The sequence below is a fragment of the Streptomyces sp. NPDC006372 genome (genome assembly GCF_040612515.1).
Taxonomy (GTDB): domain Bacteria; phylum Actinomycetota; class Actinomycetes; order Streptomycetales; family Streptomycetaceae; genus Streptomyces.
Genome location: NZ_JBEXQJ010000005.1, coordinates 226,361 through 282,569 on the forward strand (window position 1 = coordinate 226,361; position 56,209 = coordinate 282,569).

General features: G+C 68.7%; 54 protein-coding genes, 1 tRNA gene and 2 pseudogenes (2 of these 57 cut by a window edge). 24 read left to right on the forward strand and 33 right to left on the reverse strand.

Annotated elements, in window-relative coordinates:
• On the reverse strand, positions 1–1,315 hold the 5' portion of the coding sequence (locus tag ABZ016_RS12460) for an MFS transporter (RefSeq protein ID WP_356916524.1). The gene continues 191 nt to the left of window position 1, outside the view; the window shows 1,315 of its 1,506 coding nt (coding positions 1–1,315); its start codon is at positions 1,313–1,315; the stop codon falls past the left edge of the window.
• Positions 1,316–1,377: 62 nt separating this feature from the next.
• Between ABZ016_RS12460 and ABZ016_RS12465 the strand changes: the two genes are divergently transcribed.
• Complete coding sequence (locus ABZ016_RS12465; protein WP_356916525.1) at positions 1,378–2,358, forward strand: YafY family protein; 981 nt, start codon at positions 1,378–1,380, stop codon at positions 2,356–2,358.
• Between the two features lie 9 nt (positions 2,359–2,367).
• Here the strand turns inward: ABZ016_RS12465 and ABZ016_RS12470 are convergent, their stop codons facing one another.
• Together ABZ016_RS12470 and ABZ016_RS12475 are read right to left on the reverse strand one after the other, a co-directional pair.
• On the reverse strand, positions 2,368–3,093 hold the full coding sequence (locus tag ABZ016_RS12470; protein ID WP_356916526.1) for a TetR family transcriptional regulator: 726 nt from the start codon (positions 3,091–3,093) through the stop codon (positions 2,368–2,370).
• A gap of 339 nt (positions 3,094–3,432) precedes the next feature.
• A complete protein-coding gene (locus tag ABZ016_RS12475) occupies positions 3,433–4,431 on the reverse strand; it encodes a sigma-70 family RNA polymerase sigma factor (protein WP_356916527.1) in 999 nt (332 codons plus the stop codon).
• A gap of 192 nt (positions 4,432–4,623) precedes the next feature.
• On the opposite strand from ABZ016_RS12475, the gene ABZ016_RS12480 reads away from it, so the two are divergent.
• Positions 4,624–5,145 (forward strand): N-acetyltransferase family protein, encoded by a 522-nt coding sequence (locus ABZ016_RS12480; protein ID WP_356916528.1) that lies wholly within the window; start codon positions 4,624–4,626, stop codon positions 5,143–5,145.
• Between the two features lie 88 nt (positions 5,146–5,233).
• On the opposite strand, the gene ABZ016_RS12485 is transcribed toward ABZ016_RS12480, so the two are convergent.
• Positions 5,234–6,019: a class III extradiol ring-cleavage dioxygenase gene (locus ABZ016_RS12485; protein WP_356916529.1), complete on the reverse strand. Its 786-nt coding sequence runs from the start codon at positions 6,017–6,019 to the stop codon at positions 5,234–5,236.
• Positions 6,020–6,109: 90 nt separating this feature from the next.
• Here ABZ016_RS12485 and ABZ016_RS12490 point away from each other — a divergent pair, with 90 nt between their 5' ends.
• On the forward strand, positions 6,110–6,643 hold the full coding sequence (locus tag ABZ016_RS12490; protein WP_356916530.1) for a MarR family transcriptional regulator: 534 nt from the start codon (positions 6,110–6,112) through the stop codon (positions 6,641–6,643).
• Between the two features lie 101 nt (positions 6,644–6,744).
• On the opposite strand, the gene ABZ016_RS12495 is transcribed toward ABZ016_RS12490, so the two are convergent.
• Together ABZ016_RS12495 and ABZ016_RS12500 are read right to left on the reverse strand one after the other, a co-directional pair.
• Positions 6,745–8,289 carry an MFS transporter gene (locus tag ABZ016_RS12495; RefSeq protein WP_356916531.1) on the reverse strand — a complete coding sequence of 515 codons (1,545 nt, stop codon included), beginning with the start codon at positions 8,287–8,289 and terminating at the stop codon, positions 6,745–6,747.
• A 165-nt stretch (positions 8,290–8,454) separates the two neighbouring features.
• A complete protein-coding gene (locus ABZ016_RS12500) occupies positions 8,455–9,099 on the reverse strand; it encodes a helix-turn-helix domain-containing protein (RefSeq protein WP_356916532.1) in 645 nt (214 codons plus the stop codon).
• Positions 9,100–9,578: 479 nt separating this feature from the next.
• Between ABZ016_RS12500 and ABZ016_RS12505 the strand changes: the two genes are divergently transcribed.
• The 3 genes from ABZ016_RS12505 to ABZ016_RS12515 all read left to right on the forward strand — a co-directional run bounded on the left by ABZ016_RS12505 (position 9,579) and on the right by ABZ016_RS12515 (position 13,214).
• Positions 9,579–10,823: a M6 family metalloprotease domain-containing protein gene (locus tag ABZ016_RS12505; RefSeq protein ID WP_356916585.1), complete on the forward strand. Its 1,245-nt coding sequence runs from the start codon at positions 9,579–9,581 to the stop codon at positions 10,821–10,823.
• Positions 10,824–10,938: 115 nt separating this feature from the next.
• Positions 10,939–12,651, forward strand: coding sequence for an IclR family transcriptional regulator C-terminal domain-containing protein (locus ABZ016_RS12510; protein ID WP_356916533.1), 1,713 nt, complete (start codon positions 10,939–10,941; stop codon positions 12,649–12,651).
• A 119-nt stretch (positions 12,652–12,770) separates the two neighbouring features.
• The gene (locus tag ABZ016_RS12515; RefSeq protein WP_356916534.1) at positions 12,771–13,214 is read left to right on the forward strand and encodes a hypothetical protein; all 444 of its coding nucleotides are present in this window, start codon (positions 12,771–12,773) and stop codon (positions 13,212–13,214) included.
• A 36-nt stretch (positions 13,215–13,250) separates the two neighbouring features.
• Here ABZ016_RS12515 and ABZ016_RS12520 read toward each other — a convergent pair whose 3' ends face one another.
• On the reverse strand, positions 13,251–14,357 hold the full coding sequence (locus tag ABZ016_RS12520) for a toll/interleukin-1 receptor domain-containing protein (protein WP_356916535.1): 1,107 nt from the start codon (positions 14,355–14,357) through the stop codon (positions 13,251–13,253).
• A gap of 360 nt (positions 14,358–14,717) precedes the next feature.
• Here ABZ016_RS12520 and ABZ016_RS12525 point away from each other — a divergent pair, with 360 nt between their 5' ends.
• The 5 genes from ABZ016_RS12525 to ABZ016_RS12545 all read left to right on the forward strand — a co-directional run bounded on the left by ABZ016_RS12525 (position 14,718) and on the right by ABZ016_RS12545 (position 22,750).
• Positions 14,718–15,806, forward strand: a complete 1,089-nt coding sequence (locus tag ABZ016_RS12525; RefSeq protein ID WP_356916586.1) for an FxsB family cyclophane-forming radical SAM/SPASM peptide maturase — start codon at positions 14,718–14,720, stop codon at positions 15,804–15,806.
• Positions 15,807–16,075: 269 nt separating this feature from the next.
• On the forward strand, positions 16,076–17,383 hold the full coding sequence (gene fsxC / locus ABZ016_RS12530; RefSeq protein ID WP_356916536.1) for an FxsC protein: 1,308 nt from the start codon (positions 16,076–16,078) through the stop codon (positions 17,381–17,383).
• 16 nt (positions 17,384–17,399) lie between these two features.
• Positions 17,400–21,359 carry an FxSxx-COOH system tetratricopeptide repeat protein gene (gene fxsT, locus ABZ016_RS12535; protein ID WP_356916537.1) on the forward strand — a complete coding sequence of 1,320 codons (3,960 nt, stop codon included), beginning with the start codon at positions 17,400–17,402 and terminating at the stop codon, positions 21,357–21,359.
• 106 nt (positions 21,360–21,465) lie between these two features.
• Positions 21,466–22,344, forward strand: a complete 879-nt coding sequence (locus tag ABZ016_RS12540) for a hypothetical protein (RefSeq protein WP_356916538.1) — start codon at positions 21,466–21,468, stop codon at positions 22,342–22,344.
• Positions 22,345–22,674: 330 nt separating this feature from the next.
• Positions 22,675–22,750 (forward strand) — tRNA-Arg (locus ABZ016_RS12545).
• A 74-nt stretch (positions 22,751–22,824) separates the two neighbouring features.
• On the opposite strand, the gene ABZ016_RS12550 is transcribed toward ABZ016_RS12545, so the two are convergent.
• From ABZ016_RS12550 to ABZ016_RS12615, 14 genes are all read right to left on the reverse strand, one after another.
• A complete protein-coding gene (locus ABZ016_RS12550) occupies positions 22,825–23,388 on the reverse strand; it encodes a hypothetical protein (protein WP_356916539.1) in 564 nt (187 codons plus the stop codon).
• 133 nt (positions 23,389–23,521) lie between these two features.
• Positions 23,522–24,667, reverse strand: a complete 1,146-nt coding sequence (locus ABZ016_RS12555) for a site-specific integrase (RefSeq protein ID WP_356916540.1) — start codon at positions 24,665–24,667, stop codon at positions 23,522–23,524.
• On the reverse strand, positions 24,667–24,864 hold the full coding sequence (locus ABZ016_RS12560) for a helix-turn-helix domain-containing protein (RefSeq protein WP_033271141.1): 198 nt from the start codon (positions 24,862–24,864) through the stop codon (positions 24,667–24,669). Before ABZ016_RS12560 ends, ABZ016_RS12555 begins: the two co-directional genes overlap by 1 nt.
• 473 nt (positions 24,865–25,337) lie before the next feature.
• Positions 25,338–26,813, reverse strand: a complete 1,476-nt coding sequence (locus ABZ016_RS12565) for an ATP-binding protein (RefSeq protein WP_356916541.1) — start codon at positions 26,811–26,813, stop codon at positions 25,338–25,340.
• A 2-nt stretch (positions 26,814–26,815) separates the two neighbouring features.
• Positions 26,816–27,688, reverse strand: coding sequence for a bifunctional DNA primase/polymerase (locus tag ABZ016_RS12570; RefSeq protein ID WP_356916542.1), 873 nt, complete (start codon positions 27,686–27,688; stop codon positions 26,816–26,818).
• 85 nt (positions 27,689–27,773) lie between these two features.
• A complete protein-coding gene (locus ABZ016_RS12575) occupies positions 27,774–28,235 on the reverse strand; it encodes a hypothetical protein (RefSeq protein ID WP_356916543.1) in 462 nt (153 codons plus the stop codon).
• Positions 28,236–28,246: 11 nt separating this feature from the next.
• Complete coding sequence (locus tag ABZ016_RS12580; RefSeq protein ID WP_356916544.1) at positions 28,247–28,711, reverse strand: hypothetical protein; 465 nt, start codon at positions 28,709–28,711, stop codon at positions 28,247–28,249.
• Between the two features lie 205 nt (positions 28,712–28,916).
• A complete protein-coding gene (locus ABZ016_RS12585; protein WP_356916545.1) occupies positions 28,917–31,034 on the reverse strand; it encodes an FtsK/SpoIIIE domain-containing protein in 2,118 nt (705 codons plus the stop codon).
• A 116-nt stretch (positions 31,035–31,150) separates the two neighbouring features.
• The gene (locus tag ABZ016_RS12590; protein WP_356916546.1) at positions 31,151–31,708 is read right to left on the reverse strand and encodes a hypothetical protein; all 558 of its coding nucleotides are present in this window, start codon (positions 31,706–31,708) and stop codon (positions 31,151–31,153) included.
• Between the two features lie 31 nt (positions 31,709–31,739).
• The gene (locus tag ABZ016_RS12595; protein WP_356916547.1) at positions 31,740–32,075 is read right to left on the reverse strand and encodes an RRQRL motif-containing zinc-binding protein; all 336 of its coding nucleotides are present in this window, start codon (positions 32,073–32,075) and stop codon (positions 31,740–31,742) included.
• Positions 32,075–32,899, reverse strand: a complete 825-nt coding sequence (locus ABZ016_RS12600; RefSeq protein WP_356916587.1) for a protein spdB — start codon at positions 32,897–32,899, stop codon at positions 32,075–32,077. The genes ABZ016_RS12595 and ABZ016_RS12600 overlap by 1 nt, the downstream gene beginning before the upstream one ends.
• Before the next feature lie 56 nt (positions 32,900–32,955).
• Positions 32,956–33,399, reverse strand: coding sequence for a Pycsar system effector family protein (locus tag ABZ016_RS12605; RefSeq protein ID WP_356916548.1), 444 nt, complete (start codon positions 33,397–33,399; stop codon positions 32,956–32,958).
• On the reverse strand, positions 33,396–33,665 hold the full coding sequence (locus ABZ016_RS12610; RefSeq protein WP_356916549.1) for a DUF6284 family protein: 270 nt from the start codon (positions 33,663–33,665) through the stop codon (positions 33,396–33,398). Before ABZ016_RS12610 ends, ABZ016_RS12605 begins: the two co-directional genes overlap by 4 nt.
• 94 nt (positions 33,666–33,759) lie before the next feature.
• Positions 33,760–33,939, reverse strand: a complete 180-nt coding sequence (locus tag ABZ016_RS12615; RefSeq protein ID WP_356916550.1) for a hypothetical protein — start codon at positions 33,937–33,939, stop codon at positions 33,760–33,762.
• Between the two features lie 389 nt (positions 33,940–34,328).
• On the opposite strand from ABZ016_RS12615, the gene ABZ016_RS12620 reads away from it, so the two are divergent.
• The gene (locus tag ABZ016_RS12620; protein ID WP_356916551.1) at positions 34,329–35,123 is read left to right on the forward strand and encodes a GntR family transcriptional regulator; all 795 of its coding nucleotides are present in this window, start codon (positions 34,329–34,331) and stop codon (positions 35,121–35,123) included.
• Positions 35,120–35,794: a YdcF family protein gene (locus ABZ016_RS12625; RefSeq protein WP_356916552.1), complete on the forward strand. Its 675-nt coding sequence runs from the start codon at positions 35,120–35,122 to the stop codon at positions 35,792–35,794. Before ABZ016_RS12620 ends, ABZ016_RS12625 begins: the two co-directional genes overlap by 4 nt.
• A 464-nt stretch (positions 35,795–36,258) precedes the next feature.
• On the opposite strand, the gene ABZ016_RS12630 is transcribed toward ABZ016_RS12625, so the two are convergent.
• From ABZ016_RS12630 to ABZ016_RS12645, 4 genes and pseudogenes are all read right to left on the reverse strand, one after another.
• Entirely contained in the window at positions 36,259–37,083 is an 825-nt protein-coding gene (locus tag ABZ016_RS12630; protein ID WP_356916553.1) for a zeta toxin family protein, read from the reverse strand.
• Between the two features lie 347 nt (positions 37,084–37,430).
• Positions 37,431–37,547 (reverse strand): annotated as a pseudogene (locus ABZ016_RS12635) (ATP-grasp ribosomal peptide maturase); the annotation flags it as partial.
• A complete protein-coding gene (gene tgmA, locus ABZ016_RS12640) occupies positions 37,544–37,771 on the reverse strand; it encodes a putative ATP-grasp-modified RiPP (RefSeq protein WP_356916588.1) in 228 nt (75 codons plus the stop codon). The pseudogene ABZ016_RS12635 and the gene tgmA, both read right to left, overlap by 4 nt.
• 135 nt (positions 37,772–37,906) lie before the next feature.
• Entirely contained in the window at positions 37,907–38,158 is a 252-nt protein-coding gene (locus ABZ016_RS12645) for a hypothetical protein (RefSeq protein WP_356916554.1), read from the reverse strand.
• Between the two features lie 792 nt (positions 38,159–38,950).
• On the opposite strand from ABZ016_RS12645, the pseudogene ABZ016_RS12650 reads away from it, so the two are divergent.
• Positions 38,951–39,598 (forward strand): annotated as a pseudogene (locus ABZ016_RS12650) (GntR family transcriptional regulator); the annotation flags it as partial.
• A gap of 349 nt (positions 39,599–39,947) precedes the next feature.
• Here the strand turns inward: ABZ016_RS12650 and ABZ016_RS12655 are convergent.
• Positions 39,948–40,463: a hypothetical protein gene (locus ABZ016_RS12655; RefSeq protein ID WP_356916555.1), complete on the reverse strand. Its 516-nt coding sequence runs from the start codon at positions 40,461–40,463 to the stop codon at positions 39,948–39,950.
• Between the two features lie 313 nt (positions 40,464–40,776).
• Positions 40,777–41,163, reverse strand: coding sequence for a response regulator (locus ABZ016_RS12660; protein ID WP_356916556.1), 387 nt, complete (start codon positions 41,161–41,163; stop codon positions 40,777–40,779).
• A 218-nt stretch (positions 41,164–41,381) separates the two neighbouring features.
• On the opposite strand from ABZ016_RS12660, the gene ABZ016_RS12665 reads away from it, so the two are divergent.
• Positions 41,382–41,840, forward strand: coding sequence for an HD domain-containing protein (locus ABZ016_RS12665; protein ID WP_356916589.1), 459 nt, complete (start codon positions 41,382–41,384; stop codon positions 41,838–41,840).
• 219 nt (positions 41,841–42,059) lie between these two features.
• Here the strand turns inward: ABZ016_RS12665 and ABZ016_RS12670 are convergent, their stop codons facing one another.
• Complete coding sequence (locus ABZ016_RS12670; RefSeq protein ID WP_356916557.1) at positions 42,060–42,755, reverse strand: DUF4190 domain-containing protein; 696 nt, start codon at positions 42,753–42,755, stop codon at positions 42,060–42,062.
• A 447-nt stretch (positions 42,756–43,202) separates the two neighbouring features.
• On the opposite strand from ABZ016_RS12670, the gene ABZ016_RS12675 reads away from it, so the two are divergent.
• A complete protein-coding gene (locus tag ABZ016_RS12675) occupies positions 43,203–43,553 on the forward strand; it encodes a hypothetical protein (protein ID WP_356916558.1) in 351 nt (116 codons plus the stop codon).
• A 241-nt stretch (positions 43,554–43,794) separates the two neighbouring features.
• Positions 43,795–44,364, forward strand: a complete 570-nt coding sequence (locus ABZ016_RS12680; RefSeq protein WP_356916559.1) for a hypothetical protein — start codon at positions 43,795–43,797, stop codon at positions 44,362–44,364.
• A gap of 487 nt (positions 44,365–44,851) precedes the next feature.
• Here the strand turns inward: ABZ016_RS12680 and ABZ016_RS12685 are convergent, their stop codons facing one another.
• The 3 genes from ABZ016_RS12685 to ABZ016_RS12695 all read right to left on the reverse strand — a co-directional run bounded on the left by ABZ016_RS12685 (position 44,852) and on the right by ABZ016_RS12695 (position 48,796).
• Complete coding sequence (locus ABZ016_RS12685; RefSeq protein ID WP_356916560.1) at positions 44,852–45,142, reverse strand: peptidoglycan-binding protein; 291 nt, start codon at positions 45,140–45,142, stop codon at positions 44,852–44,854.
• 198 nt (positions 45,143–45,340) lie between these two features.
• Positions 45,341–46,804: an amino acid permease gene (locus ABZ016_RS12690; protein WP_356916561.1), complete on the reverse strand. Its 1,464-nt coding sequence runs from the start codon at positions 46,802–46,804 to the stop codon at positions 45,341–45,343.
• A gap of 363 nt (positions 46,805–47,167) precedes the next feature.
• Entirely contained in the window at positions 47,168–48,796 is a 1,629-nt protein-coding gene (locus tag ABZ016_RS12695; RefSeq protein ID WP_356916562.1) for a helix-turn-helix domain-containing protein, read from the reverse strand.
• 323 nt (positions 48,797–49,119) lie between these two features.
• On the opposite strand from ABZ016_RS12695, the gene ABZ016_RS12700 reads away from it, so the two are divergent.
• The 5 genes from ABZ016_RS12700 to ABZ016_RS12720 all read left to right on the forward strand — a co-directional run bounded on the left by ABZ016_RS12700 (position 49,120) and on the right by ABZ016_RS12720 (position 53,004).
• Positions 49,120–49,629, forward strand: a complete 510-nt coding sequence (locus tag ABZ016_RS12700) for a hypothetical protein (RefSeq protein WP_356916563.1) — start codon at positions 49,120–49,122, stop codon at positions 49,627–49,629.
• Between the two features lie 70 nt (positions 49,630–49,699).
• Complete coding sequence (locus ABZ016_RS12705) at positions 49,700–50,095, forward strand: helix-turn-helix transcriptional regulator (RefSeq protein ID WP_356916564.1); 396 nt, start codon at positions 49,700–49,702, stop codon at positions 50,093–50,095.
• A 166-nt stretch (positions 50,096–50,261) separates the two neighbouring features.
• The gene (modA, locus tag ABZ016_RS12710) at positions 50,262–51,068 is read left to right on the forward strand and encodes a molybdate ABC transporter substrate-binding protein (RefSeq protein WP_356916565.1); all 807 of its coding nucleotides are present in this window, start codon (positions 50,262–50,264) and stop codon (positions 51,066–51,068) included.
• Positions 51,065–51,913, forward strand: a complete 849-nt coding sequence (locus ABZ016_RS12715) for an ABC transporter permease (RefSeq protein ID WP_356916566.1) — start codon at positions 51,065–51,067, stop codon at positions 51,911–51,913. Before modA ends, ABZ016_RS12715 begins: the two co-directional genes overlap by 4 nt.
• The gene (locus ABZ016_RS12720; RefSeq protein ID WP_356916567.1) at positions 51,910–53,004 is read left to right on the forward strand and encodes an ABC transporter ATP-binding protein; all 1,095 of its coding nucleotides are present in this window, start codon (positions 51,910–51,912) and stop codon (positions 53,002–53,004) included. The genes ABZ016_RS12715 and ABZ016_RS12720 overlap by 4 nt, the downstream gene beginning before the upstream one ends.
• Before the next feature lie 114 nt (positions 53,005–53,118).
• Here ABZ016_RS12720 and ABZ016_RS12725 read toward each other — a convergent pair whose 3' ends face one another.
• Together ABZ016_RS12725 and ABZ016_RS12730 are read right to left on the reverse strand one after the other, a co-directional pair.
• Entirely contained in the window at positions 53,119–53,418 is a 300-nt protein-coding gene (locus ABZ016_RS12725; protein WP_356916568.1) for an antibiotic biosynthesis monooxygenase family protein, read from the reverse strand.
• A 15-nt stretch (positions 53,419–53,433) separates the two neighbouring features.
• Positions 53,434–54,411, reverse strand: coding sequence for a carbohydrate kinase (locus ABZ016_RS12730; protein WP_356916569.1), 978 nt, complete (start codon positions 54,409–54,411; stop codon positions 53,434–53,436).
• Positions 54,412–54,662: 251 nt separating this feature from the next.
• Between ABZ016_RS12730 and ABZ016_RS12735 the strand changes: the two genes are divergently transcribed.
• Together ABZ016_RS12735 and ABZ016_RS12740 are read left to right on the forward strand one after the other, a co-directional pair.
• Positions 54,663–55,679, forward strand: coding sequence for a sugar ABC transporter substrate-binding protein (locus tag ABZ016_RS12735; RefSeq protein ID WP_356916570.1), 1,017 nt, complete (start codon positions 54,663–54,665; stop codon positions 55,677–55,679).
• 155 nt (positions 55,680–55,834) lie between these two features.
• Positions 55,835–56,209, forward strand: the 5' portion of a protein-coding gene (locus tag ABZ016_RS12740) for an ABC transporter permease (RefSeq protein ID WP_356916571.1). It continues 639 nt past the right edge of the window; the window shows 375 of its 1,014 coding nt (coding positions 1–375); it begins with the start codon at positions 55,835–55,837; its stop codon lies beyond the right edge, outside the window.

Here is a 56,209-nt window from a genome sequence, read left to right on the forward strand (position 1 = left end):
TGCCGAAGAAGACCACCGAGACCAGCCCGAGCCCGAGCGCGTTGCCCATCTGCTGCACCGTGTTGATCAGGCCGGATGCCGAGCCGGAGTGCTCGCGCGGCACCTCGGAGAGGATCGCGTCGGTCAGCGGCGCGACGATCAGGCCCATGCCGACGCCCATCACCACGAGGGGCAGCGCCATCTGCCAGGGCGCGATGTCCAGGCCGTAGTGCCCGGACTCCCAGACGTAGAGCAGCACTCCGGCCGCCATCACCAGCGCGCCCGCCTGGAGCACCTTGCGCCCGAAGCGCGGCACCAGCATCTGCACGGACATCCCCGCGGCGGCCGACACGGCAATCGAGAACGGCACCCCGGTCAGCCCGGCCTTCAGCGGGCTCCACCCCAGACCGACCTGCATGTACAGCGTCCACACCAGGAAGAACACGCCCAGCGCGACCCCGAAGACGGTCTGGACGGCGATCCCGGCGGCGAAGCTCTTGACCCGGAACAGCGACAGCTCGACCAGCGGGGAGCCGTCCCGTACCGCCTTCCGCTTCTCGTACGCCACCAGCACCGCGAGGACGACCAGCGACCCGGCCATCGAGACGTACCCCCACAGCGGCCAGCCCAGCTCACGCCCGCGGGTGAGCGGGTAGATCAGCATCAGCAGGCCCAGCGTCACGAGCGCGACGCCCACGAGGTCCAGCTTCAGGGCACGAGGTGCCTTGGACTCCCCGATGAAGCGGCTGCCGAGGATCAGGCCCGCGACACCCACGGGCAGGTTGATCAGGAAGATCGACCGCCATCCCCAGCCGAACAGGTCCCACTCGGTCAGCAGCGCGCCGAGCAGCGGGCCGGACACGGCTCCGAGGCCGACGACCGCGCCGAACAGCCCGAACACCTTGCCCCGTTCGTGCGCCGGGAAGGTCGCGTGCACGATCGACAGCACCTGCGGCACCATCAGCGCCGCCATGCCGCCCTGCAGGATCCGCGACGCGACCAGCATCTCGGGGTTCACCGCCAGGCCGCACAGCGCGGAGGCGACGGTGAAGCCGCCGATGCCGATCAGGAAGATCCGCTTGCGACCGTGGATGTCACCGAGCCGGCCGCCGGTGATCAGCCCGGCGGCGAAGGCCAGGGCGTATCCGGCGGTGATCCACTGGATCTGGCTGAAGGAGGCGCCCGCCTCCCGCTGGATCGACGGGATGGCGATGTTGACGATCGTCACGTCGACGAGGTCCATGAAGGCCGCGGTCATCACGATCGCGAGGGCGAACCGGCGGCGGCGGTCGGTGCCGTCCCCGCCTGTGCTGAGAGGGGTCTCGGTGGAGGTCATGCTTCGAAGCTACTGGCCCATTAGGTCAGATCGTGTCCTAGTGGTGCGGCATCCTCATCGGTATGACGACGGACACACCCGCCCGGCTGCTGACGCTCCTCTCCCTCCTCCAGACGCCCCGCGAATGGCCTGGCGGCGAGCTCGCCGACCGGCTCGGCGTCTCCCGCCGCACGGTCCGGAGGGACATCGACCGGCTGCGCGAACTGGGCTATCCCGTGCAGGCCAGCAAGGGCGCCGACGGCGGCTACCGGCTGGTCGCCGGCAAGGCCATGCCGCCGCTGGTGCTGGACGACGATGAGGCCGTGGCCATCGCGGTCGGACTGCGCGCCGGGGCGGGGCACGCGGTGGAGGGCCTGGACGAGGCGTCGGTCCGGGCGCTGGCCAAGCTGGAGCAGGTGCTGCCCGGCCGGCTGCGCCACCGCGTGACCACCCTCCAGGCCGCGACCACACCGCTGACCAGCGGCGACGGGCCGAGCATCGCACCCGAGACGCTGACCGTGATGGCCTCGACGGTGGCCGGGCACGAGCGGCTGCGGTTCGCCTACCGGGCCGCGGACGGCACCGAGTCCCGCCGTCTGACGGAGCCGCACCGGCTGGTGTCGACGGGCCGCCGCTGGTACCTGGTGGCGTACGACATCGACCGGGACGACTGGCGTACGTTCCGCGTCGACCGGGTGAGCGAGCCGTTCGCCACCGGGGCGCGGTTCGCGCCGCGCGAGCTGCCGACGGGAAGCGCGGCGGAGTACCTCCGGCGGTCGATGCAACGGCACCAGGACTCCTACGACTTCGAGGTCACGTTCGCCGCACCGGCCGAGTTCGTCGCCGCCCGGCTGCCCAAGTGGCTCGGTACGCCGGAGTCGCTGGAAGGGCTGGAGGGCAGCCGCTGCCGGCTGCACGCGACCACGGCGGACTCGGTGCAGCACGTGGCGTTCCGGCTGGCCATGCTGGAGTGCGACTTCGTGGTGCATCAGCCGGAGGAACTCATGGCTGCTGTACAGGAGTTGGGGGCGCGCTTGAGCAGGGCGGCGGCGGGCGGGGGATGAGTCGTCGCCTCACGGCCTCATGAGCCGTGGCCTCACGCCCCCCCACGGGAAGTCCTTGAGCGCCGCGAGGTTCCGCCACGCCAGCCCCACGGGACCGCCCGGGCCCTCCACCGGTCCGTCACCCTCGGCCCAGCCCTCAAGGGCGGCGCGCACGGCGGCACTTGCGACGGCGGCGGTGAAGCGCAGGTCGGGGGCGGCGGCAACGTTGTCGCCACCGTCCGTCACGACGGGATCCCCTGCCGCACCGGCACGTGTCACCCGCTCCGTCAGCACCTCCCCCAGCATCCGCTCCGAGTCCTGACAGACCTCCGCCCACACCCTGCGCAGGGACGGGTTCGCCTCGGCAAGACGCAGCAGCGTGCGGATCCACTCCCACGAGGACGCGGAGACACCGGCGCCCGGGGTGAGGGTGTGCCGGACCCCGCGCTCCAGGGCCTGGAGCACGCTCGCGTCGGCGGGGGCGGCGCGCACCGCCTCCACCCAGCGCTGGGCGCCGACCGCGTAGAGCGGGGCGACGGCCTCCTCCTTGGTGGCGAAGTACCGGTAGAAGGTGCGCGGGGCGATGCCCGCGGCCTGGGCGATGTCCTCGGCGCGGGTGGCGCGCAGGCCGTGCCGTACGAAGAGGCCGGCCGCCGCCCGGGCGATCTCCATCCGCGTCTCGGCCTTCCGTCGCTCGGTCAGCGAGGCCTGAGGCGGGGTCTGGGTGGTGCTGCTGCTCGGGGTGGTGCTGCTCACGCCCGGCAGGTTATGCCCATGTGACACAATCTGCCATCCGGCGGGCCACCCCGTGGTTCAGGTACGGGGTGCCCCGCCCTTCAGCACCCCGCCGGTGGAGGAGCGGCCCGCGTACATGAGAGCCGGGCCCCGGCGCCCGGGGGGAGGGGCGCCGAAGCCCGGCCTTGGGAGAGTCCCGGCGCCGGGGGGAGTGCGACGGGACTTGGTCTCGGGGGCCATGGGGAGTGACCCCGGGCCCGAACTGGTGGGCCCGGAATGCTTGTTCCCTGAGCCCTGCGGGTTGAAGCGGCTTTACATCGCCATGTTTGCGCGGTCTTTCGCCACCCGGCGTACGCGGTGTCACGCAGCCGCGTCGAAACCGGTGCTGCGCGCCAGCTTCTTCAGCTCCAGCAGCGCGTGCTTCTCGATCTGCCGGATGCGTTCGCGGGTCAGGCCGTGCTCCTTGCCCACCTCGGTGAGGGTGCGCTCGCGGCCGTCCTCGATGCCGTAGCGCATCTTGATGATGGAGGCCGTGCGCTGGTCGAGGCGGCCGATGAGGTCGTCGAGCTCCTCGCTTCGCAGCAGCGTGAGCACCGACTGCTCGGGCGACACCGCCGAGGTGTCCTCCAGGAGGTCGCCGAACTGGGTCTCGCCCTCGTCGTCCACCGACATGTTCAGCGAGACCGGGTCGCGGGCCCAGTCGAGCACGTCGGTGACGCGCTCCGGCGTCGAGCCGAGCTCGGCTGCGATCTCCGTGGGCTCCGGCTCACGCCCGTGCTCACGGTTGAACTCGCGCTGCACCCTGCGGATCCGGCCGAGCTCCTCCACGAGGTGGACGGGCAGGCGGATCGTACGGGACTGGTCGGCTATCGAGCGGGTGATGGCCTGGCGGATCCACCACGTCGCGTACGTGGAGAACTTGAAGCCCTTGCGGTAGTCGAACTTCTCGACGGCGCGCACCAGGCCCGCGTTGCCCTCCTGGATCAGGTCCAGCAGCGGCAGGCCGCTGCGGGGGTAGCGGCGGGCGACCGCGACGACCAGGCGCAGGTTGGAGCGGATGAAGATGTCCTTGGCCCGCTCCGCGTCGGCGACCAGGGACTCGAGCTCCTCGCGGGTGGCTTCCGCCTTCGTCTCCTCTAGCCCGTCGAGGACCTGCTTCGCGAACACGCCCGCCTCGATGACCTGGGACAGCTCCACTTCCCTGGCGGCGTCGAGCAGCGGTGTGCGAGCGATCTCGTCGAGGTACATGCCGACCAGGTCGCGGTCGGCGATCTCGCCGCCATGGGCGCGAACACTGCTTGCCGCGTGGGCCGTCTCGCCGGTGGCGGACTGACGACGGGCGACGGCACGGGTTGCCATGCGTGCTCCCTTGCGTGGTGAGGTCAGCGGGTGGTCCTTCGGACGCTGGACTCCGTCTCCGGGACTCTCCGGACTCTCCTCGGGTGCCCTGCATCCGATGGAAACAACGACTGGAATCAGGACAGAATTCCCAACCGACCCCTCAATTTTTCTGATCATGCAGTACCCTGTCCGGCCACACAGGGAGGTCGAATGTCGACGGAGCGTACGAAAGTGCAGGTCAGGCCAGGAGTCGAGGATGACCTCGTGAGCCTCACAGCCCTCTACAACCACTACATTCGTGAGACGGCGTTCACATTCGACACCGAAATCTTCACTCCGGAAGAGCGCCGCCCTTGGCTGCTCTCCCACCCTGAAGACGGCCCGCACCGCCTGATGGTTGCCGTGACCCCTGACTCACAGGAGATTCTGGGGTACGCCACGTCCAGCCCTTTCCGCGCGAAGCCCGCCTATGCCACCTCCGTGGAGACGACGGTGTACGTCGCCCCGGGCGCCGGCCGCCGTGGTGTCGGCTCGCTCCTCTACGAGGCGCTCTTCGAGGCCTTGTCCGGCGAGGACCTGCATCGCGCCTACGCGGGCATCGCGCTGCCGAACGAGGCGTCCGCCCGGCTGCACGAGCGCTTCGGCTTCCGGCACGTGGGCACGTACCGGGAGGTCGGCCACAAGTTCGGCCGCTACTGGGACGTCGCCTGGTACGAGAAGGCCCTGCCGTGAGGGGATGAGGCCGGGCGCGATGGTCGGTGGCAGGGCGATGAGGCCGGGCGGGGCGGTCAGCCGTAGGGCGACGAGGCCGGCGGGGCGGTCAGCCGAACTGCACCGACCGCTTCGCCAGCCCCATCCAGAACCCGTCGATCACGGACTTCTGCGCGTCCAGCTCACCGGTCGCGTCGGCCGCGCCCATGGTCACGAACAGCGGTGCGAAGTGCTCGGTGCGCGGATGGGCGAGCTGCCCGGCCGGCGACTTGCGGGTGAAGTCGAGCAGCGCGTCCACGTCACGCGCCTCCAGCGCCCGCCGGCCCCAGTCGTCGAACTCGGACGACCAGGCGGGGACGCCGCCCTGCCGGAGCGCGGCCAGGTTGTGGGTGAAGAAGCCGGAGCCGACGATCAGCACGCCCTCGTCGCGCAGGGGGGCGAGCTTGCGGCCGATCTCCATGAGCCGGACCGGGTCGAGCGTCGGCATGGAGGCCTGGAGGACCGGGATGTCGGCCTCCGGGTACATCTCGACCAGCGGGACGTACGCCCCGTGGTCGAGGCCTCGGTCGGGGACGTCCTGGACGGGTATGCCGGGGGCGCGCAGCAGCTTCCGTACCGACTCGGCGAGCTCCGGTGCGCCGGGCGCGCCGTAGGTCACCCGGTAGTAGTGCTCCGGGAAGCCCCAGAAGTCGTAGACGAGCGGGACGGTCTCGGTGGCGCCGAGGGCGAGCGGGGCCTCCTCCCAGTGGGCGGAGACCATCAGGACCGCCTTGGGGCGCGGCAGGCCGGCCGACCAGGCGGCCAGTTCGCCGGGCCAGACCGGGTCGTCCGCCAGCGGCGGAGCGCCGTGACTGAGGTACAGAGCGGGCATGCGCTCCTGGGTGGCGGCGGACATGCTGCGGCTCCTTCCAAAACATGGTTCCCTAACAAAACTGTACGGGCCATTTGTTTAAAGTTCAAGGAGGCTCCGCGTAGAGTGGAAGACATGAAGGCACCCGCACCCGCACCGACTCAGGGCAGCACCGAGGAAGCCCAAGAGCCGCGCTGGCTCACCGACGAGGAGCAGCGCGTCTGGCGCTCGTTCATGGAGGGCGTCACCCTCCTCGACGACCATCTCGACCGTCAGCTCCAGCGCGACGCGGGCATGCCGCACGTCTACTACGGCCTTCTGGTCAAGCTGGCGGAGGCGCCGCGGCGGCGGCTGCGGATGACGGAACTCGCCATGCTGGCGAAGATCACCCGCTCCCGTCTCTCGCACGCCATCGCGCGTCTGGAGAAGAACGGCTGGGTGCGCCGCGAGGACTGCCCCGACGACAAACGGGGCCAGTTCGCGGTGCTGACCGAAGAGGGCTACGAGGTGCTGCGGCAGACCGCGCCGGGCCATGTGGACGCCGTACGGCAGGCGGTCTTCGACCGGCTCGACCCGGAACAGCAGAAGTCCCTCGGCGAGATCATGCGGATCATCGCCGAGGGACTTCAGCCGACCGAAGCGGGTGCGGACCTGCCCTGGCTCCGCTGACGCGGGAGCCGGGCAGGCCCTGGATTCCGTAGGTACGGGGCGTCCCCTTCCCCGTGCCTACGGATGGCCCTGAGTGGGTTTTCCGGTTTCCCGGTAGGCCGTCAGTGGGCGACGACCGGGACCTGCACCTCGTCCGCCACGTCCGTGTCCGAGCCGGAGCCGGTCACCGTGGTGCTGCCGGGCTTGCCGGCGTTGACGAAGGTCAGGGCGATACCGGCGGCCACGACGAGGATGCCGACGGCGAACCAGATGGCGCTGGTGTAGCCCTGCACCATGCCTTCCAGCTGGACCAGTTGCTGCTGGGACCGGCTGGTGGCCCCGGCGATGTGGTCGGCGACGTACGCCGTGGTCGCCGAGGCGGCGATGGTGTTCAGCAGGGCCGTGCCGATCGCGCCGCCCACCTGCTGCGAGGTGTTGACCATCGCGGAGGCGACACCGGCGTCCCGCGGCTCGACGCCCTGGGTGGCCAGGGACATGGCCGGCATGAACGCCGTACCCATGCCGAGGCCGAGCAGCAGCATCGCCGGCAGCAGCAGGGCCGCGTACGAGGAGCCGATCTCCAGCTGCGTCAGCAGCAGCATGCCGAGCGCGGCGACCAGGAAGCCGGGGCCCATCAGCAGGCGCGGCGCGACCCGGGTCATCAGACGGGTGCCGATCTGGGTGGAGCCCGTGATCATGCCCGCGATCATCGGCAGGAAGGCGAAGCCGGTCTTGACCGGGGAGTAGCCCTTCACGATCTGCAGGTAGTAGGTCAGGAAGAGGAACAGGCCGAACATCGCGATGATCGCGAGACCGAGGGAGAGGTAGATCCCGCCGCGGTTGCGTTCGGTGACCACGCGCAGCGGCAGCAGCGGGGCCTTGACCCTCGACTCGACGGCCACGAAGGACAAAAGCAGCACGGCCGAGGCGACGAACATGCCGACGGTCACGGAGTCGCTCCAGCCGTCGGACTCGGCGCGGGTGAAGCCGTAGACGAGGGCGACCAGGCCGAGCGTGGACAGGATGACGCCGGGGATGTCGAGCGGGGAGCGGTTGCGGCCGCCCTCCGGCTCACGGATGACGAAGTAGGCGCCGGCCGCGGCGACGATGGCGAACGGGATGTTCACGAAGAACGTCCAGCGCCAGTCCAGGTACTCGGTGAGGAAGCCGCCGAGGATCAGGCCGACGGCGCCGCCGCCACCGGCGATCGCACCGTAGATGCCGAACGCCTTGGCGCGCTCCTTGGCGTCGGTGAACATCACCGCGAGCAGGGAGAGCGCGGCGGGAGCGAGCAGGGCACCGAAGACGCCCTGGAGGGCGCGGGCGCCGAACATCATCGCCTCGTTGGTGGCCGCACCGCCGAGCGCGGAGGCCGCGGCGAAGCCGCCGAGCCCGACCACGAAGGCCTTCTTACGGCCCCACAGGTCGGCTATCCGGCCGCCGAACAGGAGCAGACCGCCGAAGGCGAGGGCGTAGGCCGTGACGACCCACTGCCGGTTGCCGTCGGAGATGCCCAGGTCCTGCTGGGCGGAGGGCAGGGCGATGTTCACGATGGTGGCGTCCAGGACGACCATCAGCTGGGCGAGCGCGATGAAGACCAGCGCTTTCCAGCGGCCCGGATCCGGTTCGGCCGGGGCGTTGAGGGCCTTTGAGGCTGTTTGAGACATGGAGGTACCCACTTCGGGACTTCGTGACGGAAAAAGGTGACGAAAAGTGACGGCTCGTCCTCGGGACGACCGCAGGGACTGTCGTTCAGCTTTCAGACCGGTGGGGCGGCCTGAACTCATCGGGCTGAACCGACCGGACGGAACCGATCGGGCTGGGCGGGTCGGTCAGGACTGGCGCAGGTCCTCCAGGGTCACTGCCGTGCCCGGCAGAACGGAGCGGGCGGGAGCCCGCAGCCCGTCCAGGAACAGCTGAAGATGGCGGTGGACGAAGCGGTCGGCACGGAAACAGTCCGTACCGGCCGGAGGCCGGCTGAGCTGGGCCACGGTGATCATGACGTCTCCGACGTCCACGTCGGAGCGGAGCTGCCCCGCCGCCCTGGCACGGTCCATGACCTCCGCGACCAGCTTCTCGACCCGCTCGCGCGCGGCCTCCAGGTCCGGGTGGTGCTTGTCGAACGTGCTGGAGACCATCGGGCACAGCGCGCTGATCCGCTCGTCGGCGGCGGCGTGCACGAAGCGCTCCAGCGCCTCGAACGCGTCACCGTTCTCGGCGAGCGCCTGCTCGGCCGCCGCGGCCGTACGGTCCATGACGGAGCAGACGACCTCGCGCACGAGCGCGTCGCGGTCCGGGAAGTTGCGGTACACCGTGGCGTTGCCGACGCCGGCCCGGCGGGCGATCTCGTCGAGCGGCACCTCGGGGCCGTGCTCGACGAACATCTCCCGGGCGGCGGTGACGATCCGCTCCCGGTTGCGCAGGGCGTCGGCGCGGGGCCGGGGCACCTTGCGCTGTACGGGGGTGGCGGTCTGCACGGCGTACTCCTGGTGTTGAGGTGCGGTCTGAGGTGGGTGGTGAGGCGATCCGGGGAGAGGCTCCCCGTTTCACTCGGACACATGACTAAACGGGGACTGGGTCCCCGGTATTTCCCGCGGACGGAGTTTTTTCTCTGTGACCTGGCTCACAGCTTCGGCGGGGCGCTACTGACCGGAAACCCACGATCGGTCCCATCCAGCGCGCGCGCCCCACCTCCCCCGCCGCAGGGTGATCGCAAGGGTGCAGCCGGAGACCGGAGGCTGCCGTGCCGCGGGAGGTGCCTTGCATGCAGCCGCAGCCGCAGCGACGCCGACCCGGCAGCGGCACGGGGCAGCGGCCCGGGTCAGGCGGCACGGGCCCGCCGGGCCTCGGGTCAGGCGGCACGGGCCCGCCCGGGCATCGGATACCTGGGCGGACACCTGGGCGGACACCTGGGCGGACGACTGGGCGGACACCTGGACGGATACCTGGACGCCGCCTGGCCGCCCTGGCCTGTGTGACGACGCTGACCTTCGCGGTCAGCACCTCCGCCGGCACGGGCCGCCTCGCCCCGGGCGCCTCGTCGGCCGGAGCGGGGCCGATCGCCCTGTCCCGTACCTCCGTGTACGGCCCCTGCATGATCCGCAGCGCCCGCGAGGTACAGATGTCCGAGGGCATCCCCACCTCCGAGGGCTACGCCCGCTCCACCGGCATCGTCCGCGCCCTCAACCTGATGATCGACTTCTCCGACGCACCCGGTGAGGGCGAGGCCCTGGACCGTTTCCGGGAGTTCTTCCCGCAGACCCGGCAGTGGTTCCGCACCAGTTCCTACGGCCGCCTCGACTACCGCCCCGAAACCCCGATCCCCGGGTGGCTGCGGATGCCGAAGTCCTTCCGCGAGTACGCCATAGAGCGCGGGGCCCCGTTCGACCCCGGCTACCGCGCCCTGGTCCGGGACATCGTGGCCGAGGCCGATCCGAGAGTGGACTTCCGCGCGTACGACCTGCTGAACATCCTGGTCACCCCGAACGCCGGCCCGTCCGCCCTCGACACGGTCCTGTCCGTCACCTTCGCCGGCAACCCCGAGGCCCCGACGGCCGACGGCATTCCCGTGGCCAACGCCTCCTTCGTCTACTCCCGCCAGGACGACGGCTCCGGCTCCTACGACCGCACCGGCTACCGCGTCCTCCCCCACGAGAACGGCCACATATTCGGCCTGCCCGACCTGTACACCGCGGAGGGCGGGGGCGCGGTCGGCCACTGGGACATCATGAGCGAGGACTGGGGCGCCAACAACGACTTCCTCGGCTGGCACAAGTGGAAGCTGGGCTGGCTCGACGCCGCTCAGGTGCACTGCGTGGCGACCTCCGGCACCACCGAGTACACCCTGACGCCGCTGGCCCGCGCGGGCGGCTCCAAACTGATCGTCGTCCCGCTGGACAGCCGCACCGCCTACGCCGTCGAACTGCGCACCCGCGCCGGCAACGACGAGGCCGTGTGCCGCCCGGGCGTCCTCGTCTACAAGGTCGACGCCGACGTGGACACGGGCATGGGCCCGGTCACGGTCCACGACTCCCGGCGCGACAGCGGCGGCTGCACGCGGGCGCCCAACGTCCACGCGGAACTCTCCGACGCTCCGTTCACGCCCGGGGAGACGTTCAGGGACGTACGGCGGCAGGTTGTGATCAAGGTGGTGAGGACGGAACCCGCGGAGGGCTACCGGGTGCGGGTGACGCGGAGGTAGCCGCGGGAGGGGCCGGCGAGGTGGGGGCAACCCTTCCACGGGCAAACCGCCCCACGTGCGGGGACCCGATTCCGGATTACGGTAGCCCTGCAGAGACCGCCGCACCGGAGAGCAGATGCCCGCGAAGCCCATGAACGACGCCCTCGAGACGGGAGGGCCCGCCGAGGCGACTCCCGCGGAGGCGGTCACCCCGCTGATACGCGGCATCGCGGTCCTCCGGGAACTGACCGAGGCGGACGGCACACTGAGCCTGAGCGCCCTGGAACGGGCCACCGGTCTCGCCCGCTCCACGGTCGACCGCATCACGGCCACGCTCTCCCGCATGGGCTACGTCCGTGTGGACGGCCGGGACGTACACCTGACCCCCCGCCTGATGGAACTGGGCAACGCCTACCTCTCCGCCCTGCGCCTGCCCGCCCTCCTCTCCGCCCGCGCTGACGCCCTCGCCGACGAACTGGACGAGTCGGTCTCCCTGGCGGTCGCCGACCGCGACGGCATCCGCTTCATCCACCAGGCGACCCGCCGCCGCGCGATGTCCCTCAGCTTCCGCATCGGCGACCTGCTCCCCGCCGAACGCACCGCCCCCGGCCCGCTGTTCGCGTCGGAGTGGACGGACACCGACTGGCAGCGCTGGCGCGACCGCAGGGCGTCGGACCCGAGGGACTTCTCCTTCCCGGCCGTACCGCCGCGCATGTACCGCCCGGACGAGAGGGAGAACGAGGACTTCGTACGCCGCACGGAAGAAGCGGCGGCGAACGGCTGGGCACTGGACGACCAGCTGATCGAACCGGGCCTGGTGGCGGTCTCGGTCCCGGTCCTTCAAGCCGGTGACGAGAAGGACCGGGCTGGGAGCCGGGTGGCCTGCGTGGCAAGCGTGGTCAGCCACACCAGCCGCCACACGGCCCACAACCTGCGCACCACCCTCCTGCCGAAACTCCGCTCGGCGGTGACGGAGATGGAACGCGACCTGCACAACACCCCTCCCCCGGAGCCCGGCGCACCCCCCGCGGACCTGGCGCTCTGGACGGGCGCGTCGAAGCAGGAACTGGGCCGCGAGTTCATCGAGTCCCTCGCCCGCGGCCTGACGGTCCTCACGGCCTTCGGCGCGGGCAGGCCGGAGCTGACGCTCACGGAGGTGGCCAAGGCGACGGGCCTGGCCAGGGCGACGGCCCGCCGCGCGCTGATCACGTACGAACACCTGGACCTGGTGACGAGGACCGACGACCGCACCTTCGCCCTCACCCCCCGCGTCCTCTCCCTGGGCTTCCCACCCCTCTCCCGCACGACCCTCCCGGAGATCGCCCAGCCCCACCTGTCGGACCTCACCTCCCGCATCCACGAGTCGACGTCCGTGGCGGTGCTGTCGGACTCGGGCAACGAGATCCAGTACACGGCGAGGGTGGCGACGGGCAGGGTGATGAGCGTGAACATCACGGTGGGCACCCGCCTGCCGGCCTACGCGACGGCCCTGGGCCGAGTCCTCCTGTCCGACGCATCCGCCCCACCCCCTCGCCCCGGAGCCCTGCACCCCCTCACCCCCCACACGATCACGGACCCCCAGACCCTGGAGAAGGCCCTGGCCTCGGTCCGCTCCCAGGGATACGCCCTGGTGAACGAGGAACTGGAAGAGGGCCTCCGCTCCCTGGCGGTCCCGATCCGCGACCGGTCGGGACAGGTGGTGGCGGCCCTCAACACCGCGATGCACGCCAGCCGCCACACCCTGCGCGAGTGCGTGACGGACCTGCTCCCCGCCCTGCTCCTGACGGCCACCCGCATCGAGACGGACCTCCACACCGCCGCCCGCTTCACCCACGTCCCGCTGACCTGACCCCCACCTCCGACACGAACCTGCGCCGGCCGTGGGGACGGTCCACCGACGGCACCGGTGCGCCGTGGCACAGGACTACCTAGGATGAGAGCACCGGGACGCAGGGGGGATCGATGTCCATGCTGGGCGAGGCGAGTTCGGGGCCCGTGAACGGATCGGCGCCCTTGGGCGAGGAACGGCTCAAGCACCTGGAGTTCCTGCAAGCCGTCATCACACGGTTGTCGAACCATTCCTTTCTGGTCAAGGGGTGGGCCCTGACCCTGGCCGCCGGGTTCTTCGCCGTCTCCTCCAGCCAGCAGAGCTGGCAAGTGGCCGCCAGCGGCCTGGTGCCGCTGGCTTGCTTCTGGTTCCTGGACGGCCTGTTCCTCCGTCAGGAGCGCCTGTATCGGTATCTGTACGACGATGTGCGGCGCCCCGGAGCAGAAGTGGAGACGCTCTCCATGGACGTGCGGCCGTATCTCCGGCGGATCAGCTGGTTCGCGGCGACTTTCTCCCGCACGCTCCAACTCTTCTACGGCGCCTTGCTGGTCGCCGACGCGGCGCTCGTCGCCGTCACCCTGTGATGGGGGCTCCGCCTCTCCGGGCCGTGTCGCGGGAACTCAGGGAGCCTTGCTCTTGATGTAGTCGACGAGGTCCGGCAGGTCCCCCTCCCCCGTCTCGGGGTCGAGGGTGTAGAGGGTCGGGCCCCTCAGGAAGTCGGGTATGTACGCACTTCCGTGCTCAGGGAAGGACACCAGCAGTATCCGCTCGTACCATTGGCGGTCCGCCATCCGCTCATTGAGGATGTAGTCCGCCTCGTACCCCACTCCGTCTCCCTTACCCGGCACCTCCTCATGCTCGGCGCGGCGCTTGTACGCCGGTGAGACGATCACGAGCACGAAGTCCGCCTCCTTGTACTGCTTGCGCATCCACCGTGGCCAGTGCTGGGGTCCCTTGCGGTGGGCGATCGTGTCCAGCAGGACGCCGATGCCGTCGTCGCGGAGCCGTTCGCCCAGGGCCGCGACCCTCTTCTTGTGGACGTCGCCGTCCTCCTCATGCGCGTAGGACAGGAACACGCAGGGTCTGTCCGGGTCGTCGGCTGCCTTGCGCGGCTGTGGCACGTCGGCGGCCTGCGGAGCAAGCGACGGCTGCAGGACCCGTGGCTCGCTCTTACCTGGGGGGAACGGCAGTGCCAAGCCGGGCAGTTCGTCGACGGACACCTCGAGCGGGCCGTGCTCGAACCCGTCGCAGACAGCGGCGGCGATCCGGTCGACGGCGTCCCGGTACGCCTTGGAGCTCACCCCGCACTCCTCGCGGACGATGCCGTAGAGGCCCTTGCAGGCGTAGCTGTCCGTGATCTCGCCGCTGAGGACCGGTGCGAGGGGGAGGCCGGAGGGCGGATTGGCCGGCTGCCAGCGCACCAGGACGCGGGCAGGCGGGTCGGAGGGGCGGAACTGTGGTGGCTCGAGGCTCAGTCGGTGTTCGAACACCGCCCAGTCGGCGCCGCAGCCCTCGTCGGCGTAGTAGGCCTGCGAGCACAGGGCGACGAAGACACGCGCCTCCGTAACGAGGGGGCGGTTCGTTTCGCCCTGCCCGCCGCGGCACATGGCCGCCGTGACCGTACGTCCCTTGAGCCGCTCCACCGCCTGTACCAAGTCCTGATGGAAGAGCGCCGCATAGTAGTGGCTCTCTTCGGCGGCGAAGCTCGTGATGAAGTCGTTGGCCATGTGCAACCCCTCCACTCCCTGTGCCCCGCGGTAGCCGTGGTCACGCCGGGAAGAACCCAACGTTGGCCAGTTGGCTCCTCATAGGACACCGGCCGTTCCTCGTACGCTGAGCGGGGGGACACATATCGCCACGCCGTCCGCCGCTCCGGCGTGGTACCTGACCGACCCCCGCGCAACGAACCGGGGGGTCGGATGCAGGGAACTTCGCCGAGCCTTGACACTACGCCATTCCCAGGAGTCGGGAACAGGCGTCAGGGGCCTACTTGGGACGACTCCACCCCACCTCCTTATCATTGGCCAGAGCCTCGTACATCCGTAACCGGCGAGGGCCGGACAAGGCTCAGGGCTTTCGATCAATTCATCACCAAGCTGTCCAGTCGATGCAATCTCCGCTGCGACTACTGCTACGTATATGAATTGCGTGACACGGGATGGCGAAAACGCCCCCGGATCATGCCTGAACCTGTCCGGGAAAAGCTCGTCTCGCGTATCGCGGAACACGCGCGACAGCACGGTCTTGACCGTATTCGGGTCCTCCTGCACGGCGGAGAGCCGCTCCTCGCGGGCCCCCGGGTGATCGCCGACTTCACCACGGCGGTCCGACGAGCCGTCCTGGAGACCGGGACCGAGGTGGACTTCGCCCTGCAGACCAACGGCGTACTGCTCACCGAGGCGTTCCTGGATCTGCTGCTGGAGCTGGACGTCACGGTGGGCGTCAGTCTGGACGGCTACGCCGAGGCACACGACCGGCACCGGCTGGGGCCTGGCACCGGTAAGGGCAGTCACGCTCGCGTGACCACCGCGCTCACCCTGCTGGGAAGTGCTCGCTACCGGCCGCTGTTCGGCGGCCTGCTGTGCACGATCGACCCTGCGAACGATCCGGTGCGCACCTTCGACGCCCTCGCCGCCCACCACCCACCCGCTGCCGACTTCCTTCTGCCGCACGGCACTTGGGACCATCCGCCGACCGGCGGGGGCGGTCACGAGTCGCTGTACGGGGATTGGCTCTGCGCCGTCCACGATCGGTGGCGGGCCACCGGACGGCCGATGCGGATCCGGCTCTTCGAGTCGATCGAGACACTGTCCCTGTACGGCGGCGGAAGCAGCAGTGAGGTACTGGGCACCGTGCCGACGGCAGCCGTGGCGATCGAAACGGACGGAACGGTCGCGTGGACGGAGTCGCTCAACGCCGTCGGGGAGGGGGCGGCCGACACGGGCGGCACGTTATTCAGCCACTCCTTCGACGCCCTGCTGGATCTTGACGGTGCTCCGGAGGACGGCGTGGGATCCCTGTGCCGCATGTGTCGTGAGTGCCCCCTGGTGCACGTGTGCGGCGGTGGACTGCGCGCTCACCGCTTCGGACGCCGCCGTGGATTCGCCAACCCCTCCGTCTACTGCAAGGACATCTCCGCCCTCATCCGGCACGCCGCACCCTGGACGGATCAATGACTCCGATATTCCGGAACGCGCGGCCGAAAAGCGTCGGCCACCAGCGCACATGTACGACTCCGCGCGTCCTTTCGGGCGGGAGGATAGGCAATATCGGGTTTTCCAGGGCGCCTGGTGGGCAAAACCCCATAGCATGGAGTCAATTGGCGTGGGGGTGACGCACAACCGATAGCTACCTGCGCACGCCACGTCGATGTGGGTCCATGGGCAAAGACCGAGCCGTGGTTGCAAACAGGAGGCAGGCCCTTGGGGGGGATGTCATGGGGCCGTTGTTCTTTACCAGCTACGCCAGCTCGACCGGCGACAGAGGACCGGTCCAACGGTTCCACGTAGATGTCCAGAACGAGATCTACAGCGTCCTGGGCCGCACCTCCTCCGCCGAAGGCCGGCTGAAACACCCCGAGCCCGCCGCCGGACCCGATCCCGCGGTGCTCGACTGTCGATCCCTGCTGGTCCTCTACTCGCCGGAGTACGTGGACGACGCGCAGTGCGCCACGGAGTGGTCGGTCTTCGCCGAGCGCATGGACCGCTGCATGCGGCGCACCGGCGATCGGCCCGACTCGATGGTCGGCGTCGTCTGGCGCTCGCACGCGCTGGTGCTTCCCCGGCCCGTCACCGTCGTTCGTCACATCGTCAACGAGGAGTACCAGGGGCCCGGCGCGCTCTGCTTCCAGCAGGATCCGCGCAGCAGGGACCGCTACCACTCCATCGTGCGCCGCGTCGCGGCGCGCCTGATGCGCGCCGCCGAGTCACCGCCGCCCGTGATGTCCGAGGCGGAGAGCCGCGCGGTCGCCCCACAGTTCGGGCCGAGCCGCGCCATGCCGCACAACCGGCGCGACGTCGCGGAGCCGGCGATGGATCCGCCCGACGACCCAGCGGCGGCTTCGGATCGCGACGACCGGCACATGATGCTTCTCCTGGTGGCCGGTACCCGCGACCGGATGGACCGGCTGCGTGACCACGTCGGCTACTACGGGGAGCGCGCCGAGGACTGGCGCCCGTTTCGCCCGCGCAGCGAGGAGACCGTGACCACGACGGTCGGCTGGGCAGCGCGAGCCTGCGGGGTCGACCGTCTGGCCGTCATCGCGCCCGGTCTGGACTGTCCGTTGCCCGAAGACGTCGACGAGTCGCGGACGGTCCTCGTCGTGGTCGACCCCTGGCTGACGGGAGATCCGGCATTCCGCGTGCTGTGGGAGCGGATCGTACGGTCGCGGGCGCGAGTCGCCGCCGTCGTCGTCGTACTCGCCCGAACAGATGAGGAGAGTACGGCCAACGCGATCCGACTGCGCGAGGCGGTCTGCCGGACGCCGGCACGCATGCCCGACGCGGCCCATCACGAGGCGGGCAGCCGGGAAGCGCTCGCGCACATCGTGGTGGCCGTCATGGCCGACTCCGTCACCCGCCCGGAGGGTGGCACGGGAAGCACTCCCGGCAGAGCAGGCGAGTTGACCATCGAGAGTGCGGCGGAACGGCGCGTCCGCAGGCAGCGGGAACGCGTCGGCTGGCTCAGGCGCGGGGCGAACCCGTGGCCTCCGGTACTGAGCAGAACGCCCGGCGAATCGCTGGGCCCGGGCTGAGCACATGGGGCGGGGGATGAGTACCACAGGGGCAGCGACGGCGTCGGGTTCGCCGGGGTCAGCGAAGATCATTTCCTTCTACTCGTACAAGGGCGGAGCCGGCCGCACCATGGCACTGGCGAACGCCGCCTGGATCATCGCAAACCAGGGCAAGTCAGTGCTGGTCATCGACTGGGACCTGGAGGCACCCGACCTTCACCTCTACTACGGCGCCTTCCTCCCCGTCTCCGACCTCAGCTACGCCGACGGTGTGCTGGACATGTTCTCCGCCTTCGCCGGCGCCGCCGCCGACGTCCGCGATGACGACCTACGGGCTCTGCACCCGCAGCACACCGACGTCGAGCGCTACCAGATCGACCTCGACCACCAGTTCCCCGACGGCGGGCGGCTGCACTACATGGGCCCCGGGCGTATGGACGACGAGTACGCCAACCGCCTGGCCGACTTCAACTGGACCGGATTTCACACCAGCGACGACGGCCAGGAGTTCCTGCAAGCGCTGCGGGAGCGACTGCACGACAGCGACTACGACTACATCCTGATCGACAGCCGTACCGGCTTCTCGGACGGCGCCAGGATCTGCACACTCGCCCTGCCCGACAAGGTCGTCATAGCCCTCACCATGAACCCGCAGGCCATCCAGGGCGCGCGCAGGGCCGCCGAGCTCATCCGCCAGCACCGCCCAGCCACCGAGTTGCACTTCGTGCAGATGCGGGTCGACCAGAACGAACGGGACCGACTGGACCAGCGCTTCGTCGAAGCGCGTCAAACCCTCGACCCCTATCTCGGCATCACGGACGAGGACACGTTGGCCACCTACTGGGGGCAGATGAGGGTCCCCTACGTGCCGTACTACACGTACGGCGAGGAACTCGCCGTGATGCGGGAGGACCCCCGGGTCAGCGGCGGCATCGCCGCGGCCTACGTGCACCTCGTCGACCGGATCACCGATGGTGAGATACGCGACCTCCAGCCTCCGTCGTCCGACGATTACGTCGCCTACCGCCGGCTCCTCGCGCAACGCGAGCGGCTGCAGGCCGAGCAGGAATCGGACCCCTGCACGGTCACCCTCTTGCATGCGCCCAACGACCAGCTGTGGGCCGACTGGATCGGTGAGCTCTTGCGGCCGACCCGGATCCAGATCGTCCCGCCGAGCGACAAGCCCACCGACTCACTGCCCGGCACCACCTACGTCCTCGCCCTTCTCTCCCCTCACCTCGCGGGGACACCGGCCGGTGACATGGTCGCGCGTCTCACCACCGGCGCTCCCGTCGGCAGCGGGCCCGGCGACCAGCGGATCGTCGGCGTGCGGGTGGGCACCGCACGGCTCGCGCCGCACTTCGAATTCGGCCGGCAGAACACCATCACGCTGGACGGGCAGAGCGAGGACGTGGCCCGCCGGGAGCTGCTCGGACACTTCGGGCTCACCGACACCCGGACGGGCTCCGCCTGGGCCGGCCCCCGCTTTCCCGGACTGCAGCCGACGGTGTGGAACCTGTCGATGCGCAACGCCGGGTTCATCGGGCGCGTCGACCAGCTCAACGCGCTGAGAGAGGGTTTCGACCACTCCGGCGCCGACTACTCCGCGCCCCAGGTGCTGTGCGGTCTGACCGGTGTGGGCAAGCGGCAGATCGCCCTGGAGTACGCCCACCGGTTCGCCTCACAGTACGACCTGGTCTGGTGGGTGCCGGCCGCGACCGCCGAGAGCGTCCAGGACTCCCTCACCAAGCTGGCCAGGGCGGTCAACGCCAAGAGCGAGGGCCGGCGTACCAGCGAGGATCGGCAGACACTGCTGAACGACCTGCGGCAGGGACGGCATCCGGGACTGCGCCGGTGGCTGCTCGTCTTCGACGGAGCGGTTGATCAACAGGCCGTCGAGGAGTACATCCCCACGGGCGGATCGGGCCATGTCCTGATCACTTCGAACGACACGGAATGGGCTCCCGAGTACACCAGACACGCCGTCGCCCCCTTCTCTCCCGAGGAGAGCGTGGCCCTGCTCAGCCACAGGCTGCCCGGTTCCGCCGAGGAGGAACTGCTGCGGCTCGCCGAACGGCTGGGGCACCTGCCGATCGCGGAGGAGGCGGCTGCCGCCGTCCTGCGGGCCTGTCCCCAGGACATCGACTCCTACATCGCACTGCTCGACAGCGGTCAGATGGTGTCCCAGAAGGCGGTCGCGCCCGAGTACGGCGCCTTCACCGACGTCCTTCGCCTGGCCTACGACGCTCTCCGAGACCAGTCCCCGGCCGCCGCAAGGCTCCTGGACCTGTGCGCTTTCCTGTCACCGGACGGCGTCGGCATGAACGTTGTCCAGTCGGACAGGATGGTGGAGCTGCTGAGGCCCTTCGATCCTGAACTCGGCGACTCCGTCTTCACCCTGTACCGCCATCTCAACCTCCTCGGCAAGCAGGCGCTCGCCGTCCAGGACCTCCCTTCCCAGACGCTCATGGTCTACCGCGTGGTGCAGGACCTGGTCCGCAGCTGGATGTCCGAGGACGACCAGGCCACCACCCGCGCCGAGGCCCTGGGGGTCCTCGCCGCGATGGTGCCGAACGATCTGGAACGTCACCAGACGAAGCACCACGACACCTTCGCGGAGCTCGACAAGCACGTCATCGTCTCCGGGGCCCTCGAGAGCACGGACCCGGAGGTCCACCGCTGGCTGGTCAGCCAGGTGTACCACCGCTGGATGTCGAACGACTGGGTGGGCGCCCGCGAACTGGGCGAACGAGTACTGGAGCGCTGGCGGCAGTCCCTCGGCCCGGAGCACCTCATGGTGCTGCGCATGGAGTCCCAGCTCGGTGCGGCCTGCCGGCTCCTCGGCGACTACCGCACGGCACTCGGACTCTCCACCCACGCCGCGACCACCCTGCGCAGTACGGGGAGCAGCCAGGCCGACATCCTGCTGGCCCGCCGCGGCTACGCGGCCGACCTACGTGCTGCCGGCAGGTTCACGGAGGCCTTCGACGAGGACCGGGCCACCTTCTCGGGGCTGCAGAACGCCATCGGCGAGAACGCCAACGGGACGCTGGCCGCCTCGCACAACCTCGCACTGTCCAAGTTCTACGTCGAGTCGGTCCCGGCCGCCATCCTCCAGGAGCAGCAAGCGCACGAGCGGCGCGGGCAGACCGCCTCCGACAAGGACCCCGATCCCAAACGCTGGGTGTCGTACGCCCACCTCGGCACCTACTGCCGGGAGTCGGGCGACCTGGGTACCTCGGAGCGGTATCTCACGGAGGCCCGCAACCACCTGAACAGGCTGCTGGACTCCCGCTCCCACCACACGCTGGGCGCGGTCGCCAGTCTGGGCATGACCATGGTGCGCAAGGGCGAAGTGCACCACGGCCTGCCGCTGCTGAAGGACGCGTACGTCGCCTACCGCAACCGGTGGGGCGAGAAGCACCCCCGCACGATGTCCTGCCGGCTGTCCCTCGCCATCGGTCTGCACGCGCAGGGCCGTGCCGTCGACGCCGTGGCCTACACCCGGGACGTCCTGGTCCACTACATCGACGTGTTCGGCGACGACCACCCCTTCACCGGCATCTGCCGCAGCAATCTCGCCCAGTATCTGCTGGCCGGCGGGGACGCGGAGGAAGCGAGCGAGCACGCGGGCAGGGCGGTACTCCAGTTGAAGGACACCTTTCATCGCAAGCACCGCTACACGCTGGTCGCCCGGATGAACCAGAACAACTGCCTGGCCGCGCTCGGCTCGCTTCCCGCGGTGGAGCTGGCGCACGAGGACCAGGACGTCTACAACGGCTGCAAGGAACGGTCGGCGTGGGGCGAGAGCCACCCGGTCACCCTGATCGCCCTGGCCAACCTGCTCGCCTCCCGTCCACCGGCCGACGGCGAACCAGCGGCAAGCCTCAGGCGCAAGGTCTCCGAATACCTCCCGAAGGACCACGGACTCGCCAGGGCGTTGCTGGCCGAGCCCTATCAGAGGATTGGCGCCGATCTGGAGGTGCAAGGTGTCTGACCCTTCCATGGCACCGGCGTACGCTCGGGCGCGCGAACTGGACGGAGGGAATCGACGAATGGGTGAACTCGACTTACAGCTCCGACGGTTACTGCAGTCATGCGGTGTGGAACATCTCGCGTTCTACGATCGCGACCGGGCGAAACTGGTCGTCGCCGAAAACTCGCAACCTCCGGAGAAAATGCCGGCCGCGCCCTCACCAAGCGGTCTGGAACGCGCCGGACGACAGCTCTTCTACATCCTCGAAGAACTGGCGCCGGATTTCGCGGAACTACGCACCGGAGCACTCATACGCACGGTGGTGCGTGTTCCGATGGGGGCACTGCTCTATCAGTCCGTCGCCATGGGGTTCAACCTCTGCTGCGCCACGCCGCGGGACCAGGTCACCGAGCTGATCGCACGTATGACGGAGGGCATCGACGACCTGAGGCCGGCCGTCCCTCTGAGCGTGCTTCCTCACCGCTCGTATCTGAGCAGGCACATGACCGCGAGTACCCGTACGGCGAAGCCGCGTACCACCGAACAGGTCACCGAGGTCGCCGACGCCGGCAACCCCTACACGGTGGACTCCGCGGCCGAGGCGCCCACCGAACTCCGGGACCTTCTGCGCACGGCCCTGGGCGTCGACGGCCTGCATTACGTGGCCTACTACGCCGCCGGTCTGCCCACCTGCACAGCCGACATCTTCCGTCACCGGGCCCTGGACACCCACTTCGGTGCCGCCACCACGCCCCAGCAGCGGCGGGACAAGTACAGCCTGCTCGGCCAGCTCCTGCCTGGCGTCACCCGCCGCATGGACACCTCCCTGCACGCCCTCCTGGAAGGCCGGATTCATCAGATCGTCCTGAACGTGGAGCAGGGAGCCGTCTACTTCCAGCACCTCAAGGAAGACCACTACCTGATCGCCGTCTCCCTGGACCACTCCCGGCTGGCGGAGGCGGACCGGCATCTCGAGCAGCTTGCGGCAGACCTGGCTCGCGAGTGAGGGCTTCGTCTCCCCGGTTCCGTGTTCCGTCCTCCGTCCGGCATGCGCGAGTGAGGTGATGCCGGAGCATGCACGTGCGGGGGGCTCGCGGCTGGTGCCGGGGCGCATGGTCCGCTTGCCTGACACGGCCTCGACCGGCGCGGGCAGGCTGAACGGCTCCTTCACGCGGGGCACGCCCCAGAGACACCTCTGGTCACGTGACCCCCACCTCCCCCTCACACTCTCCTGCGGCCGCGGCCGGGGCGGCAGGAGCCAGTGATCAGAAACCGACGCCGGGCACACCTGACCCGCTACACTGTCGGCGGCGGCCCAGGCTGCCGCCATGCCTTCGCCTTCGTAGCTCAGGGGATAGAGCACCGCTCTCCTAAAGCGGGTGTCGCAGGTTCGAATCCTGCCGGGGGCACCAGCCAAAAGGCCCCGGACCGATCATGGTCCGGGGCCTTTGACGGCAGGCTTTGACGGCAGTGATGCCTCACACCTTCACGATCGCGGTGGTTCTTCGGCTACCGAGTCGGTTGTGCGGGGCTCCACCCGGGCCCGAACCTGCGCTTCGAGGTGCACCAGAGCCTTCCCTGACTCCTTCACGTACTTGCGCCAGCGCTCCAGATCGATCCACAAGATCCACATCGGGAGGAGGGTGATGAACAAGAAGGCGATCGCGAGGGACCAGTAGATGAACTGAGCCTTCTCTGGGTCCGCCCCTCCCCCGCTGGCATCGCCAGTCTCAGCAAGCCACCTGAGCGCCGTCACGGCGCAACCAACCATGGTCACACTCAGATAGGCCCAAAGAAAGTACAGACTGAACTGCGGGAGTGCGCCTAGCCACCACCTCTGCGCCAGGGCCCATCGGCCTCGGGCATGATCCCAGCTTTCCTCGTCCGAGGCTTCCGACATGGCCACGACAGCTTCGCTGTACTGACGCCTTTGCTCCTCAACCCACGGAAGCACATGCTTCCGGATCTGCTGCATCTCAATCGTTCCGATCGCCCACAACACGGGGGCCACTGCTGCAGACGTACTGGCGAAGCTCTCCGTCATCCTCATCTCGCCATTGTGGGAGGGGATTTGGCGGCCACGTGAGCGTTTTGACGACTCACCCTTTTGTCACGCATTCGCTGGCCAGGCGGGCGCCTACGTGAGACACCCGCCGGCCAACACGTCGTCTAGGGGCCTTCCGTCATGCTGCAGGCAGCCGGCGCTTGAGCAGCCGGTCCATGTGGCTGATCGCCTCCCGCTGTGTGTCGTGCACGACGTGCGTGTACACGTCCATCGTGATGCTGATCTGGCTGTGCCCCAGGATCTCCATGATGACCCGCGGCGCGACGCCGGCCGCCGTCAGCAGCGTCGCGCAGCCATGCCGTGCGTCGTGCAGCCGGACCACCCGCAGCCCGGCATCGGCAGCCACGCGCGTGAACGACCGGTAGACGTTACGAGGCTCCACCGGCCGGCCGTTGCGCGTGGCGAATACGTAGCCCTTCTCGGACCACACGACGCCAGTCCGCGCGAACGCTTCCCGCTGCCGGAGCCGGTGCCAGCGAAGCGGCGCGATGCACAACGCGGGCATCGGGACCACGCGCCGGCGGCGGCTCTTAGGGTCGTCGTCGTACAGCGTGCCGCGCCGCCGCTGCGTCTGCTGACGTACGTGCAAGACGCGGTTGTCCAGGTCCACATCCGACCAGCGCAGGCCCACCAGTTCACCGCGCCGCAGGCCCATGGCGATGGCCAGGACGAACGCGGCGTAGAGCGGGTCTCGCCGTGCCGCCTCTAGGAAAGCCAGCGTCTCCTCCAGAGACCACGGACTGATCTCGCGTTGCTTCACTCGGGGCGGTTCCACGAGCGATGCGACGTTCCGCGTGATGAGTTCTTCGCGCACAGCGGCCGTGAGAGCGGTACGGAGCACGCGGTGCGCTTCCTTCGCGGTCGCGGCCGTGCTGGTGCTCTGCATGCGCGTAGTGAAGCGGCGCACGTCGGCGACGCTGAGCGACTCCAGCCGCTTGGTCCCCAGCAGAGGGACCAGGTAGCGGCGCACATGCATCTCGTATTTGTCGTACGTGCTCAGCTTGCGGCGCGGTTCGATGTACTGCGCCAGCCAGTACGGCAGCCACTCGGAGAGCTTGGCGGAGCGGGTGGGCGTCGGGATGCCCTGACGGGCGCGGCGCACCAGTTCCTGACGCTTCTCGTCGCACTCCTCCCATGTGTTGCCGTAGACAGTCTTGCGAGCGCGGGTGCCGTCCGGCTGAGGAACGTACACACGGCCCTCGTAACGGCCGTCCTTTCGCTGCCAGATGCTTCCGGCACCGTTCGGGTTTCGCTTGCGCGCCATCAGGCGGCCTCCTCAAGACGGTTCTTCATGTACGTGGCCACCGCGTCTGCCGGGACTCGGCGCAAACGGCCCTCGGTGAAGCTCGGGAGTCGCTTGCTCCGGATCAGGTCGTAGACCTTGAAGCGGCTCATCCGGAGCGCGCTCATGACCTCAGGAACGGTCAGGGCTTGGTGGCTCGTGGGCAGGGGGGAGTTCACGCAGCGACTCCTCAAGGGGTGGCCTGCAAACGGGTGGATTGAGTTGCCCTCAGGTGACCGCGCCTGTCCGAAGCGGGGATTTCTGCGTCATCGCGTCACCTGCGTCAATCAGGTGTCTGACCTGCGGGTTCCGGTGACGCAGCGGGGCGGGTCCTGCGTCACTGATGACACGGGCGCTCGTCGCGGGGTGACGCTGGTGACGCTGGATGACGCAGGATTCGCCGTCTGCGTCATCCTGCGTTGCCGCAGGTGAGCGGCCGTCTGTCGGGCCGGTGGTGACGCAGTGACGCAGATCTTCCCTACTTAGGAAAAAGAAGGGGTGGTGTCTGTGGGTCTTTTGCGTCCGCTCAGGGCTTGAAGAACGAGCCGCTTCGCGGCACCACCTGCGGGGGCGGCTGTCGCCGCCGAACAGCAAGAGGAGCACCCCCGGCGCGGCGTGCTCCTCTTGCTTGTCCGCCTGTGTGCGCGTGCGGTCAGAACGCGGTCTGCTGCTCGGGCGGCGGGGGCGGGGCCTGGCGGCTGAGTTCGATGTAGCGGGCGGCGCTGGTGCGGCCCCAGTCGACCAGGACGCCCCGCGCGGCAAGGGTGGGCTGGATGCGCCTGAGCCGGTCGGAGAGCACCTTGCCGGTGGTGGGCCAGCCCTTGGGCAGGGGGCGGCAATCATCGCCGCTGTAGAGGGCGGTCAGGGCGTGCAGCCACTCCGCAGACGTCATCCGCACGTCCTCGTCCGGGGTGAGTTCGCCGGCGTACTTGAGGACCGTCTGCGCCAGCAGGTCACCTTCGATCACGTCGTCGTTGAGGTCGTCCAGGCTGGCCCGGTAGGCCTCCAGCGTCCCGAAGCCGGTGGCCGCGTCGAGCTGCGCGCACAGGTGGGCGAAGTCGGCCATCCGCAGATCGGTCGGGGTCTCCGCCTGCACCGCGCGGACCTTCACGGTCAGGTCGAGCAGTGAGCCGAGGACGACGGGCAGGATCTCGGCGTACTCCGCCCACAGCTCCGCTTCGGTGCGCCGCACCCGGGGGCGTTCCAGGCGCAGGGTGAGGAGCCGTTCGGCGAGGTCGGGGCGGATCACGCCGACGTCGATACCGGTCAGCAGCATCGGGCGGCGGTAGCGGGAGCGGACGACGTCGCCGTCGGTGAACAGGGCGCGCTTGATGCTCTCGGCTCCGGTGATGACGCAGCACATGAGGTCGGACAGGTCCGGGGGCAAGTGGGAGAGGTTGTCCAGGGCGGTGATCCATCCGGCCGCGACCGCTGTGATCATGTTCTCTTCGTCCTTGGGTGCCCGGCGCAGGTCGCCGGTCATGCCCTCGATGATCCGCACGAGCATCCGCCCGCCGGTCGACTTGCCGGCGCCCTGCGGGCCGGTGAGGAACGGGGCGGGGACGGGCACGGACGGCTCCAGGCAGCCGATGAGCCACGCGATGGCCAGGGCCTCGGTCTTGGCGTCGGCGAAGTTGCACAGCCGCATCAGCAGGTCGATGCCCTTGCCGTTGGTGTCCTTGGCGGGCACGGGGAGCTCCCCGGTGAGCTGGGTGCGCCGCCAGCACACCTCCTCGGGGTCGGGGACGCGGATGTCCCAGCCGGTGGGGTGGATGCGCACGGACCGGCCGTCGTCGCGGCCGAGGTCGAGCCAGGTGGCTCCATCGAAGCCGGGGGCCACGCGGATGTGGGTGGGTTGTACCTGCTCGGTGAGGGCGAGTGCCTCGATCAAGTCCAACGCCTCCTTGAGGGCGGTTCCGTTGAAGACGCCGACCCCGTCACGGAAGAGGCCGACCATGAGTTCCTGCCGGTGGCTCCCGGTCGTGCCCTGGGAGCGGATCGGACGGGCCACGGGGTGGCCGGTGCGCTGGGCGTAGACGGTCCCGTCCACGGTGCGGAAGTACCGGAAGTGGGACTGGGCATAGTCGGTGATGACCTTGCGGGCGGGGTCCTTCTCGTCGTCGGACACGGTCACAGTCCCAACGCAGTGCGGGCGTTGTTCCAGGCATCCGTGCAGTGCCGAGCGGTTTCGCCCTTGGTCTGCGCGGCGGTGAACAGCCGGTTGACGTGAGTGTCGGTGAGGCAGCCACAGCGGCCGTGCCGGGACAACACGGCCAGGAACGTTGCGTACACGGTGGCGTGGATCGCGGTGCGGGCGGCGGTGATGCGCTGCTCCGCCATGGCGATCCCGCGTTCCAGGAAGACAGGCGTGCGGTGCGGACACAGCCCACCGGAGCGGGCGGGCATCGACACGGAGCAGGGCGCCGAACGGACGGCGGGCGGCTCCTTCACGGCCAGCGCGCGGACGGCGTCGGGAAGGGCGGTCATGGTGCCGGTGCCGGGGCCGAGGTAGCGGGTGTAGGACATGGTCGACTTGATGTCGACCCCGGGCCGGACCGCGTTGTGTGACGTCATGGTGCCCCGGTAGATCCAGTGCTCACCGCGCGTCGTCTGTACCGTCCGCGTGGCGGGCAGAGCGGTACGGGCCCACATGGTGGCGTCGGCGTTGTCGAGGTCGACCACGGTCAGCCCGGCGCCGCCAGGGTGGTAGGCGACGGCGACGGCCTGGCGCCATGCGGCCGCCCAGGCCGGGGAGGTGAGGACGGCCGGGTCGATGGTGGCGGCGGCCCAGGCGTGGCAGACGCCGGGGCACTGGCACGGGCCCGGGGTCTTCATGTTCGGCCGGCCGCCGCACGCGTTGTTGGTGCAGTCGGGACAGTTGCCGAACGGCACCTTTCCAGCTCGCAGGGGCAGGGGCGGGAGGCCGTGCGCGGCCAGGGTGAGCGCGGTGCCCATGAGGCCGGGAGTGGGCAGGGCTCGCCGCTGGAGGGTGGCTTGGGTCATGCTGGTTGTCTCCAGTTCCTAGGAGTGGTGCTGGAACAAGGGCGGCCCCAAGTTCTTGGCGGAATGGGGGCCGCCCTTGGCGTAGCTACTGGTCGTGCAGGCAGGCGTACTGCTGGCGGACGTAGGCGCGGGGGTCGCAGATCACGCCCGGCTGATCCATGTCGAGCAGGGACACGGCCGCCGCGTGGGCGGTCTCGGTGGCTTCGCTGAAGAGGTCGTGGGGTTCGTCCATGAGCGCGATGCGGTCCAGCAGGGCGGCCTTGCGCAGGTAGAAGTCCCGATCCAGCTCGGTGAAGCACTCGGCCGTGGCGATGGTGCGCGCGGTCCAGCCGATCTCGCTGACGATGCTGGGGGCCTTGGCGTACGCCTGCTCGGGGGTGGGCCAGTCCGCCGGGTCGGGGAGGTGGTCGGCGGTGAGGTAGAGGCGGATTTGCGCGCCGTCGCGGGTCCGGCGCCGGCGCACCGTGCTGGTGGCGAAAGCGGCGGTGAGTGCGGTGGTGACGCGGTCGGAGTCGGCGGGGTCGCAGACGACGCGGATCTCGAACACGGGGGCTCCTGTCAGCCGTTGAAGTTGTTGCGCTTGAAGACGGCCTTGCGGATGTTGAAGGTGTTGCCGCCCTTGTGGCCGCTCGCGCCGAAGACCTGCACGGCGATCCATCCGCCGAAGATGACGGCGGCCAGGGTGATGAGCTGGGTGATGAGCGCGGTCAGGGCGGTGATGAAGGTGGTGAGCAGCAGCAGGCCGCCGCACACCGCGAGGGCCCCGACGCCCCCGAGGGCGACGTTCACCGCCGCGCGGGAGACGGTCGGCTTGGCCGCGGCCGGCTCGGGCTGGACGGGGCTCATGGCGTAGCCGGTGACGACACGGCCGTCCGGAAGGACGATGCTCGCGACCGTCGGCACGCCGTACGGCTGGACGGGGATGAGCGGTGCCGGCGTGACGGCGGCCGGGGTGATGGGGGTGGGGTGGTGGACTTCCACGGCCCTCTCGTCGGGGGCCTGGCCGTGCTGTTCGGAGTGCATGTGGAATCCCTTCCGGTGCCGGTTCAGGGAGGCGAAGGCACCCCCTTCGGGGTGCGCTATGGAGGGGTGTTTTTGGGGGTCTGACCTGCGTGCCTCCCTGACTCCCTGATGGATCATTTGTGCAGCTCAGGGGCAGGGAGGCGGGTCAGGGAGGGGGTTAGGGAGTTCTCCCTGCCTCCCTGACCCGGGCGGGGTCGCTTCCCTGTCATTCCGAGGCAGAAGCGGAACCCTCGTCGTCGCGGTTGGCGAGGGCGCGGGTGAGTCGGTCGTGGCTGACGACCATGACGCCATCGGACTTGTAGGGCTCGGCGCCGGTGCCGTCCAGGACGCGCTTGAGGTCGATGAACGACCACTTGCCGTAGGCGTCGGCGTTGAGGTTCGCGAGCCGCTTGAGGACGTCCTGCGTGCGCAGCCGCGGCGCGTCCCCGAGTACGCCAGCGATGTCGGTGAGCGGGTCGCGCTCCTCGCCGCGCTCGATGGCGTGCAGGGTGGTGAGGCCGTCGCGCAGGGCCTTGGCCCGGTCGGTGATGGCTTCGGCTGCGTCGTCGTCGATGTAGTGCGTGCGCACCGTGATGGACGACTGTCCGGCCGGGATGGCGATGCCGTCGGACGCGACGACCAGGGTTCCCCGGTCCAGGCCTGGACGCAGCAGGTTCGGAGCGGCGCCGCCGTCAACGGCCTTGTCCCCCAGCGCCATGCGGGCCTGTGACTCGGTGCCCAGGGCGAGGGAGGCCCGGGTGTGGGCGCCCTCGCGCACGAGCTTGGGCAGGTTCTCGTTCGTCGGGTCCTGGGTGCCCTGCCACATCAGCACGTTCACGGCCCGCCCCTGATTGTGGATCTTTCGGACGGCCATGAAGTACCGGGAGTTGGCCTTCGACCCGCCGTACGGCCGCTTGTCCTCGTCCTTGGCCGGGCACATGAACGCCACCTGCGCCTCGTCGACCAGCACGATCAGCGGCGGGAACGTCGTTCCGGGCGGGGCCTGGATACGCCGGTTCATCTCGTCCACGGCGCCCTCGACCATCTCCGTGACCTGGATGACGTGCTCATCGGTCGGGCCCTGGATGAGGGTGGTGGCGAGCCCATCGAACATGGCCCAGTCGCCCACGCCCTTGAGGTCGCCCATGAGGAACTGCACCGACTTGTCCAGCGACAGCCACAGTGCCAGCGACCGGAGTGCGACGGTCTTGCCCTGGTTGGACAGGCCCGTGATGAGCAGGTGGCGCTGGTACAGGCCCAGGGCTGCGGCATCGCCGCGCAGGTCCTGACCCCACGGCGCCTTGCCCTTGGCGTAGTCGGCGGTCATCGTCTCGTCGGTGACCAGCGGGGACGGGCCGATCGGCTCATCCAGCGCCCCGGAGTCGGCGACCCACAGGCGGACCGTGCGGGCGGCCTGGGGGATGGTGATGAACACTTCGTGCTCGTGCCGGGTGAGGTTCTCGGCGAGCTTGCGGCGCCGGTTTTGCACCTCGATCGTCGACACCCCGGACGGGAGGGTGACGTCGACCTCGACGCCACATCCGGCGATGCGGATCGGTCCGAGCATCGAGGCGCCGGCGTCGCCCATCTCCTTGATAGCTCGCGCCAGGGCCGGGACGCCGAGGTCGCGCAGTGCCTTGACGACGATGGACGGGGTGATCGGCTCCCCCTCGCTGTTGCGGACGTTGTCGGGCAGGGCCCAGTTGGGTGCGGCCTGCTGCTTGCGGCCGACCGACCACAGGGCGAGCAGGGCGAAGAGCGGGCCCAGAGTGATGGCGTAGGGCCAGACCACCTGGACGATGGTGATGAGCAGGCCGATGAACTCGATCACCGCAGTCAGCGGGGTGATGACGTCGGCGACGTCCTTGGTGTTGAGGGCCATCACGATGCCGAGGGCGACCAGGGTGCCGATGCTCATCCCGGTGCCGATGGCGGCGCCCTTGGCCACGTCGACGGGCGAGGTCAGCAGGTCCATGCGGCGGCGGTGCCGGGCGTCCCGGAAGCGCTGCAGGCGTTCCTCCCACTCCTCAGCCAGCTCGTGGTTCCCCGCGGATTCGGCCGCCCGGATCATGCGTTCGTAGCGGGATCCGGTGCGGCCGTCCCAGGTGCGGCGGGCCACGATCCGGCCCCCGTTGAACGTGTACATCCCGTGCCGGGCGACCGCCCGGACGGTGGTCGCGGTGCGCTCGTCGGTGGCGACGCGCTTCACGGCCCGACCGGAGCGCACCCACAGCGGCACCCGGGCCGGCGCGGGGTCGTCGGGCACCACAGTGAGCGTGGTCACCGGTGCGTCCTGCGAGGGGGGTTCGGGGTCCTTGTGAAGGCGTACGACGTTGTCGGACATGCTGAGGGTGCTCCTGACTGCCCCCATCGGGGGCGGGAGTTGAGGGAGAAGCCGGGGGTGGCCTGGTCTGGGCAGACGAGGGGCCACCCCGGCAGCACTGGTGAGGGCGTGCGGTGTCAGGCGGCGCGGGCGCCAGGGACGAGCTTCTCGGCGAGGTACTCGCGGCTGTGCGCCTCGTTCTCGTCCAGCTCCACCAGCTGCTCGTGTTCGCGGGCCTGGCGGCGGGACTGGCGCTCGATGCCGAGCTGGGCGCGGGTGTTGCGCACGATCCGTTCCAGGACGCCCTTGCGGCTGAACTGCATGGCGTGCACCAGCTCGTGTACGAGTGTCACGGCGAAGTCGGCCGGGGTGGGGTGCTTGTCGGCGTTGATCAGGATCAGCGTCGATCCGTCGGGGCGTGGGCTCGCTGTTGCCTGGATCTCGCGGGCGGTGTGCTTGGCCTGGCGGGTGGCGCGGTTGAGGGCGCGGCGGTCGGCGGCGCCGGCCAGGGCGATGTCAGCGGCGACCATCAGTTCGGCCATGCCGCGCTCGTTGGTCAGGATGACTTCCACGTCCGGCATGCGGCCGGACACGGAGCGGCTCACGAGCTTGACGGCCTGCTCGGTCAGCCGCTTGGAGGTGCGCAGGGTGGAGCCGTAGCCGGGCAGCTTGTGCGTGCTCACCGTGGTCTTCAAGACTGTCTCCGTCTCGGGGACTTGCCGCAGGTCAGGCGGCGGATTCGTCGGGGTAGGCGCAGGTTCCGCACATGCCGAGCGAGGGCGGGATGACGTAGCCCGCATCCCGCCGGCATTCGGGGCAGGTGCGGCGGGCGGTGTTGGCCTTGGCGAGGGCCGCCCACTTCGCCGGCGTCATGGGACGTACCGGCTTGGCGTCGTCGACGCGGTAGAGATAGGCGACCAGCGGCCCCCGGCGGCGGCGCGGCCGTTCGAGCTGAGCGGCCACGTCCTGTCCGCCAGGCCGCAGGCCCTGCGCGCGGAGTTGGCGGCGGGTGGCGTATCCGTCCGGGGCCAGGCGCCACCGGAACACCGGCAGCGCACCCATCAGGCCACGCGCTTCCACGCGGCCCGCAACCGGACCTCAGAGGCGGAGTGGCCGGCAGTGCGGAAGCGGGCGGCCATCTCGCGGTAGGACAGGGCGGGGACCTCGCTGTGGCGGATCTCGTCGACCAGAACGTCAAGTGCCTCGTCGGTGAGCGCGGGTCCCGACTCCAGTGCGGGAACTGCCTCCGAGGGTCCCCAGACGGGCAGTTCCCAGCGGGGTGTGACGTCGGGCGTGACGCGGCTCGTCACGCTGGTCAGCGCCCTGGAGGTGTCCTCACCCTGGCGTGCCTTCTCCAGCGTCGACCACGCCTCGGCGAGAGCCTCGGCGGTCTTGGCCTGGACGTGTGCGACGCGGGCTCCGGCCTGCGTCACGGCCGTCAACCGGGTCTCCTCCGTGGCGGCGTCGGACCGCAGCCGGGCACGGGCCACGGCCGCCTCGTCGCGCGCCTCCTGCTGAATGCCCTGGATCGCATCCAGCACATCCGGGGTGAGCGCGGTGCGCTCCCACAGCCCATGGACCAGCCACAGGGCCTTGGCCGCCAGGGGCAGCCAGGAGACGGCGAGCCAGGCCCCGATGGAGTCCTTGTCCGCCATGAGCGCGTGGGTGACCAGGACACCGGTCGCGGCAGCCCCGAACACCCAGCCCACCACGGTCACCGGGGTGCTGTGGTCGCCTTGAGCGGCTAGACGGCGTTCGTAGGCGAGGGTGGCCAGCCAACCGCCGTCCAGGCCGAGACCGACGACCAGGGCGACACTCTTGGGCATGGCCTCACCAAGCCACATAACGACCACGGCGAGGGTGAGCACCATGGACACCGCCGTCATCGCAACCGCGGGAAGCACCGTCTTCGCTCGCGCGAGTCGCAGCAGGTTCGCTGCCTTCACAGCGCCCCTCCTGCCGTGAGCAGGGCAGCCAGGATGAGCAGCGCCCCACCGGCGCAGGTCAGGTCGACCGCGCGGCGCAGGCACGTGTACTTGGCGACCGCCAGCCGGGAGAGTCCGGCGATGTCGGCGGCCTGGTCGGTGGCGACGGCGTCGGTGATCTCCTCGGCGGTGAGCGTGGCCCACAGCGGGAACCCGTGCCGGCCACGCAGGTTCGGCCGGGCCGAGCGCAGCAGCAGACCGGCCGCCGCGACCAGCAGCACCATCCCGACCCCGCCCGCCACATAAGCGGGGACAGTGAGGGGCAGGTCGCGGGCGACCGTCCAGGCGCCGGCCAGCACCGCGCCGACGAACGCCAGCAGCAGACCGGTCTTGGTGTCGGTCCGCGAGATCTCCGCCTTCACCTCAGCGTGCGCGGCGGTCAGACTCCGGGTGGTGCTCATGCGGCACCCCCGGGCATGGTCGCGGCCGTGGTGCGGTTGGCCAGGGCGATGCGCGCGGCCAGCGCCCGGTTCCGGGCCCGGCGGATGCGCCGGTTGTCCAGCTCGGTCGGGATGCGGTCCAGGGCGATGATCTGCGCGTCCAGCAGGTCAACGTCCGCCAGGATGACGGGCATTTCCTGCTCGATCGCGTCCAGCTCCGCGTCCGTCGGCTCCATGAAGTCGGCGAACGCGGTAACAGCGTCCTGAACAGTAACGATGTGGCTCATTGGGTCGTGTGTCCTCTCAACAGGTACGGCCCGACAGCGCCCCCGGAGGTGCAACTCCGGGGGCGCGCCGTTTACGGGATGAACAGGTCTGAGGTCAGCGGCCCTGCGCCCAGCGGAACAGGCCGACGACCGAGTCGGTGACGTCGGTGACCCGGCCCGACTCCAGCTCGTCGGCCCGGGTCTCCATCTGCTTCGCGGCGGTGTCCTTGCCCCGGCTGCGCAGCACCTTCGCTGCCTCACGGTTCTTCGAGGCCTGTGCCTTCAGGCGGTCCATGAACAGTCCTCTCGATATTGGACGGGTGAAGCCCACGCGGCTCCCCTCAGCGCTGCTCGTGCGCGACGAGCAGCGGAGGCAACCGGCCGCAGCGAGGCTGCGGAGATCGAGTTGCGCTGTACCTCACACGGGAACCCGTGTGGCCGCCTACTTGGCCGAGGAGAGGCGGCGTAATCCCCATTGAGTTGTCAAAGAGCTTCCGGCAAGGGGCCCGCCCCGAAAGGCGAGCTATCCCGAACCGGTACGACCTGGAAGCAGCCCAAAGAAGACCCTTCCGACTCGCTGTCCTAGGACTGCGAGCGGCTTGAGATGACAGTGCCACGCTGTCCTAGGACTGTCAACAGTCCTAGGACTATGTGGTTCACTGGCTTGGTCGAGAGGAGTTCTGCGTGGCACCGAAGTGGCGCGACCTGGCGGACAGGTTCGCGGAGCAGATCAAGAGCGGTCAGTTGCCGCCGGGCGCCCAGTTGCCCCAGATCAGAGAGCTAGTGGAGGCGGGGGAAGGCTCAAAGGAGACCGTCCACAAGGCCTACAAGGCCTTGGAGGCCGAAGGCCTTGTGACTTCGACGCGCGGACACGGCACCGTCGTGCGTCCTCGCGCTGCACTCAAGCGGCTGGGTATCGCCCGTTACGACAAGGCGAAATGGCGCGACGGTGACGAGGTCGCGTTCATCGCTGACCGGGTCGCTTCGGGACGCACGTACAAGCGCAACGAGCAGACGCAGACCGTGAGCCGTGTCGAGGCGGACGACCTTGTTGCGGAGGGGCTGGGTGTCCCAGTCGGCTCCGAGGTGTACGCACGCGCCCGACTCGTGAAGGAAGGGGTCCAACCGACTCACACCCTGACCAGCTACTACCGGCCGGAGCACGTTGAGGGGACACGCATCGTCGACCCCACCCCGGGGCCCGCCGGCCGTGGCGGCGGGTACCGGGTCCTCTACGACGCCGGATACGAGATCGACCACATGAGGGAGGCCCTGTTCGCCCGCGTCCCGACCACGGACGAAGTGCAGCTCCTACAGCTCCCCGCCGGCGAGCCCGTGGTCGAACTGCACCGGACCACGTACACCGCAGACGGCACGGTGGTTGAGTTCGCGGTGGGCGTTCACGCGGCTTCCCGCTTCGCGTGGGAGTACGACTTCAAGGTTCCCGACTCAGCGCAGGGCACGAAGGGACAGGAATGATCTCGGCACAGGCATGGGCGGACGCTCGACTGCTGTGGGACTACCACTTCATGCACCATGACCCACGGCCGTGCTCGGTGGCGGTGGGGCTGGGTAGTCACGACCTTGGTGTGGCTGACGTGACAGCGGAGCTGTACCACCAGGGCATGGCGCCGGTCATCGTCTTCACGGGGGCCACCAGCCCGACGACCCGGGCGCGCATGCCGCGCGGTGAAGCTGTTCACTACCTCGACCGGGCGTTGGAGCTTGGGGTGCCCGAGTCCGCGGTGCTCCTGGAACCGCGTGCCACGAACACCGGCGAGAACATCGAGTTCACGAAAGCGGTGCTGGCAGAGGCCGACATCAAGGTCTCGTCCGTCCTGCTTGTGAGCAAGCCGTACGAAGAGCGGCGCTCTTACGGCATGATGCGGAAGCTCTGGCCCGAGGTCGAAGTGGTGTGCGCGTCCACACCGATGGGCTTGGAGGAGTACGCCGACTCAATCGGAGACGCTCGCATGGTGATCGACATGATCGTGGGAGCCCTGCAACGAGTGATCGTCTTTCCCAAGTTGGGTCTGGCCATCAAGCAGGACGTGCCAGACACCGTTGTAGCCGCCTTTGAGCGGCTGCGCGTCGAAGGCTTCACTAGCCGACTCATGCCGACTGACGTTGCTGCCCGCTCCGACACGTGATGCTGGGGCGGCCAGCAGACAGTTCTAAGCTTCGCCCTGCACTTTCCCTGCCTCATCAAGACCAGCGCCCAGCGGCGCAGTGCACGACTGAGCCCGCTCTGCCGACTTCATCCCGCACTAACCTCGCTTCAGGGAATCATGAAAAAGCAATAGCCCCGGCTCGGATGCCGGGGCTATCTGATCTCTGATCACTAAGCGAGCGCTCAGACGATGCCGGAAGCTGACGTTGAGGCGGCGGCAACTTGACGATCAACCTCTAGCTGGGCCTTGTGCAGTGCCCGCTGAGCTGCCTTGATCGCCTTTTCGTCGCTACGCGCCTCAGCGAGGGCTAGCCGGGCTTCGGCATCAGTCAACCTGCGCTCAGCCTCGACCACCGCTGTCCCCAGTGGCATGGCGCGCCACCTCCTTTCGCTGCCGACACTAACGCGTGGCTTTGAGAACCGACAGTCTACGTGACACTCACCTCACCACAGCACCACGGGTTGACCAACTATTCCCCATGGGCTTGTACCCTCAATTAGCTGGGGGGGAACGTTGTCCTCGCTGGTGTCCACCACAGCCCACGATGCGACCGGCCAATCTGCGCTTTGCAGCCTGTCAGCAGCTTCCTCTACATCGCCGAGGGCATCCGAGATGATCTCGCTAGGCAAGAAGCGTCCAGTACTCAATGCCCTCGAACGCATACGTTCAGTAGCCACCTCGACTGCACACATCGCTGCGAGAACATGCACATCGCAACCAATCTCGGTGAGGTCGGCCACCCACTCGTCCACATAAACGGCTCGCCCTATGCTGTCGACGGCCAGGTCGTTGCTTGACTCAAGTGCGCGACGGTAATCAACTCCATACGTCAGGTGGACCGCCTCGCGCTGCACAACTCCCGACCCCAACCCATGGGCGTACTCAGGCAGCTTCTCTCGGATGTCATCTGCCGAAACAACCAGAAGCCCCTCACCAGCGCCGAGTTGTACGCGATGAACGTCAACCATGCGCCTGAGGCATGTCGTCTTCCCTGCCCCCGGCATGCCAATGAAAATGTATGCCTGACGCCTTGACGACCGGAGTTTCGGTTGCACGACCGGAAGGCAGACTTGTGCGTGCACATCATGTCGACTCAACCGCCATGCCCCATCCTTCTCGTAGACATGGGCGGTCGAGACCAGCCCGTTGGCTGACTCGGTCTCAAGTATCGCTTTCAACGGCGGATCGTCTCGGCATACCTGCTCTACGTAGGCGTCTTCGACCCACCAGTTACGCGCATAGTGCGCCGCGTCGGTACGCCACTCCAAATATCTGCGCTCGTCTTCGGAGTAAATGACGCCCTCCTAAGATCTGGCCACACTTCCATGATCTGCCGGGTACTTCGACGGCGCCACTTGAGGCTGGGGGAAGCAGCGGGGTGACGGCAGTCGTTGACGGCAACACCAGCGAACGTTGCCGTACTCGGAGGGCCGACCGCACACCATCCGCAGGAGACGGGCACGCCTCGCCGCTGACCAGCGGAGCGCCCGAATGATCTCCTAAAGCGGGTGTCGCAGGTTCGAATCCTGCCGGGGGCACCAGCCAAAAGGCCCCGGACCGATCATGGTCCGGGGCCTTTCATCTACTTCTGACAACAACCGGATCGTCGAAAGCAGTCCCCCGAGTCGAACCGCACGACCGGGACACCCCGGTCGTGCAGCTCACTGATCACCACGTCGGCCGTGGGGTCGTCCAGATTGGTGACGACCGGCACCGGACCGAGATCGCTCACTGGTCGGTGTCGTTCCCGGTGTCCTGGTCACCGCCGCCGCTGCCACCGGGGCCTGCGCCGTCCGACGGGTTACCGGTGCTGGTCGCCGGATTCGTGCCACTGCTGGTGCCGTGCTTCCCCATCTCCAGCACATGGCCGTCGGCGTCGAAGTAGCGAGCCGTCTGGGTGGTTCGGTCGAGCTCGACGCGGGCGTAGCCCGACGCCATCGCCGGATACGGAGCCATGCGCCGCACGCCCCAAGGGGACTGAGTGACCGCGCCGGACGGCAGAGGCGTCCCGGTCGGAAGCCGACGCTTCGGGGGGACTCGTCTCAGTGGCCGCCCTCGACATCGGCGGCCTGGTGCGCGGCATCGCTGGGCTCATGGGCCGGAGCGCTCACGAGGGTGGCCAATCAGCGAGCGCAGCACCGGCACCGTAGAGCCGGCCGCGGTCAGCCCGGCCAGCACAGCGCCCGATAGGGGGACATCCGTCAGCGCGGTGAGGCCGCCTACCACCAGCCCGAGGACGAGCGCGGTGAGCAGAACGACGGTGGTGTGCAGGGACAGAAACGGCGGCTCCGTTTCAGAGCCGCTCCGGCCGGGCTGCGCCGGCGGCGGTGTCATCTGGGTCATGCCAGCACCATCCCCCCAAGCATCCCGCTGACCTGCATCAATCGAACAAGCTGAGTCCTAGGCCGATCAGGACCGCCCACCATCGCACACATCACCGTCGCGTTCCGGGTCGTTTCGCTATGTTCAGTGCCGTTCCGGTCAGGTGGCTCTACTCTGCTCCCCACAAGCACGCACCCGGGGGGCGACGTGGCAGCCAATGGCGGGAACGGTGGAAGCAGCTACGCGGCAACGCTGCAGGAGCTGGCGGTGGCGCTCACCGAGCTGAAACGGGATCGTGGAGCCCCCTCCTACGACCGCATCCTCGTGCGCGGAAAGAAGGTGTGCGGCGAACGGCATGCGATGTCGAAGGCCTCGGTGAGCGAGGCGTTCGCCGGACGGCGGGGCCCGGCCTCCCTGGACCGACTGCTGTGGCTGGTGCGCGTCCTGCTCTCCTATGACGACGGCGAAGAGGTGAAACCGCCCGAACGGCGTGACCCCGAACTCCTGGTCTGGAGGGACCGTTGGCATACTCTGGAACGCGCCCGAGCCGCCGCCCGCCGTGGGTCTTCGACGGATGACGCGGAAAGAGTGCTCGCGGTCGACCGGGACTCGGTTGCGTCCACCTCTCTGGTGGAAGGCATTGAGCCCGACGACACATTCTTGCGGTCCGGAAGCCATCAGCGCCGCAACACCTTTGAGCTCCTGAGTGATCTCCCCGCCCCCGCCTCGCCACCCGCAGGAGATCACAGCGCAGCCACGGCCAGACAGGGGGCACCGCCGCCACCGAATACCTCGCTCACCACACCGTCGCCCCTGCGCCTTGCGGACGTGCCGCAGCCGACGATGGTCGGGCTGCCACCGAGGCTCGCGGAGGCGTTCGCGGCGCCGGAAGTCCGCGTGGACGCGGCCTGTCTGACCGCGGAGACGCTGATGCTAGCGCTGGGTGAACCGGTGCGGCTGATCCACGAGGGCCGCATCCGCCCCCGGTCGATCGACGTGCGGATCCTGCTGCCTTCCCGAAAGATCAACCTGGCGTTCCCGATCTCTATGGAAAGCCCCGGGGACAGATCTGTGAAGCTCCCCCACGACGACCCGGTCCACCAGCGCTGGCTCGAGCAGCGCAACGCCCAAGGGCACGTCCTGCGTCACAATCTGCTGGCGCTGCGCTCGATGCACGGCATCGACGTCCGGGTGACCTTCCGCGCGCTGCCCTTCACCCCTCCCGTGAAGCTGTACCTCCTCAACGGGACGGAGGCTCTGATGGCGTTCTACATGCTCACCAAGCGGGAGGTGGAGATGGAGAGTCAGACCCTGGAGATGTACGACACCGTCGGCGCCGCGTCTCTCCTCTTCCCCTTCGAGCGCCGGATGGGCATGCGGGACGCGACTTTCGTCGATCAATCGCAGAAGTGGTTCGACGGCCTCTGGGAAACCATTACGACGGACCTGACACTCTCCTAGGACTTCTGATACGACGCAGACGGGAAATCGAGGATCGGCTGAAGGCAGGGCTCACGAAGCCCGATCCAATGGACGACCACGGCCACTGGCAACCACCAGCTGGGACCGACGCGTCAGGCCGAGACAACACAGGCCCAGCAGTCCTACTGAGTTACAACCTTCTCCACGGGAGTAGCGCCACTGGGCTGCGCTCGGATCGAACTCCAGAAGCGTTGGTCAGTTGGCCCTGGACTATCCGTGGACTCGTCCCGTCTGACCTCGCACGTACAGGGCCGTGACCTGCTGCGTTCTCCAAGCACCAAGCGCCCTCCGGAGCCGGGTGCTGGCCCTTGTCTCCGTTCACACGGGTTTATTCGCTCCTGGGCGTCGGTATCTCCCGTCCTTCCAAGGCGTGCGCCGCCCTGGCGGTGAACGCTCCGAAGGCGTCGGTCCAGGAACGACTGGCTTCGCTCTCTCGCTCCTGCCAATGGTCGGCACCGTCCACCCCGTTCATGATCATAGGTGTGGCGTGGCCCATCGCAGAGGCTCGGGCACGTAGCGCTTGGAGCACATCGATGGAGCTGGATACGAGCCCCTGAGGACCCAGGATGAGAATCTTTGCCTGCCACTTGGCCGCAATAGCGATGTCAGAGCTCGCGGTCTGCATGTGCTCAAGGACTGATTCCGCGTCTTCCAGCGCCTCAGTCTCATCGGACGCACTACCAAGCGCCCCCAGCTCAACGCGTGCAGCGATCAGGGCGGCGTGTGCGCCTTGGACTGACTCGATGAAGGCGGAGAACGCTTCGACTCTTTCAGCTCTGACACCTCGGCGGTGTTCACTCTCGGCCGTGACGGCCGCTTGGTGTCGCACCCCGAGGTAGGTCATGGCCGCCGCTCCCACGGCCCCGGCGACGCCTACGGCTGCGCCCAGGACGGCCGCTACCCCCTGATCCATAGCTCTGCATACTGCCACTGATGACGCCGAGTTGATCCGTGGGGCAGACCCGATCGGGGTCGAAGCCTGGGCCGTCTCGGGGCCGTGCGCGGGCGCCCGACGCCGACACCGGCACTGACGGTCGAGCTGGAGCAGACTGCGAAACCCCAGGTCAGGGGACCCACGCGATATGCGTTCCCCCAGGGGTGGCGCTCAGGCGAGAGGAGGTGCTTCTCGCCAGTGCCCAGAGACACCAACCGCGAGGTCAGAGTGACCCCAACCGCGCCCTCTCCATGAGGTCAATTACGTAGTGGACCAATTCGACAGGCGCGGTAGTGGCAGCGAAGATCCTGCGATCAACGCCCCTCTCCGGATCGAATCGCCCTGTGTAGATCAGCACCGGAACGTCGATGTTGTACTGTTCCAGCCGCCGCAGCATCTTGATCCCTGCTTGCCGATCGCCGTCCCGGTCAAGGTCGCTCACGATGATGTTGTATGGCCTGCGGCGAAACAGGGGTGTGGCCTCCTCGGTCGACTGGGTCACATCGATATGCATGCCGGCGGTGCGGAAGAGTTCGACCAGCGGGGCATTGCCCTCGGGGCGGTCATCAACCCACAGCACTCTGCCGCCTCGCAGAACGTCTGCAAGCATGCTCCAGCCTGCCCAACGCCGTACGCCTGGCAGTCGCAGTGACAGTCGTCGTGCTCTCATCCTGAGCGCGATCGAGCAACTCGCCAGCGAGCTCGACCTCAACTCCGAGTGCGCGTACGGCGGTCAACCGCGGCACCATGCGTTGAACGATTGTTCCTCGCAGAGTGAAGTACACCGTGGCGGCGAAGGCCACCGAGAGTACTGCGGGAACCGTTCCGATGAGCTTGCTCCATAAGGCGTCGATCATCGCCAAACTGGAGGGGGCCGACCCTGCCCGTGCCGCGTTCCTGGCGGTGTGGCACGACTCGCAGGAGACCAGGACCGGGGACGTCAACCACTTGGCCAAGAAGTACGGTGCCGGTGAAGCCGACCCCGCGGTGGTCACTGCCGACCAGGTGGCGGGTATGCCCGAAGCGCTCGCGTCCACGGTGCGCGAACTGATCGGCGAGTACGAGGCCCGGGAATCTCCCGAAGCGATCTGCACGCGAGACGCGGACAAGCTCGAATGCATGCTGCAGGGCGTCGAGTACAAAGCCCAGGGCTATCGGCACGCACAGCGGTGGATCGACAACAGCCGCGGTCGCCTCGTCACGAAGACCGCGAACGAACTGACCGACCAACTGCTGGCGACGGACCCGTTGGACTGGCTGCGGAGCACGCTGGGCGAGTCGAGCTGACTCCTACTGCCAGTCGTCCACCGGCCGTAGAACACTGAACTGCCGCCAAGCCTGGCCGACTGACTGAGTTACAACTACTCCTGCCTCCGCCCCGCTCCAGCCCGGCCGGCGCCCGTGCCGCGCTGCGACTCCATGGTCTCCATGATGCAGCGAGCCCCGCCGCTGTGGGGTGGGCGGCGAGGCCTGGGGTTGGTGGTCAGCGTCGCGCGACGTCAGCGATCAGAAGTCAGTGCGGGACGCTTTGAGGGTCTTGCACTCGAGCTTCTTGGCGTCCTTGATCTCGTCCGCGTTCACCAGCGCACCAGCGTCCTTGTCGGTGAACTTCTGGCCCGGGGCCAGGTTCTCGGCGGTTGACATGAAGTCGTTGACCTTCTTGCCGTCGGCCAGGACCTCGCCCTCAACGAAGTACGAGTATCGGCGGTCGCCGTTGTTGGCGTAGTCGACGTGGATGGCCATCTCCTTGATGCCGAGGTCGCCGGTGACCACGTCGCACTTGGTGACCTTGAAGTCCTTCATGACCTCGGACTCCTTGGCGCCGCCGGTCTTGGACTTACCGTCGCCGACGGTGGTGGAGTCGTACGACTTGTCCAGCTCCTCACTGGCCTTGTCGACGGCGGAGAAGAACAGGGCGTTCATGGCGAAGAACATCATGATCGCTACGGCCGACGTGACGAGGCCGGTGATGCCGGCGCCCTTGCCCTTGCGGACCTTGCCCGCCTTGGAGAGGCCGATGGCGCCGAAGATGAGGCCAAGGATCGCGAGCGGCCAGACGACGACGTTGAGGACAGGGATGAAGCTGACTACGACGGCGATGATGCCGAGGACGAGTGCGGTGGTGGCCAGGCCGTTGCTGCCGGGCTGCTGGGGCTCGCCGTAGCCGGGCTGCTGGGTCTGGGGCGGGTACTGCTGGCTCATGGTCCCCCCTGGGACTTGCGTTGTGAGTTGCGAGTGGGTGACTTGTGGAGCTGCTGTGTGGTTGCCTCGATCTGGTGTTATTCACCTGATCGTTACGAACTGCCGGGGGCGGCGAGGCCGGGCCCCCGCTGCCTGTCGGTGAGTGAGCTTGCGGTGAGCGTCAGAGAGGCCGTTTCCGGGGGCACTTGAAGGTCCCTACGACGGCTGTCCCGTGGTGGGCCGGGAGAGCGTCGAGCGCGCTCTGGAGCGGAGTGCGGAGGAGCTCGCCGAGACTCAGTGACGCGTCAGTGGGGCAGTGACTCGCTGCCCCACTGGATCACCTCACTGACGCTGACCAGCGTAAAGAGCGATCAAGTGAGGCAGTGAGGACGCCCGAGGCCGCCGCCGGCCGCGCGATAGGCTCACCGCCCGTACAAGCAGGGCTCAGAGCGGTAAAGGGGAGGAGCCGTGCAGCTCACGGTGCACTGGTCAGATCTATGGGTGCCCGCATCGATGATCGTCCTGAGCGTCATCCTCAGCTTGGTGACTCGTCAGAGGCGGCACAGGCGGAAGGCAACAGTCAGACGGGGCTCACGGACTCACTGGGAATGGCTGCCGTTCACGTTCGGGCTGGCCACAGCGCTCGGGGAGCTCTCGTTCCTTCTTGACCTACCCGATCCCTGGACCACGATCATCGATGTGATGGCCCGTGCACTCGCCCTCACCACTGGGTTCATGGTCTTCCGGACGGTTTTCATCCTGTTCATGCGCGGCACTCGGCGGGTGTTCCGACGCCGAGGAGCGGATACCAGCATCTGACAGCGGCGGAGGAGCGCGCATACAGGCGGACCCCGGGGACCACTGCGCCTGAGAATTGAGACAGAGGGGATCTCCTCTGTGGAGTGAGGGTGGAGCGTCGTTGAGGAAGCTGGGGCGTTTGGGGGAACGTTGACTGGACGCCCCCTGGCCCTGTTTCGTCACTGGCTGTGTTCAGGCGCATGAACGGAGGTGTAAGGATCAGAGGTTGACGGGAAGGTAGCTGTCGTCGACGGGGGGCGATATGGGGAATGGTTCAGGGAAATGTGCGCCTGAAGAACTTCTCGCGTTGATTCAGTGGCACATTGTTCGATGTGATGAACTGCGCTCAGCGGTGGCAAATCGAGCAGCTGTCCTGCTCAGTGCGAATGCCTTCACTTCTGCCGGTGTGGCTGCGGTATCAGTAAGCGTCTCAGCTCCGCAGGAGAGAATCTTTCTCTACCTACTCTTTGTGGCGACGGCGTCCACGTTGGTCTTCGCTGCCCTGTCGGTCGCGTTCGCTGCTGACTCTTTGATCAATCGTTTCGGCTGGTCTGTTCGCTATGGAGTCGAATCGACGCCGTTTGCGCCTGCCTTCAGTCACTCCGATACGGTCCGCTATGTGGGATCGCTCGCTGATTTCCGGCAGGGGCAGCTTGACCTTCGGATGGCCGATGCGCTTGAGCACGCGATCTCGGAACTGTGGATCGTGATTAGGGCTCATCATCGAAGGTATGGCCAGATGCAGAAATCTGTGCGCCTTTTCTACTATTCGCTAGGCTCGTTCGTTGCTTCTTCGGTTTTCGCGCTCCTTATTCGTTTCTTGGTTGCGTGAATTGGTGCTCATGTGGCTCCTGGGACAAATAAAGGACCTGGGACAGTGGAATGAAACTGCTGGTGCTTCCCAGCTCTCCTGGGGTGGGACCTGCAGGAGTAGGCGTGTCTGCGAGTCGTTCGGCCAGGGCGCGGACCGCTTCGCGGTCTCCTTCGAGGGCTTCGCGTTCGTCGTCGGTCAGATTGAGCTGTTCGAGCATCTGGTCGATGCCGTCCTTGACGGCCAGGAGCTGTCCGCGGCTGGATTGCTTGGGGACGTAGAACGGGCAGCGCGCGCAGGCCAGCCGGTGGGGGCACTTGGCGAAGAAGTCGTAGCTGCAATAGCTCTCGCCCAGGTCGTAGTACTTCCAGGGCTGTTCTCCGCCGGCGGCGGCTCCGGTGAGGATGGGCTCGCGGTCGACGAGGACCTGGATGGTGCGGACGTTGCGGGCGAAGTAGTCGGCCTTCCGGTAGGCGGCGGTGAGGGTGCGCTACAAGTTGAGTTACCGTCACTCCGCATAGGGCACCCGGAGCTTGGCCCAGGACTTTGCGCCGGGCCAGCCGTCCGCGTCCGCACCCCGGTACCCGCACTTCCGCTGCCACTTGGCGTAGCAGTCGCGGTGGTGTGTCGTCCACTGACGTCCACTGAGAGGGTGGGCCGAGGGTGGGCCGGTCTGACCGAATTCGGAGCATCCCTCTTCGACCAGGCGCATGGCCATCATCTTGATGATCGGGCTGCTGGGCTCACTTCTGAACCAACCGGCCCCTGGAAAGGGGACGTAGCCGTCTTCTGTACTCATGTTTGCATGTTAGGCATATCCACCGTTGCCAGCATGTTCACGCCTTTTCGCATGGGTAAGTTCATACGATTGGCGGATATCTGAGGATCGTTACCGCGGTATCCCCTATCCGCGAAAAAAGGAGCTCGGAGTGCCCTCCCGGCAAACAGAGGGCACCCTACGTCACCTCGGCCAAGCCCAGCGCAGCGTCCGCGACCGCTACTGCGGCGCGACCGCGTCCTTGGCGCTGTCCGGGCGCCTCCGCTCCCGGACCAGCGCGATCGCGATCACCAGAGCGGCCACGAGCACGGAGAGCAGTACCTGGGTCCGTCCGCCGCCCTCCTTGTCGTCGGTGAGCATGTAGAGGAGCACGAACGAGATCATCGCGATCGTCACCCAGGTCAGATACGGGAACAGCCACATCCGGACGACGAGCTTCTCCGGGTTCTCGCGCAGGATGATCCCCCGCATCCGCAGCTGCGAGAAGCAGATGACCAGCCAGACGAAGAGCGCGACCGCGCCCGAGGAGTTCAGTAGGAACTGGAACACCGTGTCCGGCCACAGGTAGTTGAAGGCGACCGCCACGAAGCCGAAGGCCACGGAGGCCAGGATCGCGGGCTGCGGGACACCTCGCGCGTTCGTCCGTACGAAGGACCGCGGGGCGTCGCCGCGCTGCCCGAGGGAGAAGGCCATGCGGGAGGCGGTGTAGAGGCCGGAGTTGAGGCAGGACAGCACGGCGGTCAGCACGATGAAGTTCATGATCTCGCCGGCGTGCGGGATGCCGATCGTGTCCAGGGCCGCGACGTACGACCCCTTCTTCTCGATCGCGGGGTCGTTCCACGGCAGCAAGGCGACCACGACGAGGATCGAGCCGATGTAGAAGACGCCGACCCGCCAGATGACGCTCCGGGTGGCCTTCGCGACCGCCCTCCGCGCGTCCGGGGACTCGGCGGCGGCGAGGGTGACGATCTCGCTGCCCATGAAGGAGAAGACGACCAGCAGGATGCCGGTGAGGATCGCTCCGGAGCCGTTCGGCAGGAAGCCGCCGTGTTCGGTGAGGTTGCCGAAGCCCGTCGCGGCGTGGTCGGAGCCGGGCAGCACACCGAAGATCGCCAGTCCGCCGAGGAGAATGAACCCTCCGATGGCGACGACCTTGATGCCCGCGAACCAGAACTCGAACTCGCCGAAGGAACCGACCGAGATCAGGTTGGTGGCGGTGAGGACCACCATCACGATCAGGGCCCAGGCCCACTGCGGCACGGCCGGCACCCACCCTTCGAGGATCACGGCACCCGCCGTCGCCTCCACGGCGAGCACGACGACCCAGAAGAACCAGTACAGCCAGCCGATCGAGAACCCGGCCCAGCGGCCCAGCGCCCGGTCCGCGTAAGCGGAGAAGGAGCCGGAGGTCGGGTAGGCCGCGGCCATCTCGCCGAGCATCCGCATCACGAACACGACCAGGGCCGCGACCAGCGCGTACGACAGCAGGATGCCGGGCCCCGCGGCGGCGATACCGGAGGCGGAGCCCACGAACAGGCCGGCGCCGATCACACCACCGATGGCGATCATGGACAGGTGGCGGTTCTTGAGACCGGCCTTCAGGCCTGCCTGCTCCGGGGACGACTGACCGTCGGCGGGTGGGGCGGTGTCAGGGGCCGGAGCACCTGGGGGACGTGTGGTCATGTCGACATCCATCCGTTGAGGGGTGGGGAAGCCGTGTGGGGAGTGGCTGCCGTGGTTGCTGGGGCACTTCTTCACCGGCCACCGGTTCGCAGATCACCGAGGGAGGGCGATGGCCTCGAAGCTTCCGAGAGCGTTCAGGGTGCGACGGCGCGGTATCCGGATGCCGTGCCGGTGATGGGGTCGTCACCGGCACGTCCGCGCTGCGCCCGCCTCCTCATGAGAGGCGGTCCGTTTCACTTCCGGTTCACTTCCGGGAGGAGATTTGCGTCAGCGTATGTGGGGGCATGGGGCGGCAGGCTTGTCCAGTACGACGAATTCGCCGCCGATGGCTGTACGGCCCGCCAATGCGGAGGGGAAGCGGGATCAGGTGCCGGGTGGCAGCCGCAGCTGGAGCATGGCGAGCAGACGCTGGTCAGGACGGCTCAGGTCGAGACCGGTCAGCTCCTCGGCCCGGCGAAGGCGGTAGCGCAGCGTGTTGGGGTGCACATGCAGCTGGGCGGCGGCCGCCCGTACGTCACCGAAGGAATTCAGGTAGGTCAGGAGGGTCTCCGCCAGGCGGCCCTGGTGCCGGCTGTCGTGGGCGACGAGGGCGGTCAGCCGTGGGTCGCGTATCTCGGGGTGGTCGGACAGCAGCGTCAGCACTTCGCTGACCAGTACTTCCGACTGGATGTCCGGCAACGCGGCGACCGTGGTGGGTACGTCGGCTCCCAGCATGGCGTCGAGGATGCGGTCGGCCTCCCGGCGCGACTCCGTGACGTCGCCGAGCGTGGGCACCACGCAACCGACCGAGCCACGCAGCGGCAGGCCCAGGTGCCGGCGTACGGCGTCGGTGATCTCCTGACCCCAGCCGCGCAGCGTGTCTATGTCGATGCTGCGCGGCAGCTGGGGCAGGAGCACGTAGATGCGGGGGTCGACCTGCGCGACCAGCGCGCTGCGGTGCCGGGCGGCTATGTGCACGGAGACCAGGTTGGTGACTTCGGCATGGGTCAGCTCCGGTGCGGCGACGGCCTCCGCGGTTCCGTAGGAGAAGCCCAGGACGGCGGCCGGGCGGGTCGCGTCGAATCCCAGGTGGGTGGCCAGCGGCTGTGGCCCGGTGTTCCCCTCCAGAAGCCCGGCCAGCAGGGTTCGGGTGAACGTCAGGTTCTCCGAGAGTTCCCGGCGGCGGCGCACCAGGTGGAGCGCGGCGACCCGGGCGGCACCCAGCAGTGCCTGGCCCGAGTGTTCGGACAGCGGTGTCGAGCCCTCCTGCACCCAGATGGTCCCCAACTGCCGCTCCCCGGACCGGATGGCGACCGCGAGCCGACGGCGGATCCCCAGCTCGGGGTGGCTGTCGATGCTGATCACCTCGTCGCTGGAGTGCAGGTGCTGGAACACACCCCACTCGCGCAGCTTCGCCAGGTACGCCTCCGGTCCCTGCCAGCCGAGGATGGACCGCCGTCGCAGGTCGTCGATCTCGTCGGAGTCGGTGGAGCGGGAGTACGCCAGCACCCGGTTGGCGGCGTCCTCGATGCTGACGATGCCGCTGGTGAGGATGGCGGTGGTCTGGGCGAGCGAGAACAGGTCGCTCTCGTCGGCTTCGCCGCGGTGGCCCGGCGGTGCGTCGTCGAGGGCGGCGCGGGCCAGCGCGTGCACTTGTTCCCAGCGTGCTTCGCTGCGCAGCGAGAGCAGGGCGACCCCGGCCTCGGTGGCGGTCTCGCTGAGAGCCGCGGCCTGGCCGGGAGTATCCAGTTTGACCACGACGCCGGCGGCTCCGTCGCGCCCGGCGGCCCGCAGTGCGGGATAGGCGGCTCGGCCCCGGGCACCGATGACGAGAACCAGCTCGCCCGGCTGGGTGGTCGGCGGCTCCTCGGGGTCGAGCAGGGCCACGCCGCGGATCTCGACGTCGAGTCCTGCGGGAGCCGCCTGCACCTCCACCAGCGAATCGCCCAGAGCCATCAGCAACTCGCGCAGGCTGATGCTCGCGGGGAGGGGAGATACCGCGGCCGGATCCATGATCGTCGCCTTCACTCGGAGCCACGCCGGAGTCCTGATGTTATCTGTCCGGCGACAAGTTCCGCCCTGGAGCATGTGCCGTCCGGCACGGGACCGAGCACATGCCGTACTGGTCACGCCGGCTACGACGCCATCGGCACCGAGCCGCCGCAGCCGCTGCCGTCGCCGCGGACACACCGCTCCCCCGTGACCGCTGTCCTATGGTGAATCTTCTGGCTCTTCAGGGAGGGGGCGAAATGCTCGGCGGGTCGGGTGCTCAGCACTACTTCTCGGGGTACGGGTCGCGGGTCATCGAGGTGCCGAAGGAGCTGCGTGGGCGCCCTGTGGTGATCGAGGCCTGGGGGTGGATCGCCAGCTTGGGGTTCGAGGTCGTCGGCGTGACCGAGCCCCGGGGACGGTACACGGAGCAGCCCGCCGGCTCGTCGGGGATCGGACGGGAGAGGGCGCACATTCTTCTTGAGCCCGGGCAGTGTGAATCAGTGCGGATCATGCGGGGCTGGAAGATGTCGGGACGGTGGAAGATCCGGTTCCTGGACGCGATGTCCGTGGGTCCGCTGCCGCCGAACATCAAGGGCGGCGCGTCGCAATTCTTCCAGTGCCCGGCGCCGGGGACTCGGCTCGCCGTGGCGTTCGGCGATGTCGGGGGGCGGATCGGCATCTACAACGAGAAGGGGCGATGCATCCGTGTGCTCGCGGGACGAGGCCACCGGTTCGACGATGTCGTCACCGTGCCCGACGTGACCGGCGTACTCGCGGTTGAGGGGGCCGAGTTGAAGTGGGGGCCCATGACTGAGTGGTCGCTGCGGACCGAGAACACAGCCGCCCGGAGTTGAACCGCACGACCGCACTTCATGACATCGCCGCCACCGCCCCATCAGGGTTCCGACCTCTATCTTGATGCTCATGCAGTCCTACACAATCGGCCAGGCCGCGCGGCTCCTCGGGGTGAGTCCGGACACCGCGCGGCGATGGGCGGACGCCGGGCGGGTGGCCACGCACCGGGACGAGAGCGGTCGGCGGCTCATCGACGGGAAGGACCTGGCTGCCTTCTCCGTGGAGCTGGCCAAGAGCGGCGGTCCCGAGGGGGACACCTCGTACACGTCCGTTCGTAACGCCTTCCCCGGCATCGTCACCGCCGTGAAGCTCGGCGACGTGGCAGCGCAGGTGGAGATCCAGGCCGGCCCGCACCGGCTCGTGTCGTTGCTGACGCGGGAGGCCGTGGAGGAGCTGGGGCTGGAAGTCGGAGTGGAGGCCACGGCCCGGGTGAAGTCGACGAACGTGCACGTGGACCGGACCTGAGCAAAAGTCCCTGGTTCAGACCCGGACACCCTTCCGGTACAAACGCACATGCCAGCTGTTCAGATCACAGTTGCGGCTCATGCGAAGTGACAGCGGACTTTCCCCTCGCATCTGCGGCATTATCATCGGTGCGTGCACACTCAGGACCAGAGGGAGTAGATCCGTGATGTCCCGTACCGTGCGCCGGACGCGCCGCCCCTTGCAGGTGACCGCATGGGGAGCCGTTGCCGTGCTGGCCTTGGGCGCCTGCTCCTCGTCGGCGGAGCCGGGCTCCTCGGCGTCCGCCTCGGGCAAGCTGTCCGGCACGGTGACCGTCTTCGCCGCGGCCTCGCTGAAGGAGAGCTTCACGACGCTGGGCAAGGAGTTCGAGAAGCAGCACCCGGGCACCAAGGTGACCTTCAGCTTCGGCGGCAGCGACTCGCTCGCCGCGGGCATCACCGGCGGCGCGCCCGCCGATGTGTTCGCCTCGGCCAGCCCCAAGACCATGAAGATCGTCACGGACGCAGGAGACGCCTCCGGCACGCCGGCCACCTTCGTGCGCAACCAGCTGGAGATCGCGACCCTGCCGGGCAACCCGGACGAGGTCGACTCCCTGAAGGACCTCACCGGCTCCGGCCTGAAGGTCGTCCTGTGCGACAAGGAGGTGCCGTGCGGCGCCGCCGCCCAGAAGGCCCTCGACGCGAGCAAGCTCAAGCTGACCCCCGTCTCCTACGAGCAGGACGTCAAGGCCGCCCTGACCAAGGTCGAGCTGAAGGAGGCGGACGCGGCGGTCGTGTACAAGACCGACGTGAAGTCCGCGGGTGACAAGGTGGAGGGCGTGGAGTTCCCCGAGTCCGCCGACGCCGTCAACGACTACCCCATCGCCCTCCTCAAGGACGCGCAGAACCCCGAGGCCGCCAAGGCGTTCATGGCGCTCGTGCGGTCCGCCGAGGGGCAGAAGGTCCTGACCGGGGCCGGGTTCCTCAAGCCGTGATCCCGACCGACAAGGCCGACACCGCGACCGACACCCTCCGGGGCGGTCCGCGGCGCCGGCGCGTCCGGACCGGCGTCCCGCTGCCCCTGCTTCTCCCCGCGCTGATCGGCCTGGCCTTCCTGATCGTGCCGCTGATCGCCCTGCTCGTACGGACCCCCTGGCACAGCCTGCCCCAGCAGCTGACCAGCCCCGACGTATGGCAGGCCCTCAAGCTGTCGCTGATCTGCGCCACGGCGGCGACCGCGGTGAGCCTGGTCCTCGGGGTGCCGCTCGCCTGGCTGCTGGCCCGTGTTCACTTCCCCGGCCGCGGCCTGGTGCGGGCCCTCGTCACTCTGCCTCTCGTCCTGCCCCCGGTGGTGGGTGGTGTGGCCCTGCTGATGGCGCTCGGTCGCAACGGCGTCATCGGGCAGTGGCTGGACTCCTGGTTCGGGATCACCCTCCCCTTCACCACCGCCGGGGTCGTGGTCGCGGAGGCGTTCGTCGCCATGCCGTTCCTCGTCATCAGCGTCGAGGGCACGCTGCGGGCCGCCGACCCGCGCTACGAGGAGGCCGCCACCACCCTGGGTGCCTCCCGCTTCACCGCGTTCCGCCGCGTCACCCTGCCCCTCATCGCCCCCGGCATCGCGGCCGGCGCGGTGCTGGCCTGGGCGCGGGCGCTCGGCGAGTTCGGTGCGACCATCACCTTCGCCGGCAACTTCCCCGGCCGCACCCAGACCATGCCCCTGGCCGTCTACCTCGCCCTGCAGAGCGAGCCGGAGGCGGCCATCGCCCTCAGCCTCGTCCTGCTCGCCGTCTCCATCGCGGTTCTGGCGGGGCTGCGTGATCGCTGGATGACCGCCTCATGACCGACGCCGAGAAGACCGCTGAGGATGCCGCCGGAGCACCCGGCCCGGCAGGGGAAGGTCTCGACACCCGGCTGGTGGTCGAGCGCGGCTCCTTCCGCCTCGACGTGAAACTGACGGCGGCGCCCGGCGACGTGGTCGCCCTGCTCGGCCCCAACGGCGCCGGCAAGACCACCGCCCTGCGTGCCCTCGCCGGTCTGGTACCGCTCGCCGGAGGCCATCTCTGGCTGGACGGGGCGGAGTTGGACCGTACGCCGCCGGAATCCCGGCCGGTCGGCGTCGTCTTCCAGGACTACCTGCTCTTCCCTCACCTCACCGCCCTCGACAACGTGGCCTTCGGGCCGCGCTGCCACGGCGCCGGCAAGGCGGAGGCCCGCGCCCAGGCCGCCGAGTGGCTGGAGCGCATGGACCTCACCGCCCACGCGTCCGCCAAACCCCGCCGTCTCTCCGGCGGCCAGGCCCAGCGCGTCGCCCTCGCCCGCGCCCTGGCCACCCACCCCCGTCTGCTCCTCCTCGACGAGCCCCTCGCCGCCCTCGACGCCCGCACCCGCCTCGACGTCCGCGCCCAACTCCGCCGCCACCTGGCCGACTTCGAGGCGGTCGCCGTACTCGTCACGCACGACCCGCTCGACGCCATGGTTCTGGCCGACCACCTCGTCGTCATCGAGGACGGCCAGGTCGTCCAGGAGGGCGCCCCGTCCGACATCGCCCGCCGCCCTCGCACGGACTACATCGCCCACCTGGTCGGCCTCAACCTCTATCGGGGACAGGCAGAAGGACACACCGTCCATGTCGGCACCGGCCCCGCGATCACGACCACGGAGGACCTCACCGGCCCGGTCTTCGTCGCCTTCCCGCCCAGCGCCGTCACCCTCCACCGTGACCGCCCCACCGGCTCCAGCGCCCGCAACCTGTGGCGCTGCGAGGTGGCCGGCCTGGAGACCCACGGGGACCAGATTCGCGCCGACCTCACCGGCGACCTCTCCCTGATCGCCGACCTCACCACGGTCGCCGCAGCCGAACTCGACCTCCATCCCGGAGCCACGGTCTGGGCGGCGGTGAAGGCGGCCGAGACGCACGCGTACCCGGCGTGAGGAGTCGCTGAGTTCTCGGCCACCGCGGCGGCGTCGGCGACCGAGGGACACCACATCGTCGGCTGTCATCACCCCGCGCACGTCAATGGTGATCATGTGGGCGGGTGAGTGGATTCAGGTGCGGTCGAAGTCCTCGAGGAACGTGAGTACAGATGCGTCCTCCTCGATCAGCGGGATGAGGGCGGCGTTGAACGGGGTGCCGTAGGGGGCGTTCAGGTGTGCCCGGAAGGCGTCCTCGTCGCGGTAGACCTCGAAGATCCAGTAGGCGCGGGGGTCGGCCGTCTTCGTGTAGACGTCGAAGGCCAGGTTGCCTTCCTCTTCGCGCACCTTCAGGGCGTAGTCCCGGATCAGACGCGCGACCTCGTCCTCCGCTCCTTCTCGGGCGGTGAACTCGGCGAGCAGGGTTTTCGTCATGGTTTCCCGTCCTTGTCAGTGGGTGGAGTCGAGGTGCCGGTCGACGGACGGATCCAGTGCGAGCTGGTCCTGCCAGGGCGGGTTGGGTCCGGCCGCCGAGCAGGTCAGGGCCGCGACCTGCGCGGCGAACCGGCAGGCTGCCTCGACATCGGCGAGGCTCAGGTCCGTCAGTCTGCCGCCGAGGAGTCCGTGCGCGCCGAGGTGGTGCAGCAGGCCGGCGGTGAAGGAGTCCCCCGCTCCGACGGTGTCGACGACCTGAGTCGCCACCGCCGGCACCTGGACCCGCTCCCCGTCGAGGGAGGCCAGGGCGCCGTCGGCGCCGCGTGTGATCACGACGAGCCGTGCCCCCGCCGCATGCCAGGTGTCGCACGCCTGCTCGGGCGGCGTGCCGGGCAGGAGGAGGTCCAGGTCGTCCTCGCTCAGCCGCAGTACGTCCGCGAGGCCGCACCAGTGCGCCAGCCGGGCGCGGTAGACCTCGGGGCGCACCAGCAGCGGGCGGACATTGGGGTCGATGCTGATGGTGGCCCGGGGAGCGGCCGCTGCCAGGAAGTCCTCCACCACCACCGCCCCGGGGGCTTGGACCAGGGCCAGCGACCCGGTGTGCACACAGGCGGTGCCGGCCAGCTCCACCCCGGCCAGTTCCGCGCTCGTCCACTGCCAGTCGGCGGTGGCCTGGGCGTGGAAGGAGAACGCGGCCTGGCCCCGGGCGTCCAGTTCGGCCACGGCGAGGGTGCTGGGCTCGGTGGCGTCGACGGCGTGCGTGAGGTCCACGCCGGATGCCGCGAGGTGGGCCCGGAAGAGGCGGCCGAACACGTCGCCCGACAACCGTGCGAGGAAGCGGGCCGGAGTGCCGAGCCTGGCCAGGGCCACCGCCGTGTTGGCGGGTCCGCCGCCCGGCAGCACGCGCAGAGCGAGTTCGTTCCCGGCACGTGCGGGTTCGGTGAACGCGTCGGCGACGCATTCGCCGAGGACGGTGATCTGGCGCGGGCTCATGGGCTGCTCTTCTCTGGGAACGCGCGGAGCGGCGAACGGGCATGCCGCGGGCATGCCGACGAGCGGCTTCGGGCGGGCGACCGCCGAGGTGCGTTGCCGATTTGTGACGGGTGAAAGGCATTGACGTTGCCGGGGAACGGAGTCCATCATCCTCGCCAAGCAGTGTCAACGATGACATCAGTCATCGTTGACATCGCGGGACGGCAGGCCCCGCTGCCGGCCACCCGCCCGACATCCCGCTGGAGCCGTTCATGTCACGCACCTCCCGTCTGCCCTCCTCCTTGCTCAGAGCCGCTGCGTGCACGGGCATCGCGGCCCTCACCCTGACCGCCTGTGGATCCGGATCGGGATCGGGCAGCGCGAGCACCGGTTCGGGCGAGGTCAAGGTCGGTCTCATCACCAAGACCGACACCAACCCGTTCTTCGTCAAGATGAAGGAGGGCGCGGAGAAGTCCGCGAAGGCCGAAGGGGTCAAGCTCATGACCGCGGCCGGCAAGTTCGACGGCGACAACGCCGGTCAGGTCACGGCCATCGAGAACATGGTCGCCTCCGGTGTGAAGGGCATCCTGATCACCCCCAGCGACTCCAAGGCGATCGTGCCCGCGATCGAGAAGGCCAAGGCCAAGGGAGTCCTGGTCATCGCCCTGGACACCCCGACCGAGCCGGAGAGCGCGGTCGACGCCCTCTTCGCCACCGACAACCTCAAGGCCGGCGAGCTGATCGGCGAGTACGCCAAGGCCGCCATGAAGGGCAAGACCGCGAAGATAGCCGCCCTGGACCTCGCGCCGGGTGTGTCGGTGGGCGTCCAGCGGCACAACGGTTTCCTCAAGGGCTTCGGCGCCACCGACAAGGACGTCGCCTGTGCTCAGGACACCGGCGGCGACCAGTCCAAGGGCCAGACGGCGATGGAGAACTGCCTCCAGAAGGAACCCGGCATCAACGTCGTCTACACGATCAACGAGCCCGCCGCGCTGGGCGCGTACACCGCGCTCAAGGCGAAGGGCCGGGAGAAGGACGTCCTGATCGTCTCCGTCGACGGTGGCTGCACCGGCACCCGGGCCGTCAAGGACGGCAAGATCGCCGCGACCTCGCAGCAGTACCCGCTGAAGATGGCCGCCGAGGGCGTCAAGGCCGTCGTGACGTACGCCAAGGACGGCAAGAAGGCGTCGGGTTACACCGACACCGGGGTCACCCTGATCACCGACAAGGCGCAGGACGGGGTCGCTTCCAAGGACACCGCCTACGGCCTGGAGAACTGCTGGGGCTGAGCAGCCGCCTCCGACTGCCCCTGTAGCCACCGTCGTTCAACCCGCCTCAGGGGGGCGGCCGGCCCCTCCTCCCCGCCGCGGGACGGCCGCCCCCTCGTCCTCCTGCCGCCCGAGAAGGACGGACAAGGACTTCTGTCTTCCGACAAGGACCTCGCATGACTGCCACGTCCACGCCACCCTCCACGTCCACGCCGTACGCGGAGCTCAAAGCGCCGACCACGGTCCGCAGACTGCTCACGCAACCGACCACCGGCCCCCTGGTCGCCCTCCTCCTGGCCTGTGTCTTCTTCTCCGTCTCGACCGACCAGTTCCTCACCGGCGGGAACTTCTCGCTGATCGTGCAGCAGGTCATGGTCGTCGGCACGCTGGCCATCGGCCAGACGCTGATCATCCTGACCGCGGGCATCGACCTGTCGTGCGGGGCGGTGATGGCGTTCGGCAGCATCGTGATCGCCAAGATGGCCGCCGAGGGCTCCCTGCCGCCCCTCGCCGCGATCGCGCTGGGCCTGGTCGTCTGCGGTGGCTTCGGC

Coding starts and splice junctions, on each gene's coding strand:
- ABZ016_RS12465 (WP_356916525.1), top strand. CDS start 1,378: ATGACGACGGACACACCCGCCCGGCTGCTGACGCTCCTCTCCCTCCTC.
- ABZ016_RS12475 (WP_356916527.1), bottom strand. CDS start 4,431: ATGGCAACCCGTGCCGTCGCCCGTCGTCAGTCCGCCACCGGCGAGACG.
- ABZ016_RS12480 (WP_356916528.1), top strand. CDS start 4,624: ATGTCGACGGAGCGTACGAAAGTGCAGGTCAGGCCAGGAGTCGAGGAT.
- ABZ016_RS12485 (WP_356916529.1), bottom strand. CDS start 6,019: ATGTCCGCCGCCACCCAGGAGCGCATGCCCGCTCTGTACCTCAGTCAC.
- ABZ016_RS12490 (WP_356916530.1), top strand. CDS start 6,110: ATGAAGGCACCCGCACCCGCACCGACTCAGGGCAGCACCGAGGAAGCC.
- ABZ016_RS12495 (WP_356916531.1), bottom strand. CDS start 8,289: ATGTCTCAAACAGCCTCAAAGGCCCTCAACGCCCCGGCCGAACCGGAT.
- ABZ016_RS12510 (WP_356916533.1), top strand. CDS start 10,939: ATGCCCGCGAAGCCCATGAACGACGCCCTCGAGACGGGAGGGCCCGCC.
- ABZ016_RS12515 (WP_356916534.1), top strand. CDS start 12,771: ATGCTGGGCGAGGCGAGTTCGGGGCCCGTGAACGGATCGGCGCCCTTG.
- ABZ016_RS12520 (WP_356916535.1), bottom strand. CDS start 14,357: ATGGCCAACGACTTCATCACGAGCTTCGCCGCCGAAGAGAGCCACTAC.
- fxsT (WP_356916537.1), top strand. CDS start 17,400: ATGAGTACCACAGGGGCAGCGACGGCGTCGGGTTCGCCGGGGTCAGCG.
- ABZ016_RS12550 (WP_356916539.1), bottom strand. CDS start 23,388: ATGAGGATGACGGAGAGCTTCGCCAGTACGTCTGCAGCAGTGGCCCCC.
- ABZ016_RS12555 (WP_356916540.1), bottom strand. CDS start 24,667: ATGGCGCGCAAGCGAAACCCGAACGGTGCCGGAAGCATCTGGCAGCGA.
- ABZ016_RS12570 (WP_356916542.1), bottom strand. CDS start 27,688: ATGACCCAAGCCACCCTCCAGCGGCGAGCCCTGCCCACTCCCGGCCTC.
- ABZ016_RS12580 (WP_356916544.1), bottom strand. CDS start 28,711: ATGCACTCCGAACAGCACGGCCAGGCCCCCGACGAGAGGGCCGTGGAA.
- ABZ016_RS12585 (WP_356916545.1), bottom strand. CDS start 31,034: ATGTCCGACAACGTCGTACGCCTTCACAAGGACCCCGAACCCCCCTCG.
- ABZ016_RS12595 (WP_356916547.1), bottom strand. CDS start 32,075: ATGGGTGCGCTGCCGGTGTTCCGGTGGCGCCTGGCCCCGGACGGATAC.
- ABZ016_RS12600 (WP_356916587.1), bottom strand. CDS start 32,899: ATGACGGCGGTGTCCATGGTGCTCACCCTCGCCGTGGTCGTTATGTGG.
- ABZ016_RS12605 (WP_356916548.1), bottom strand. CDS start 33,399: ATGAGCACCACCCGGAGTCTGACCGCCGCGCACGCTGAGGTGAAGGCG.
- ABZ016_RS12610 (WP_356916549.1), bottom strand. CDS start 33,665: ATGAGCCACATCGTTACTGTTCAGGACGCTGTTACCGCGTTCGCCGAC.
- ABZ016_RS12615 (WP_356916550.1), bottom strand. CDS start 33,939: ATGGACCGCCTGAAGGCACAGGCCTCGAAGAACCGTGAGGCAGCGAAG.
- ABZ016_RS12625 (WP_356916552.1), top strand. CDS start 35,120: ATGATCTCGGCACAGGCATGGGCGGACGCTCGACTGCTGTGGGACTAC.
- tgmA (WP_356916588.1), bottom strand. CDS start 37,771: ATGGCTCCGTATCCGGCGATGGCGTCGGGCTACGCCCGCGTCGAGCTC.
- ABZ016_RS12645 (WP_356916554.1), bottom strand. CDS start 38,158: ATGACCCAGATGACACCGCCGCCGGCGCAGCCCGGCCGGAGCGGCTCT.
- ABZ016_RS12655 (WP_356916555.1), bottom strand. CDS start 40,463: ATGACCTACCTCGGGGTGCGACACCAAGCGGCCGTCACGGCCGAGAGT.
- ABZ016_RS12660 (WP_356916556.1), bottom strand. CDS start 41,163: ATGCTTGCAGACGTTCTGCGAGGCGGCAGAGTGCTGTGGGTTGATGAC.
- ABZ016_RS12665 (WP_356916589.1), top strand. CDS start 41,382: ATGAGCTTGCTCCATAAGGCGTCGATCATCGCCAAACTGGAGGGGGCC.
- ABZ016_RS12670 (WP_356916557.1), bottom strand. CDS start 42,755: ATGAGCCAGCAGTACCCGCCCCAGACCCAGCAGCCCGGCTACGGCGAG.
- ABZ016_RS12680 (WP_356916559.1), top strand. CDS start 43,795: ATGGGGAATGGTTCAGGGAAATGTGCGCCTGAAGAACTTCTCGCGTTG.
- ABZ016_RS12685 (WP_356916560.1), bottom strand. CDS start 45,142: ATGAGTACAGAAGACGGCTACGTCCCCTTTCCAGGGGCCGGTTGGTTC.
- ABZ016_RS12690 (WP_356916561.1), bottom strand. CDS start 46,804: ATGACCACACGTCCCCCAGGTGCTCCGGCCCCTGACACCGCCCCACCC.
- ABZ016_RS12695 (WP_356916562.1), bottom strand. CDS start 48,796: ATGGATCCGGCCGCGGTATCTCCCCTCCCCGCGAGCATCAGCCTGCGC.
- ABZ016_RS12705 (WP_356916564.1), top strand. CDS start 49,700: ATGCAGTCCTACACAATCGGCCAGGCCGCGCGGCTCCTCGGGGTGAGT.
- modA (WP_356916565.1), top strand. CDS start 50,262: ATGTCCCGTACCGTGCGCCGGACGCGCCGCCCCTTGCAGGTGACCGCA.
- ABZ016_RS12720 (WP_356916567.1), top strand. CDS start 51,910: ATGACCGACGCCGAGAAGACCGCTGAGGATGCCGCCGGAGCACCCGGC.
- ABZ016_RS12725 (WP_356916568.1), bottom strand. CDS start 53,418: ATGACGAAAACCCTGCTCGCCGAGTTCACCGCCCGAGAAGGAGCGGAG.
- ABZ016_RS12730 (WP_356916569.1), bottom strand. CDS start 54,411: ATGAGCCCGCGCCAGATCACCGTCCTCGGCGAATGCGTCGCCGACGCG.
- ABZ016_RS12735 (WP_356916570.1), top strand. CDS start 54,663: ATGTCACGCACCTCCCGTCTGCCCTCCTCCTTGCTCAGAGCCGCTGCG.